Annotated in this window: 48 protein-coding genes and 2 riboswitches (1 of these 50 running past the window's edge); of the genes, 25 read left to right on the top strand and 23 right to left on the bottom strand. The window is 39.8% G+C overall.

What is annotated here, in order from left to right:
• Window positions 1-2,857 carry the 3' portion of a ribonucleoside-triphosphate reductase, adenosylcobalamin-dependent gene (gene nrdJ / locus H6G08_RS23985; protein ID WP_190547486.1) on the top strand. Its footprint begins 680 nt before the window's first position, so the window shows 2,857 of its 3,537 coding nt (coding positions 681-3,537); its start codon lies beyond the left edge, outside the window; it ends in the stop codon at window positions 2,855-2,857.
• A gap of 287 nt (window positions 2,858-3,144) precedes the next feature.
• On the opposite strand, the gene H6G08_RS23980 is transcribed toward nrdJ, so the two are convergent.
• Window positions 3,145-5,205, bottom strand: a complete 2,061-nt coding sequence (locus H6G08_RS23980; RefSeq protein WP_190547484.1) for an ATP-binding protein — start codon at window positions 5,203-5,205, stop codon at window positions 3,145-3,147.
• Window positions 5,206-5,573: 368 nt separating this feature from the next.
• On the opposite strand from H6G08_RS23980, the gene H6G08_RS23975 reads away from it, so the two are divergent.
• Window positions 5,574-5,792 (top strand): ssl0294 family protein, encoded by a 219-nt coding sequence (locus tag H6G08_RS23975; protein WP_190547481.1) that lies wholly within the window; start codon window positions 5,574-5,576, stop codon window positions 5,790-5,792.
• Window positions 5,793-5,931: 139 nt separating this feature from the next.
• On the opposite strand, the gene H6G08_RS23970 is transcribed toward H6G08_RS23975, so the two are convergent.
• On the bottom strand, window positions 5,932-6,711 hold the full coding sequence (locus H6G08_RS23970; RefSeq protein ID WP_190547479.1) for a glucosamine-6-phosphate deaminase: 780 nt from the start codon (window positions 6,709-6,711) through the stop codon (window positions 5,932-5,934).
• 310 nt (window positions 6,712-7,021) lie between these two features.
• Here H6G08_RS23970 and rnc point away from each other — a divergent pair, with 310 nt between their 5' ends.
• The gene (gene rnc / locus H6G08_RS23965) at window positions 7,022-7,705 is read left to right on the top strand and encodes a ribonuclease III (RefSeq protein ID WP_190547477.1); all 684 of its coding nucleotides are present in this window, start codon (window positions 7,022-7,024) and stop codon (window positions 7,703-7,705) included.
• A 51-nt stretch (window positions 7,706-7,756) separates the two neighbouring features.
• On the opposite strand, the gene H6G08_RS23960 is transcribed toward rnc, so the two are convergent.
• Window positions 7,757-8,419, bottom strand: a complete 663-nt coding sequence (locus H6G08_RS23960; protein WP_190547475.1) for a Uma2 family endonuclease — start codon at window positions 8,417-8,419, stop codon at window positions 7,757-7,759.
• A gap of 87 nt (window positions 8,420-8,506) precedes the next feature.
• A complete protein-coding gene (locus H6G08_RS23955; protein ID WP_190547473.1) occupies window positions 8,507-9,697 on the bottom strand; it encodes a sensor histidine kinase in 1,191 nt (396 codons plus the stop codon).
• Window positions 9,698-10,109: 412 nt separating this feature from the next.
• Window positions 10,110-10,287: riboswitch (cyclic di-AMP (ydaO/yuaA leader) on the top strand.
• Window positions 10,288-10,375: 88 nt separating this feature from the next.
• On the opposite strand from H6G08_RS23955, the gene ntrB reads away from it, so the two are divergent.
• From ntrB to H6G08_RS23905, 10 genes are all read left to right on the top strand, one after another.
• Window positions 10,376-11,227 carry a nitrate ABC transporter permease gene (gene ntrB / locus H6G08_RS23950; protein WP_190547471.1) on the top strand — a complete coding sequence of 284 codons (852 nt, stop codon included), beginning with the start codon at window positions 10,376-10,378 and terminating at the stop codon, window positions 11,225-11,227.
• Window positions 11,228-11,308: 81 nt separating this feature from the next.
• Entirely contained in the window at window positions 11,309-12,751 is a 1,443-nt protein-coding gene (locus H6G08_RS23945; RefSeq protein ID WP_190547469.1) for an ABC transporter substrate-binding protein, read from the top strand.
• A gap of 53 nt (window positions 12,752-12,804) precedes the next feature.
• Window positions 12,805-13,641, top strand: a complete 837-nt coding sequence (locus H6G08_RS23940; protein ID WP_190547526.1) for an ABC transporter ATP-binding protein — start codon at window positions 12,805-12,807, stop codon at window positions 13,639-13,641.
• Between the two features lie 38 nt (window positions 13,642-13,679).
• Window positions 13,680-13,792, top strand: a riboswitch (cyclic di-AMP (ydaO/yuaA leader).
• A gap of 247 nt (window positions 13,793-14,039) precedes the next feature.
• The gene (locus H6G08_RS23935) at window positions 14,040-14,684 is read left to right on the top strand and encodes a universal stress protein (RefSeq protein ID WP_190547524.1); all 645 of its coding nucleotides are present in this window, start codon (window positions 14,040-14,042) and stop codon (window positions 14,682-14,684) included.
• 244 nt (window positions 14,685-14,928) lie between these two features.
• The gene (locus H6G08_RS23930) at window positions 14,929-16,266 is read left to right on the top strand and encodes an ArsB/NhaD family transporter (RefSeq protein WP_190547467.1); all 1,338 of its coding nucleotides are present in this window, start codon (window positions 14,929-14,931) and stop codon (window positions 16,264-16,266) included.
• A gap of 225 nt (window positions 16,267-16,491) precedes the next feature.
• The gene (locus H6G08_RS23925) at window positions 16,492-17,100 is read left to right on the top strand and encodes a hypothetical protein (RefSeq protein WP_190547465.1); all 609 of its coding nucleotides are present in this window, start codon (window positions 16,492-16,494) and stop codon (window positions 17,098-17,100) included.
• 301 nt (window positions 17,101-17,401) lie between these two features.
• Entirely contained in the window at window positions 17,402-19,246 is a 1,845-nt protein-coding gene (locus tag H6G08_RS23920; protein WP_242046254.1) for an OmpA family protein, read from the top strand.
• Between the two features lie 15 nt (window positions 19,247-19,261).
• On the top strand, window positions 19,262-19,759 hold the full coding sequence (locus H6G08_RS23915; protein ID WP_190547463.1) for a Rab family GTPase: 498 nt from the start codon (window positions 19,262-19,264) through the stop codon (window positions 19,757-19,759).
• Window positions 19,760-20,161, top strand: a complete 402-nt coding sequence (locus tag H6G08_RS23910; RefSeq protein ID WP_096644816.1) for a hypothetical protein — start codon at window positions 19,760-19,762, stop codon at window positions 20,159-20,161.
• Between the two features lie 35 nt (window positions 20,162-20,196).
• On the top strand, window positions 20,197-21,312 hold the full coding sequence (locus tag H6G08_RS23905; RefSeq protein WP_190547461.1) for a sensor histidine kinase: 1,116 nt from the start codon (window positions 20,197-20,199) through the stop codon (window positions 21,310-21,312).
• Window positions 21,313-21,539: 227 nt separating this feature from the next.
• Here the strand turns inward: H6G08_RS23905 and H6G08_RS23900 are convergent, their stop codons facing one another.
• From H6G08_RS23900 to H6G08_RS23890, 3 genes are all read right to left on the bottom strand, one after another.
• Window positions 21,540-21,743, bottom strand: coding sequence for a high light inducible protein (locus H6G08_RS23900; RefSeq protein WP_096644814.1), 204 nt, complete (start codon window positions 21,741-21,743; stop codon window positions 21,540-21,542).
• 56 nt (window positions 21,744-21,799) lie between these two features.
• On the bottom strand, window positions 21,800-22,003 hold the full coding sequence (locus H6G08_RS23895; RefSeq protein WP_096644813.1) for a high light inducible protein: 204 nt from the start codon (window positions 22,001-22,003) through the stop codon (window positions 21,800-21,802).
• A gap of 523 nt (window positions 22,004-22,526) precedes the next feature.
• The gene (locus tag H6G08_RS23890; RefSeq protein ID WP_190547459.1) at window positions 22,527-24,164 is read right to left on the bottom strand and encodes a DUF6930 domain-containing protein; all 1,638 of its coding nucleotides are present in this window, start codon (window positions 24,162-24,164) and stop codon (window positions 22,527-22,529) included.
• Window positions 24,165-24,471: 307 nt separating this feature from the next.
• Between H6G08_RS23890 and H6G08_RS23885 the strand changes: the two genes are divergently transcribed.
• The 3 genes from H6G08_RS23885 to H6G08_RS23875 all read left to right on the top strand — a co-directional run bounded on the left by H6G08_RS23885 (window position 24,472) and on the right by H6G08_RS23875 (window position 25,815).
• A complete protein-coding gene (locus tag H6G08_RS23885; RefSeq protein WP_190547457.1) occupies window positions 24,472-24,828 on the top strand; it encodes an iron-sulfur cluster assembly accessory protein in 357 nt (118 codons plus the stop codon).
• A gap of 187 nt (window positions 24,829-25,015) precedes the next feature.
• Complete coding sequence (locus H6G08_RS23880) at window positions 25,016-25,438, top strand: tetratricopeptide repeat protein (protein WP_190547455.1); 423 nt, start codon at window positions 25,016-25,018, stop codon at window positions 25,436-25,438.
• 134 nt (window positions 25,439-25,572) lie between these two features.
• Window positions 25,573-25,815 (top strand): DUF8620 family protein, encoded by a 243-nt coding sequence (locus tag H6G08_RS23875; RefSeq protein ID WP_190547453.1) that lies wholly within the window; start codon window positions 25,573-25,575, stop codon window positions 25,813-25,815.
• A gap of 69 nt (window positions 25,816-25,884) precedes the next feature.
• On the opposite strand, the gene thyD is transcribed toward H6G08_RS23875, so the two are convergent.
• Window positions 25,885-26,805, bottom strand: a complete 921-nt coding sequence (thyD, locus tag H6G08_RS23870) for a thylakoid membrane protein ThyD (RefSeq protein ID WP_190547520.1) — start codon at window positions 26,803-26,805, stop codon at window positions 25,885-25,887.
• A gap of 192 nt (window positions 26,806-26,997) precedes the next feature.
• Between thyD and H6G08_RS23865 the strand changes: the two genes are divergently transcribed.
• A complete protein-coding gene (locus H6G08_RS23865) occupies window positions 26,998-27,345 on the top strand; it encodes a hypothetical protein (RefSeq protein ID WP_190547451.1) in 348 nt (115 codons plus the stop codon).
• A 165-nt stretch (window positions 27,346-27,510) separates the two neighbouring features.
• On the opposite strand, the gene H6G08_RS23860 is transcribed toward H6G08_RS23865, so the two are convergent.
• The 4 genes from H6G08_RS23860 to H6G08_RS23840 form a co-directional block, all read right to left on the bottom strand.
• Window positions 27,511-28,014, bottom strand: coding sequence for an FHA domain-containing protein (locus H6G08_RS23860; RefSeq protein ID WP_096644805.1), 504 nt, complete (start codon window positions 28,012-28,014; stop codon window positions 27,511-27,513).
• A gap of 215 nt (window positions 28,015-28,229) precedes the next feature.
• Complete coding sequence (locus tag H6G08_RS23855) at window positions 28,230-30,632, bottom strand: heavy metal translocating P-type ATPase (RefSeq protein WP_190547449.1); 2,403 nt, start codon at window positions 30,630-30,632, stop codon at window positions 28,230-28,232.
• Between the two features lie 582 nt (window positions 30,633-31,214).
• The gene (locus H6G08_RS23845; RefSeq protein ID WP_190547444.1) at window positions 31,215-31,490 is read right to left on the bottom strand and encodes a TM2 domain-containing protein; all 276 of its coding nucleotides are present in this window, start codon (window positions 31,488-31,490) and stop codon (window positions 31,215-31,217) included.
• 889 nt (window positions 31,491-32,379) lie between these two features.
• Window positions 32,380-33,954: a CPBP family intramembrane glutamic endopeptidase gene (locus tag H6G08_RS23840; RefSeq protein ID WP_190547442.1), complete on the bottom strand. Its 1,575-nt coding sequence runs from the start codon at window positions 33,952-33,954 to the stop codon at window positions 32,380-32,382.
• A gap of 426 nt (window positions 33,955-34,380) precedes the next feature.
• Here H6G08_RS23840 and H6G08_RS23835 point away from each other — a divergent pair, with 426 nt between their 5' ends.
• Entirely contained in the window at window positions 34,381-35,442 is a 1,062-nt protein-coding gene (locus H6G08_RS23835; RefSeq protein ID WP_190547439.1) for a PEP-CTERM sorting domain-containing protein, read from the top strand.
• 115 nt (window positions 35,443-35,557) lie between these two features.
• Here H6G08_RS23835 and H6G08_RS23830 read toward each other — a convergent pair whose 3' ends face one another.
• Complete coding sequence (locus H6G08_RS23830) at window positions 35,558-36,235, bottom strand: HAD family hydrolase (RefSeq protein WP_190547431.1); 678 nt, start codon at window positions 36,233-36,235, stop codon at window positions 35,558-35,560.
• A 119-nt stretch (window positions 36,236-36,354) separates the two neighbouring features.
• A complete protein-coding gene (locus H6G08_RS23825; protein ID WP_190547429.1) occupies window positions 36,355-36,957 on the bottom strand; it encodes a hypothetical protein in 603 nt (200 codons plus the stop codon).
• A 449-nt stretch (window positions 36,958-37,406) separates the two neighbouring features.
• Between H6G08_RS23825 and H6G08_RS23820 the strand changes: the two genes are divergently transcribed.
• Window positions 37,407-38,909: an aldehyde dehydrogenase family protein gene (locus tag H6G08_RS23820; RefSeq protein WP_190547427.1), complete on the top strand. Its 1,503-nt coding sequence runs from the start codon at window positions 37,407-37,409 to the stop codon at window positions 38,907-38,909.
• A 55-nt stretch (window positions 38,910-38,964) separates the two neighbouring features.
• Here H6G08_RS23820 and H6G08_RS23815 read toward each other — a convergent pair whose 3' ends face one another.
• The 4 genes from H6G08_RS23815 to H6G08_RS23800 all read right to left on the bottom strand — a co-directional run bounded on the left by H6G08_RS23815 (window position 38,965) and on the right by H6G08_RS23800 (window position 43,831).
• Window positions 38,965-39,807 carry a tetratricopeptide repeat protein gene (locus H6G08_RS23815; RefSeq protein WP_190547409.1) on the bottom strand — a complete coding sequence of 281 codons (843 nt, stop codon included), beginning with the start codon at window positions 39,805-39,807 and terminating at the stop codon, window positions 38,965-38,967.
• Between the two features lie 919 nt (window positions 39,808-40,726).
• Complete coding sequence (locus H6G08_RS23810) at window positions 40,727-41,641, bottom strand: ribonuclease D (protein ID WP_190547407.1); 915 nt, start codon at window positions 41,639-41,641, stop codon at window positions 40,727-40,729.
• A gap of 26 nt (window positions 41,642-41,667) precedes the next feature.
• Complete coding sequence (locus tag H6G08_RS23805) at window positions 41,668-42,675, bottom strand: zinc-binding dehydrogenase (protein WP_190547405.1); 1,008 nt, start codon at window positions 42,673-42,675, stop codon at window positions 41,668-41,670.
• 355 nt (window positions 42,676-43,030) lie between these two features.
• A complete protein-coding gene (locus tag H6G08_RS23800; RefSeq protein WP_190547403.1) occupies window positions 43,031-43,831 on the bottom strand; it encodes an aspartyl/asparaginyl beta-hydroxylase domain-containing protein in 801 nt (266 codons plus the stop codon).
• Between the two features lie 144 nt (window positions 43,832-43,975).
• Between H6G08_RS23800 and H6G08_RS23795 the strand changes: the two genes are divergently transcribed.
• From H6G08_RS23795 to H6G08_RS23775, 5 genes are all read left to right on the top strand, one after another.
• Window positions 43,976-45,463: an amidohydrolase family protein gene (locus H6G08_RS23795; protein ID WP_190547401.1), complete on the top strand. Its 1,488-nt coding sequence runs from the start codon at window positions 43,976-43,978 to the stop codon at window positions 45,461-45,463.
• Window positions 45,464-45,474: 11 nt separating this feature from the next.
• Window positions 45,475-46,449 carry a quinone oxidoreductase family protein gene (locus H6G08_RS23790; RefSeq protein WP_190547399.1) on the top strand — a complete coding sequence of 325 codons (975 nt, stop codon included), beginning with the start codon at window positions 45,475-45,477 and terminating at the stop codon, window positions 46,447-46,449.
• A gap of 45 nt (window positions 46,450-46,494) precedes the next feature.
• Entirely contained in the window at window positions 46,495-47,313 is an 819-nt protein-coding gene (locus H6G08_RS23785) for an alpha/beta fold hydrolase (RefSeq protein WP_190547397.1), read from the top strand.
• A gap of 169 nt (window positions 47,314-47,482) precedes the next feature.
• Window positions 47,483-48,409 (top strand): beta-keto acid cleavage family enzyme, encoded by a 927-nt coding sequence (locus tag H6G08_RS23780; RefSeq protein WP_190547395.1) that lies wholly within the window; start codon window positions 47,483-47,485, stop codon window positions 48,407-48,409.
• A gap of 241 nt (window positions 48,410-48,650) precedes the next feature.
• Window positions 48,651-49,472, top strand: a complete 822-nt coding sequence (locus H6G08_RS23775; protein WP_190547393.1) for an alpha/beta fold hydrolase — start codon at window positions 48,651-48,653, stop codon at window positions 49,470-49,472.
• A gap of 8 nt (window positions 49,473-49,480) precedes the next feature.
• Here the strand turns inward: H6G08_RS23775 and H6G08_RS23770 are convergent, their stop codons facing one another.
• The 4 genes from H6G08_RS23770 to H6G08_RS23755 form a co-directional block, all read right to left on the bottom strand.
• Window positions 49,481-49,936: a RidA family protein gene (locus tag H6G08_RS23770; RefSeq protein ID WP_190547392.1), complete on the bottom strand. Its 456-nt coding sequence runs from the start codon at window positions 49,934-49,936 to the stop codon at window positions 49,481-49,483.
• Window positions 49,937-50,357: 421 nt separating this feature from the next.
• A complete protein-coding gene (hisS, locus tag H6G08_RS23765) occupies window positions 50,358-51,746 on the bottom strand; it encodes a histidine--tRNA ligase (protein WP_190547390.1) in 1,389 nt (462 codons plus the stop codon).
• A 125-nt stretch (window positions 51,747-51,871) separates the two neighbouring features.
• The gene (locus H6G08_RS23760) at window positions 51,872-52,387 is read right to left on the bottom strand and encodes a L,D-transpeptidase (RefSeq protein ID WP_190547388.1); all 516 of its coding nucleotides are present in this window, start codon (window positions 52,385-52,387) and stop codon (window positions 51,872-51,874) included.
• 1,144 nt (window positions 52,388-53,531) lie between these two features.
• On the bottom strand, window positions 53,532-55,070 hold the full coding sequence (locus H6G08_RS23755) for a YifB family Mg chelatase-like AAA ATPase (RefSeq protein WP_190547386.1): 1,539 nt from the start codon (window positions 55,068-55,070) through the stop codon (window positions 53,532-53,534).
• Window positions 55,071-55,125: 55 nt separating this feature from the next.
• Between H6G08_RS23755 and H6G08_RS23750 the strand changes: the two genes are divergently transcribed.
• Window positions 55,126-55,476 carry a histidine triad nucleotide-binding protein gene (locus H6G08_RS23750; RefSeq protein ID WP_190547518.1) on the top strand — a complete coding sequence of 117 codons (351 nt, stop codon included), beginning with the start codon at window positions 55,126-55,128 and terminating at the stop codon, window positions 55,474-55,476.
• Between the two features lie 729 nt (window positions 55,477-56,205).
• On the opposite strand, the gene H6G08_RS23745 is transcribed toward H6G08_RS23750, so the two are convergent.
• The gene (locus tag H6G08_RS23745) at window positions 56,206-56,868 is read right to left on the bottom strand and encodes a PAP/fibrillin family protein (RefSeq protein ID WP_190547384.1); all 663 of its coding nucleotides are present in this window, start codon (window positions 56,866-56,868) and stop codon (window positions 56,206-56,208) included.
• Between the last annotated feature and the right edge of the window lie 803 nt (window positions 56,869-57,671).

Raw genomic sequence — 57,671 nt, 5'->3', positions numbered from 1 at the left:
GGCTAATCCGGTTAAATTGCCCATACTTTACCAAAATTGCGCATCTATCCTGAATAAAGCTTTAGGAAGACAATTAAACTCTGTTGAATGCTGTCTATTAATTGACCAAGCTGCTGTTACCATTGTTGCGGGCAACATTCGGCGCTGTCTACCTGAAGACGCTCTAGTTCATACTTCTAAAGGTCTTGTTCCCATTCGCGATGTGCAAGTGGGTGACTTAGTACAGACTCCCCTGGGATTTCGGCGAGTTGTTGATAAATTCGACCAAGGATTTCAGGATGTCTACGAAATTGAAACTAATGCTACCTATCCCAGAGCAACTTTAAATCATAAACAAGCAGTTTTAGCAGATGCTCAAGGAGGAATTGCTTGGAAGTCAGTTGCTAATTTAGCGTCAGGCGATCGCCTTCAACACAATACACAAGTACTCCCTGGAACAGTTACCCATCTCCCTGCTGATTTTACAGAATCTAGACCTGCTCAAAGCCGAACCGTTAAGCCATTGATTATTCCCGATTTAACGCCCGAAGTGGCTTGGTTAATCGGGTTTACTCACGGTGATGGCTATGTTGCGCTCGGTCGCAATAAATATGGTAAGCCCTATGGCCGTGTTGAATGGGCAATGAACAGCTTAGATACCGAACTAACGGCAAAAATCCAAGCTAAGATTGATGCTGCTTTAGCATTATTTGGATTGACAGCTACTCATAGCGTTACCAAAGGTGAAAACACAGCTAAGTCAATCTGTTCGTCTATGCGCTTGGCTGAGTACTTCCATCGCTATATTAAACAGCCTAATGTTCCCCTAGAAGTTCCTAGTTTTATTTTGCAGGGTTCAATAGATATTCGAGCTGCTTACCTAGCTGGATTAATGGATAGTGACGGTGCAGTTAACAACCGACCCCCTCATTTAGTCACTTCAGTCTATAGATCGTTTATTAGACAAGTCGGCTCAGTTTTATCTAGTTTAGGTATCGCTGGCAGAATTGCTATTACCCATCCCCAAGAGCAAAGATGGCAAGTTAAATATAACTTGACAATTCCAGCACTCAAAGAGCGTTATAACGCCCTGATTGCGCCTCATTCCTTGAAGGGACAACTGCGTCAAGGATTAAAGATGTATGGTTTTACCGTACCTGGCGCAATCATGCGAGAAGCTTACACCTATAGCGAAATGCGCGAAATGGGATTCCAAGGTTCTCGTAGTGTGGATGCTAACTATGAACGCTACATCGCTGAGGCTGATATCTCACTGGATATTCCCATCACAGTCAAAGGTTTGGGTAGCTACGATTATGTCCAAACTTACGACATTGAAGTAGAAGAAGCCCATTGTTTTTACTGCGATGGCTATTTGACGCATAATAGTGCGGGTATGCGCCAATTCAGATCTGACGATCAATTAGGCGCTACAGCCAAAGATAATTTATGGCAGCAAGATGCAGAAGGTAACTGGCGAATTGATCCAGAGCGTGATGCTCTGCGGATGGCGAACCATACCAGAGTATTCCATCGCAAACCAACATTAGAAGAATCTATTGAAGCTGTACGCAAACAATATTATAGTGGCGAAGGCGCAATTCAATGGGCAGGTGAAGCGATCGCTAGATCTAACATTGATTTGCTAACAACATCGGCATTAAAAGTTGATTTCTTGAAGGCTTACGAACAAGGAAAAGCAAAAGATTGGTTGCAAGAACAGTATCCACATCTGGATATTGAGGAGATAGAACATCGTTTAGCTAGGTTCGGATTAAATCCTTGCGGTGAAATTATTGGTAGTAACTTTCACTGTAATTTGTCAGAAATTCACCTAAATCAACTTGATCCAAATAATTACAAAGAACAAGAGGAAGCTTTCACTGCTGGGGCGCTTTCTGTAGCCTCACTTTTAAATCATAAATTCCTCGAACCTCGCTATCAAAAAAGCCGGGAATTAGACCCAATTGTTGGGGTTTCTTTCACTGGTTTATTTGATTTCTTTGTTCATGCTTTTGGTGTTGATTGGTTACGGTGGTGGGAAGCGGGAAGACCGGCTACGGAACAAGGATTAGCATTTAAGCGCCAAGAAGAGAAATATTTGAGTTACTGGAGAGATATTGTACATCGGGTAGTTTGGAATTATTGCGATCGCCATAATCTTAAACGCCCTAATCGCTGTACAACTGTCCAGCCTAGCGGTACTAAAGCACTATTAACTGGTGCTAGTTCCGGTTGGCATCCCCCCAAAGCCCAAAGATTTATTCGCCGGATCACTTTCCGCAAAAATGACCCCGTAGCCTTAGCTTGTATTGACTATGGTTACAATGTTATTCCTTCTCAATCTGATAAAGATGAAAATGGTCATTTACTTAACGATCCTTTCGATCCTCGTGTGAGCGAATGGTTAGTAGAAATCCCTGTAGCTGTACCTTGGGCTGACTTACCAGGAGCCGATCAAATTGATGTTTCTAAGTTCTCTGTTTTAGCTCAATTAGACTTTGTTCTCCAAGTTCAGAAGCATTATGTCACTCACAATACTTCTGCAACTTTAGAGCTACGTTCTGATGAAGTCGAGATTTTAGGACAGCGTATTTACGAAGCAATTCAGAATGATGAAGGATATATTTCCGCAGCGCTTCTCGCTCGGTTTGATGATTTGCAATCATTCCCACGTTTACCCTTTGAACCAATAGATAAAGTCACCTACGAGCGATTAACTCAAGAAGTCAAAGCACGAAGAATTACAGATGATTTCTGTGCAGTTCTCAGTCGCTATGATTTAGGTGAATTAGCCGAAGCTGGCCCTTCTGGTTGCGACTCTGATAAATGTATGTTTCCCGAACAGCAACCATCAGGTGACATAACTAGCAACTAATATTCTCGGAGATTTTTTGTACAATTAACAGCAGTGGTATTCAATAACTACTGCTTTTTTTGCGTAAATACTGTTTATATCTAACGACATGAGAAATATGATTTTTTAGCTACGTAGGTTGGGCTTACCGTGTGTAAACCCAACAAACCCCTGGAAATGTTGGGTTACCCTGCGGGAAGCCGCTCCGCGTCTACGTTCCTCAACCCAACCTACAATTATGTAAGCTTCTCGGAAATTTTTTGTACGATTAACAGCAGTGGTTAAAATTAAATACCACTGCTTTTTTATTAACTGATATGAGAAATATGATTTTTTAGTAAATATGGTATTTGTATAATAACTTGTGTTTCTTTCTTAAATTGCGAAACAACTTGAATATTACCTTGATGATTTTGGATAATTTGATAGCATACACTTAAACCTAAACCTGTACCTTTACCCACAGATTTAGTTGTAAAAAATGGGTCAAATATTTGGGAAATATTTTTATTATCTATACCGATACCATTATCAATAATTTTAATAGTTATAGTTTTATCTTGGTTATTTTTAGTTTGAATAATAATTTTTTTATCAACCCGTTCTTGATGTAATTCAAGAGCATCAATAGCATTGACTAAAATATGCATAAAGACTTGATTTATTTGGCGAGAATAACATTCAATTAAGGGTAAATTATCGTATTCTTTAATCACCTGAATGACTGGAGAATTATGATGAGGATTGAGACGATGTTGCAGCAAGACTAAAGTGCTATCAATTCCTTCATGAAGATTGACTTTTTTAATTTCAGCTTCATCATGACGAGAGAAATTTCTTAAAGAAGAAATAATATCCTTAATGCGAGTAGCACCTGTATCCATCGAAGCTATGAGTTTCGGTAAATCTTGAATTAAGTAATCAAGTTCTATTCTGTCTGCATAGCTTTGAATTTCTGCATCGGAATAGCGTTGCTGATATTGTTTTATGAGATTGAATAAATCTTGAGTATAGTTTTCTATATAACTAATATTAGCGTAGATAAAATTAATAGGATTGTTAATTTCATGGGCGATACCAGCCACGAGATTCCCTAAAGAAGACATTTTTTCTGTTTGAATTAACTGAGATTCAGCCATTTTTAAATTATGTAATGCTGCGTGTAATTGTTCAGTTTTAATTTCTAATTCTTGATTTTTGTGTAAAAGCTCTAATGTCCGCTCTTCTACTCGTTCTTCTAATGTTTGACGGGCTAGTTCTAATTCTTGCGTGCGTTGTGCTACTAGTTGTTCTAAATTGTTGATTAAAGTAGAGAGGGAATTAGCCATTTCTTGATATGCATTGGCTAACTGTCCAATTTCCCCACCATTTTGAATACTAGGAATAGGACTAGTCAAATCTCCAGAGGCTAAAGTTTTACTCCGCTTTGCAAGTTGAATAATTGGGTGACTAATTTGTTTAGCTAGAAAATGAGCGATTAATACAGAAAGCAGCAATACTAAAGTTAAGACAAGTACAATTAATCTGGTAAGTGTTAACCTAGCCTGCTGAAAGTATGTGGCGACAATTTGCAGCTTAAGAATCGCAATCGGCTGATTTCCAGAATAGAGAGGAGCATAAATGGTATTTAATCCTAGTTCTGGTTGAATATGATAGACTGAACGTTTTTGTGATATTTTTGCTAAAATTTCGGAAGTGAAATAATCTTTTTCCCAAACATCTAGCTTCCCATCAGAATTACTAGAAACAAAAACCTTGCCTTTTAAAGAAATTATTTCTACTCTGGTTGTCGGCTGAGAATAATTTAAAAATTGTTTTAGCCATACTTGGTCTAGTAACTGTCCTGCAATTAAAGTTCCAGCAGATTTTCCTGTACCATCACTGCGATAAATTGGCGAACCTGCTAACAATACTAACTCTTGTTTTCCTGTATCTATTAAATATTGAGATGATTTATCTTTCTTGCTTAAAGCTTGGATATTTTTTTCTACTAAAGGTAGAGTTAATATATTACCGCCTGCTTCCCCAATAATCTTTTCATTCGCTGACTGAATTACTCTAACTATATCGATGTCAGTAGTAAATAATAGTTGATCGGATACTTCTTTTTTTACCCATGCAGGATTAGGAGTTTGCACTGCATTGTATAAATCAGTCCAATTAGCATAACTAGAAATTAAATTTTTTAGTCCCTTTTCTGTTGCTGATTCGTAACCCCGAAAAGCTAAAACTTGGTCGTCTAGTCGAGTTTTTTCGAGTTCAATGAGCGGTTTTTCGAGTATTTTCCAAACTACACTAATCAAAACTAAAACTGGTAATAAAGATGCGCCAAATGTAAAAACTAAAATTTTGAGTTGAAGGCTTTGCAAAAATTTTAGCCTTGGAAGGTTTATCATCCTTGTGAACAAATTTATAATTTTAAATGCTTGCGAAATTTAAACTTTTAATATATAATTGCAAAAATTGCTCGCTTATGCACTTTTATCCACAGTTGCCTATAGGGCAAACAGCCATAAGGGGTAATTTTAACTGCTACATAAATCAAGTCATTATAACTTAACAGATTCAGGTAATAAGTGCGATCGCCTTTTCTTGATTATGTCTAGCTGAAAAATTTCTACCGCAGTAAATCTCAACAATATTATGTATATTTAGTTACAAGTAACTTGATATTAGTTTCCGCGTTACGATTAGTAAAGAAGTAATAATTTTCAAAGGCATAGCCAGGAGACTTTTAATGTTCATTGATGAATTGTCACCAATCTTTAAAGAACTCGCCCAACATCCAGTCTCATTTTTGGGTGGTTTCTTTTCCGGTGTATTTCGGCTGAACCTTGCAGACGATCCTGTTAAAAGCTGGCTGGATAAACAAACAGGCTCAACTAGCTTTAACTCAGCGACAACTGAAGCTAATAATGGTAAAGCTTCTGGCCCCCAACAAATTACCATTGACTAATAGCCATAGCATGAACACAGCTAGCGGATTAGTTTAGTTCTGAATATAAAAATAGAGCTTTAAATGGCATAGAGAGCTTAGGGTACAACAATAGTTGTACCCTAATTAATAATTGATGTATTGGTATTTGCAGAGAAAATTATGAGAATTGGTATAAGCTAGCAGAATCACTATCAAGAAATAATGTTGCTTGAGCTTGCTGGCGGAGAATTGACGCTGGACATTTTGGATTTATCTCTCCCTGCAATATATCCTTAACTATATGTGCTTTACGTTTTTCTGGCGCAAGGCAGATAATTTTCTTAGCTGCACAAATTAAAGGTAAAGTGACAGTAAATGCGTATTGGGGTACAGTTTCTAAATTAGGGAATTGACCTGTATTTACTTGTTGTTGTCGGTTGATGGCATCGAGCTTGACTAATTTTACTGTGTAAGGGTCGTGAAAATCAGCCACAGATGGATCGTTAAAAGCCAAGTGTCCATTTTCGCCGACACCTAGACAGCATAAATCAATTGGTTGTGTTTGCAGCAGTTTGCTATAGCGATCGCATTCTGCTAGAGGTTGCAAAGTATCCCCTTCTATATAATAGAATTGCTGAGGTTTCACGCGCTGCTCTACACGTTCTCGCAGATAGCGCCGGAAACTAGCAGGATGATCGCCAGAAATACCTAAATATTCATCTAAATGAAATAATATAATTCGTGACCAATCTACACCACCTAAAGCAATTAAAGCATCGAGAAACTTTAGTTGCGAGTTTCCTGTAGCTAGCAAGACTGCGACTGTATCCTGTTGCTGAAGCAAGTTCTGTAAATATTGACTGACAATTTTTGCAACATCTTGCGCCATTTCGGCTTCATTGTTGTAAATTTGCACCGTCAATTCATCAACGCGGAAATATTTTGTATCGGCTAACATTTGCTTACTCAGGTGAAAATAAATATATATAGCAATCCTATTTCAGTTGTGAAAAATATCGGTTTTGGCTGTTGACTGGTGACTGTTGACTGTCAACGGTTAACAGTCAACAATCATTTATGTAATCTTTCACAAATCATTTAGAATTGCTATACCTCAATTAAATCAGTTATGAAACTGAGCAGTTGAATGCAATATAACTTTTAGAGTAGAAGAAATATGGAGCAGATGTAGCAGATTAATCTGTTGTTTAAATTTAATTACAACTGCATAATTTCCTAACAGTCAATTTTTGCCACAAAATCTCAAAATGCATCAACTTTTAAAATTCCGTGATGAAAAACTTTTACGCTGTGCGTTAACTCACCGTTCTTATGTTCACGAAAACCCTGGAGTAGGGGAACACAACGAGCGCTTAGAATTTCTCGGTGATGCTTTACTAAATTATTTAAGCGCTGACTATCTTTACCGTCGTCACCCGGAAAAAGGAGAAGATGAATTAACCCGTCGGCGTTCAGCATTAGTAGACGAGAAACAATTAGCTAAATTTGCGATTGAGGTTGATTTAAACACAAAAATGCTACTTGGAAAAGGTGCAATTCGCGATGGTGGTTACCAAAATCCCAATTTACTGAGTAGTACTTTTGAAGCTGTTCTTGGTGCTTATTATTTAGATAATAATTCTAATATTGAAGCTGTGCGCGCAATTATTGAACCGCTATTTAATTCTGTACCTGAGCAAGTTGTTATAATTCGTTCTAATGTAGATTCAAAAAATCGCTTTCAAGAATGGGTACAACGTAACGTTACGCCAAACCCTCCCGTATATGAGACACTACAAATAGGAGGTTTATCACATGCGCCAGAGTTTTTAGCTAAAGTTTTTGTAGATGGAAAAGAGTATGGAGAAGGTAACGGACGTAACAAAAGAGAAGCCGAAAAAGCTGCGGCTGAAGATGCATTAGCTAAATTAAAACAACAAGGTAGGTTATAAAATTAACCTAAAATTAAAAATTTTCAGCTTCTTTTTTTACGATTTCATCCTTTACGCTTCGGCGTTTCCTGTTTTCAAAGCCAAATCAAAAATCTGTTGCGCTGTCAGGTTAAATTGTGGGAAGGTTGGGGATTTAATCGAGTCATTTTCTCTAAAGGTTGTTTTTACATATTCCCCATCAATTAACTCGTATACGAAAATAGTCGGTTGTTTGGGATAACCGAGATATTCGCGTCCACCTAAAGCTGCATAATCTATAATCCAATATTCTGGAATACCCATAACTTCGTAGTCACGACGTTTATCGTAATAGTCATCTTGCCAATTATTACTCACAACTTCTACTATCAATTTAACCGAACTTGCATTTTGAATTACTGATTCAGCTTCCCATCTTGTCTCAGTACTGATAGTTTCTTCATTCAAAATAATTATGTCCGGTTCGTATCCAGATTTATCGCGGTACGGTTTGACAATCGATTCTCTGGGTATTGTCCAAATGTCGCCTTTACCCATTTCTCTAATAGTTATCAGTAATCTTTCAATCAGAGAACCTGTTAACTTTGAATGTTTTCCTCTGGGTTTAGGCATCTCGACAATTACTCCATCATATAATTCATAACGGACTGGCGAATTTTCTGGATACCAGGCAATAAATTCATCAAATGTATATAATTTTGATTCAGTTTGTGATTGTGTTTGGGCTTGATTCATAAGCTACAACTTCCATATATATCTGACTAGTAAAAGTTGAGAATATTTTTTACCAAAAAAACTCTAACTCCGATATAATCGCTGATTTTATATTTTCAAGTCTAAGGGAAAAGTCACAGTAAAAGTAGAACCTACGCCAAGATTTGAAACTAAATTAATTTCCCCTTGCAATAGTTTTACCAGTCGCGCCACTATTGCTAAACCTAAGCCAGTACTTCCAGAAACGTAGGATTTATGAATAGAACCTACGCGAAAGTAAGGCTCAAATATCTGAGTTTGATTTTCTGGGGCAATACCAATTCCTGTATCTTTAACTGCGATCGCCCATTTTTGATTATCCACTACCTGAGAGCTAATCTCAACGCTGCCCGAATTGGTGTAACGAATGGCATTACTAATAAGATTTGTTACAATTTGTTGTAATCTAAATGGATCTGTGAGTATGTGATGAGGATTAATCTTGCAGTTTTGCACTAGTGGTAAATTTTTTTCTTGCGCTAGCGGTGCTAACATTTCCACTACATTGTTGATTAATTCACACACATTAGTGAATTCTAGATCCGGCTGAATTTTACCTGCTTCGTAGCGGGAAACTTCGAGAATATCATTAATTATTCGCAGTAAATGTCTGCCATTGCGTAGCACTCGCTCTATATGCTCTAAATTTACTGGCGTATTATTTTTACCATTGTGTTGTCGTTGTTGGCGTAAAAATAAATCTGAGTATCCAATAATGGAAGCGAGGGGACTTTTCAGTTCGTGTGCTAGTTGATTAAGGTAATCTTGATTAGTATTAACGAGGCGATTTAGTTCCTCATTATGGAGAGTGAGTGAATTATACAGGTGTTGTAATTCCCGCAAACGTTCTTCAAAATAACTATTAAAACATCGCGCGATCGCTTCATCAATCACAGTATCAATTAAACGCATCGCTCGTACAATTTCTACTGGCGATCCCTGTAATAAATCTGGCTCTAAAGTGTCAAATATCACTCTACGTAATAAATGATATTCTCGTGCAATTTCTTCCGGATCAAAACCTTGTTCTGCCCGTAAAATGCCATGCTGTAAACTAGCAACTACAATAGATTTCACATCATTGCCCACAGATGTGGAAAGTACCGTCACCATTGCTTCTAGCACATCGGGCAAATGATTTTGAATTGCTATGTAGGATAAATCATCAGCACTTTCTATATATTTATCTTTACGAACCTCTGATACCCATTTTTGGGCGATAGTATCAGTTTTATCAGCCAATACTTGACTAAAATCCATTATTTTAAATTTTCTAAATAGAATAGATGACGAAAATTCTCTATGAAAATAGTTTAGCAATAGCAGCATTTAATGGATAAACTTAGCAAAACTGACCACTACCTCAAGATAGATATTATTATGAGGCTTTTATCTTGATAAATGCTGTGGTTGCTTAATAGCTTGCTCGGCAAATCATCGGGTAATGTATAATATTTACCCTTGAGCTTGAGACAATAGCCAATACTCAAATATTTTGCTGCTGGATAATTCTGCCTACGAGCGTCTTGCTGGTGCGGTTGCTAATTCAGTATATAAAACTTAACAATTACTCAACACCGAGAATATTTATGGACTTCGAGTAGTTAAATCAACAACTTTTATCTTGAGAGAGATATTTTTACGGAGAAAGCATGTTATATTATGCCCAATTAGAGTAAGTCAGCCTAATCTAGCGGCTTTCAGTAGGTAACGCTAGAACGGAGGAACCAAATTTTGGGGCGTATCTCTTGCGGGATCGAGACTCATTCTTGAGAAATCATCCTGTAAAAGAGGGGCATCTCTCAGCCCTAGCCCGTCAGCTAACTTCGTAGGCATTGAGAGGAGACTGAAGAGAAAACATTTTTGTAATCTCATCAGTGTCCAAGGCTGGTACTGCTCGGATTATTGTACCCGTGCTGATATCTGTTGAGGTTGTAAATGATCTTGCAACTAAATGTAGCGGCGATTTTGGCGATCGCTGGACAAGCTGCTTGGAAAAAAGCTAAACCTGTCATAGTCAAAGATGTTGTCATCCTCCCCGCATTAGGATTTTTAGGCATCATCTTACTGTGGTGGATTGTGGCACTATTCAACCATGAATTAATGCCCACCCCACCAGAAGCATTAGTTGCGAATTTGGACTATATTTTAAACCCTTTTTATGAAAGAGGGCCAGGTAACTTAGGAATTGGTTGGCTATTAATTGCCAGCTTGCGCAGAGTCTTGCTAGGTTTTCTATTAGGAGCTATAGTAGCCATTCCCTTGGGATTTTTAATTGGCATGTCCAAACCGGCAATGTTAGCCTTAAATCCCATCATTCAAATCTTTAAACCAGTATCACCTTTAGCTTGGCTACCTATTGCTTTAGCTATCTTTAACCTGGCAGATCCTTCAGCGATTTTCGTCATTTTTATTACCTCCCTCTGGCCGACAATTATTAACACTGCTTTAGGAGTTTCTAGCGTTCCTAAAGATTATTTGGATGTCGCCAGAGTCTTAGAAATCCCGCGTTGGCGACGAATCACCAAAATTATTTGGCCTGCTAGCCTACCCTACATTTTTACCGGATTGCGCATCAGTTTAGGCATTGCTTGGCTAGTAATTGTTGCTGTAGAAATGCTCACTGGTGGTATTGGTATCGGCTTCTTTGTTTGGGATGAATGGAGCCGTTTAAATTTAAGTTCAGTATTTCTCGCCGTATTCGTAATTGGTATTACTGGATTAATTTTGGATTACGCCGTCGCCAAACTTCAAGAATTAGTAACTCGTCGCCCAACAGTTGCTAAATAAATTGAATCTGGCTTTCTTAATTACGAATTACGAATTACGAATTATTTCCCCCTATTAATCACCTCGGCTGGAGCCAAATCTATGGCTGCTTATAACTGGACTAGACGCGATTTTATCTTAGGAATGGGAGCAACAACCGCCTCAATGGCGCTCTCTTCTTGTGCTATTAAAGGTAATACTGGCGCTACAGGACTCAGCGAAGAAGCCTTAGCCATAGAACCAGTAGTTAGATCCCAAGACTTAGAAAAGCCAGATATTACTGTTGGCTACGTACCTGTAAATGATTGTGCGCCATTTGCGATCGCCTGGAAAAAAGGCTTCTTTCGCAAATATGGCTTAAACGTCAGACTCAACCGCGAAGCCAGTTGGGCGACTTCCCGCGATGGCTTGATTTTTGGGCGCTTAGATGCTGCGCCTGTTGTCTCCGGTGCAGTCACCAACGCCAGAATTGGAGCTGAAGGCGCACGCCATGCACCCCTCTGCGCCGGTATGACAATACACCGTCATGGTAACGCCATGACGATGAACAAAGCCATGTGGGATTTTGGCTTACGTCCTTGGTACGAATATCAAGAAAAATATGGCGATGGCGCTTTAGAAGCCTTCGGTAGAGATTTTCGCGGTTATTTTGACAACCAGCCTCCAGAACGCAAAGTTTGGGCGGTAGTCCTCAGTTCTGCCATCTACGAATACTTTGTGCGTTATATTTCTGCGGCGGCTGGCGTCGATCCCTTAAAAGAGTTTCGTGTCATAATTGTTCCACCACCGCAAATGGTAACCAACGTGCGGATTGGGGCAATGCAAGCTTACATGGTTGCCGAACCTTGGAATACTAGAGCAATTACAGGCAACGAAGGTATCGGTTTTACCTTTGCCCAAGGTAAAGAAGTTTGGTTAGGACACCCCGATAGGTTATTGGGAGTGATGGAATCATTCATCAATCAATATCCCAAAACCTATCGTTCCCTCATCAAGGCGATGATTGAAGCTTGTCAATATTGCAGTAAGCCAGAAAATCGCCAAGAAGTTGCGGAGTTAATTACAGATAGATCCTTTACCGGCGCAAAACCGAAAAAGCCCGGCGCGCCAATTACCAAATTTACCGGGCCAGCAATTTTAGGCAATTATAACTATGGTGGATTTGATGGTAAAGACCGCACCATTACATCTGCTGACAATACGATTTTCTTTGATATCCCGGATAACTTGCCCAAACAACCAAAAGAACACTCGACATTTTTGTGGCGATCGCGCAGTATTTGGTTAATGACACAAGCTGCACGTTGGGGACAAATTAAAGAATTTCCCAAAAATGCGGAAGAATTAGCCGCCAAAGGTTGGCGCACAGATCTTTATCGCGAAATAGCCGCAGAAATGGGGATTGAATCCCCAAAAGATGATTACAAAGTTGAATCAAAAGAAGTATTCATTGATAAAAAAGCTTTCGATCCCAGCAATCCTGTGGGCTATTTAAATAGTTTTGAAATTAGGGCTAAATCTCCTATTCGTTTCTATATGTCTTAATTTCACAGTAGCAAGATTAACTGACGACTCAATATTTGCCGGAGCATTTGATGATGAAATCTACCTCATTACCTATTAATCCCCATAACCAAGTCATACCCGGTACTGGATTTCTGGAAATTGAAAATTTAGTCAAGTCATATCCAACACCAGATAAAGGTAATTTTGTCGTTCTCGATGGTGTAAATCTTTCCATTGGTGCAGATGAATATATATCAGTAATTGGGCATTCTGGTTGCGGTAAATCAACTTTGTTAAAAATTGTTGCGGGATTAGAAACATCCACTTCTGGATCGGTACGGCTAGACGGGAAAGAAATTCGCCAGCCGGGTGCAGAAAGGATGATGGTATTTCAAAATTACTCGCTTTTACCTTGGTTAACAGTGCGAGAAAATATCCGGTTAGCTGTAGATGAAGTGCTAAAAAATGCTAATCGCTCTGAAAAAATTAGCATTGTGAACGAACACTTGGCAATGGTAAACTTGACGGCGGCTGCTGACAAATATCCCGATGAAATTTCTGGGGGTATGAAACAGCGTGTGGGCATTGCTAGAGCTTTAGCAATTCGTCCAAAAATGTTGCTGATGGATGAACCTTTTGGGGCGTTAGATGCTTTAACTAGAGGTAAATTGCAGCGACAAGTATTAGATATCTGGGAAAAACATCGCCAAGCAGTGATGATGATTACTCACGATGTAGACGAAGCAATTTATATGTCAGATCGCATCGTCTTAATGACAAATGGCCCCGCCGCCACCATCGGAGAAATCTTAGAAGTACCTTTTTCCCATCCACGCGATCGCGCAGCCATGCGTAACTCCAAAGAATATTTTGAATTGCGCAATCATGCCTTGAACTTTCTGGATCGCTATTTTACCCAAGATGAGTAAATTAGATTATGATGCTTTTAGTGGGTAGCCTAATTCAAATTCGGTAAAATCTGAATTTGAAACGGAGGAACCAATGTTTGGGGCTAATCTTTATGAGAGACACCTTCCAGTCTTAGCCCGTCAGCTAACTCCGTCGGCAGTGGAAGGAACCGCCAAAAACTTTGGCTTTTATACCAGTTGTTATTGGGGTTTCTTTTACCGATTTTAGTTATTAGTCATTGGTCATTAGTCATTAGTCATTAGTCACTGGTAAAAAATCTAGACAACTGACAAATGTACAGACAAGGGTTATCGCGTCTCTGACAAAGGATCAATGACAAAAGACAAAGTTGGTTACCCTGCTTCTCATTTAGTCATTTGTTTCATGGGAGAGAAGTTAAGCTGTGAAAATCAAGCCAATGCTAGTGCGCCTACAAAGCACCATCGGTCGAGATGACTTAATTGAGCAAATGGTATTGCTACCAGAGCCAAGAAAAACACTTTCTAGAAACGCCGATCCAGCAAAACCAATAAACTTAATTGTCGCTTATGATGCTTCTCCCAAGAGCCATACCGCCTTAGATATCGCTTTTTGGATTGCCCATCAAACGCGCTTGGCTACTAATACATCAGTCACAGTTCAAGCAGTTTATGTGGTAGCAGATAAGCAAAAAAGCCAGTATTCAGATATCTTTAGTTTGACTAGACATATTACTCCTTTAGAATGTCCAGCCAGCAACGTCTCGAAAACTGTCACCCCCGTTTTAACTCAACCAAAACTACAAGCAGTAGCGCCACATTTACAAGAAAAATCCTTAGCTGTTATCCAAAAAGCAGACCAAATTCTTTGGCAAGCACGTAGTCTTGCAGAAGAATGGCAAGGTTCTTTTAAATCTCATTTGCGTTTTGGTATAATTGGTTCAGAACTGAGAAAAGTTGTAGAATTAGAAAGTGCCGATATTTTATTTATCGGTTGTCATTCGGTTCATCATCCTATTATCAAAGCACTAGGTTCTGATTTCCCTTCCGCAGTGTTAGGAATACCTAGTTGTATTGAAGAATAAACTGAAGAATTCAGGCTGTTGAGTTCAGTTCCTCTTCATTTCACTCAGGTTCTTAAATATTCCTATTTGATTGCTGAAAAAACTTTGTATATACCTAACTTGCCTTTTCCCTGTTCCCTGGTTTGTGTTCCCTGTCTGTTTAAGTGATTTCAAAAATCAAATAGGATTTTTAGATCCACAAGTCACCTATACTTAGGTGGCTTTTTTCATTATTATGCAGTTATAAGAATAGAGGATAGACAGGGTGGAAAATTGGCAAGCGCTCCTGAGCATCATTACTTTTATATCTGTCATCGTCTTCATCATGACAGAATGGGTACATCTCACCATTGCAGCCTTTTTAGGAGCATTATTACTAGTTTTTACCAACGTCATGACTTTAGAAGAAGCCGTGGGTTATATCGGCAATAGTCATGGCACACTCGGTTTATTCTTTGGAGTCATGGTACTAGTAAGAGCATTTGAACCTACCAAAGTATTCGATTACTTAGCTACCCAAATGGTATTACTAGCTAAAGGTGATGGTAAGCGACTCTTACTAGGTATTATTGGCATTACCACACCGATTTGTGCAGTATTACCTAATGCCACAACAGTTATGTTATTAGCGCCTTTAATTCCGCCAATGGCGCAAGAAATCGGCGTTAATTTTGTACCCTTATTAATTTTGATGGTATTTGTTGCTAATAGTGCTGGCTTATTAACACTTGTTGGCGATCCGGCTACGTTTATTGTCGGTGATGCTATTAATATCAGCTTTACAGATTATTTATTGCGCCTCAGTTTAGGTGGAGTCATTGCTGTTATCACAGTCACAGCCACATTACCATTTTTATTCCGCAAAATTTGGCGAACAAAACTTGAAAATTTAGAGCAACTTCCACATCCAGAAATTAATCATCCCCGCGTTTTATTTATTGGCGGCTTGATTATTGCTTTTGTATTATTATTTTTTGTCATTGGCGAATCTCTACCAGTTCCTATATCACCTGCGGCGGTTGCTTTATTAGGTGCTGGTTTAGCTTTACTCCTATCTCACCAAAGCAAAATCGATTCAGTTAACAATATCTTGCGAGATGTAGACTGGAGTACCTTAATATTTTTCATGAGTATTTTTGTGCTGATTGGTGGATTAGAAAAAACTGGAGTAATTAATAGCCTCTCCGGTATATTGGCAGCAATATTGGGAAAAAATATTGTTCTCGGTTCCCTAACTTTAATATTTTTTGTCGGGATATTATCTAGCGTTGTCCCCAATATTCCCTTAGTCGTGGCGATGGTTCCCTTACTCAAACAATATGTTGTTAACGTCGGATTAGCGCCAGCAGCAGTTCTCGCATCCGATTTTCAAGGACAATTTCCGCCAGAGGTATTACCACTGTTTTACGCCATGATGTTTGGTGCTACCTTGGGCGGTAATGGCACATTAGTAGGCGCATCTTCTAATATTGTCGCCGCCGGCGTCTCTGAACAGCATGGACGGCGCATATCTTTTAACACATTTCTTCACTACGGTATCCCAGTAATGATACTGCAACTAGTGACTTCGGCTTTGTATGTCTTGTTTCGCTTTCTACTCTAAGTATTTAGCGGCGGATATTCTCGAAACCTAATTCACGAAAGAAATTTTTTAATTATTACTTAATATTTACCAAAGTCAATCTGTATACAGATGCATTTCTATCTTTAGGGGGATGCATCTATTTCTTGTATTCAATGATTCTACCTTACGGAGAGATTTTTGCTCTCTAAATCTGGTAAAACAACTATAAGTACAAATAATTACACCCTGAAAAGGATTAAACCCATGAACCCGCCTGAAGAATACATCAATAATAATTTGAGAGAGCCAGGTCAAGGGGTTTCGGCATCTGATATCCACAAGTCGCAATTCAATGGTACAAATCTTAGCGAAATTAACAGTTTAGATAGAGTCAGAGATATTCTTTTTGGTAACCAAGTCAGGGAGGTTGACAAAAGATTTGCACGGTTAGAAGAACGCCTAACTAAAGAATTAACTAACCTGCGCGATGAGACAAAAAAACGCTTAGATTATTTGGAAACTTATATTAAAAAAGAAATAGATTCTTTAACAGAACGCTTGAAAAATGAGCAATTAGAAAGAGATGCAGGTGTAAAAGCACTCGCAGAGGATCATAGAAACCTTTCTATTTCTCTTGAAAAAAAGATTGCCCAATTTGATGAACAAACTACTAATAGCCAAAGAGAACTCCGCGAACATCTCCTAAACCAATCTAATAGCCTTCAGGATGATATAAGGCAAAAATATGAAGAGATTATAGCGTTACTAGAACGAGAATCTCAAGAACTGCGGCGAGAAAAAACCGACCGTTCTCAGCTAGCTTCTCTATTTAGCGAACTAGCGATTAGGCTGAATAATGATGTGAAATCATGATAAAAGTAAGGAGTGAGAGGTTTTCCTCTTCTCCTTGCTAAATTCAATTTTCATAATAAAATATATCTTCAAATTATCAATTTAAAAATTAAAACTCATTTACGAGACAACACAGATGACCTAATATTCCCTGATTTTCTCTGCGTTCTCTGCGTCTCTGCGGTTTATAAGAAAGATATCGATAACAGAATTATAGACTTTACTCAATCTTATTAATTTATGACAAATATTATAGCTGTTAAATGCTTAAAATTTAAAATATTAAAATTCATTAATAGGTATAAACTAGGGGATTTTAACTATGAATAAAAAATCCACTAATGGCATAAGTAAAGAATCCCTCATGCAAAGTAATGGTAGCCAAATTACTGTCAGCCCTACAGATATAGAAGACAACCAGCAATTAGACAATTCGCCCATATTAACAAATAATAATCAAGCAAAAATCAACGATGAATTAAATATACTGCGCAGTTTATTACTGGGTGTTGAACCAACTCAACTTAATAAACTCTACGAAAGATTAAATAATCCCCAAATTCAAGCAGAAGATATTAGTCGCTTGCTTCCAGAAGCTGTGATTTTGCGAGCAAAGCAAGATAAACAATTAGGTGAAGCGATAGTATCTACTGTGGAAACAGCTATTCATTCTTCAGTCACGCAAGACCATAATATACTTTCAGAAGCCTTTTTTCCCATTGTGGGGCCAGCTACGCGCAAAGCAATTTCTACTGCGCTAGAAGAGATGATGCAATCTCTCAATCAAACTTTAGAACATAGCTTATCACCTCAAAGTTTGCGTTGGCGTTTAGAAGCAAGAAGAACAGGTAAATCATTTGCCGAAATTATTCTGCTGCGGACGCTAGTTTATCGTGTAGAACAAGTATTTTTAATTCATAAACAAACTGGATTATTACTGCAACATTTGGTAGCGCCGAGAGTCACTAGTCAAGATCCAGATTTAGTATCAGCGATGCTGACGGCGATTCAGGATTTTGTCAAAGATTCTTTTACTGTAGACAAAGCTGAAGGATTACACAGTTTGCAGTTTGGCGAATTAACGATTTGGGTGGAAGAAGCACCACAAGCTGTCATCGCCGCAATTATTAGGGGGACAGCACCGCAAGAATTTCGGCTAACTCTGCAAGATGCGATCGCTAAAATTCATTTAAGATTAAGTAGCGAAATTAACACATTTAACGGCGATACAGAAACAATGGCAGCCAGCAAGCCTTATTTAGAGGCTTGTTTAGTCGATGGTGTTAAATCTGTACGTAAAAAAAATTATACTTATGCCTGGGGATTTTTGGGTACAATAGCGATCGCTGCTGGGATTTGGGGTTTTCTCACCCTCAGAGAACAATTACGTTGGCATTCCTATATGCAAAAACTGTCAGCGCAACCAGGAATTGTTGTTATGGATACCAAGCAACAGCAAGGTAAATATGTAATTTCGGGAATGCGCGATCCTTTAGCAGTAGACCCCCAAACCTTCATCGAGTCAGCGAATCTCAACCCAGAAAAAGTAATCGGTCAATGGCAACCTTACCTATCGTTAGAGCCAAAATTAGTTACTATAAGATCTGAGAAATTACTGTTACCACCAAAAACAGTATCATTAAAAGTTGATGACAATGGCATTCTCCATGCTACCGGTTATGCCCCGCGTCAATGGATTTTAGAAACGCGAAAATTATGGCGCTTTATTCCCGGTGTCCATCAATTTAACGATACAAATCTTCAGGATATTGCACTGAAGCAATTAGAGTTATATAAACAGCAAATTGAACAAGAAACACTATTATTTGTAGAGGCAAAAACCGAATTAATTCCAGGTGAAGCTGCTAAACTCGCTAAATTAGCGAACACAATTAATCAGCTATTAGCTACTGGTAAATATCTCAATAAAGAGATTAGCCTGCAAATTACAGGACACACTAGTGCTACTGGAACCGAACCAATCAATAATTTGCTCAGTCAAGCCCGCGCTAACAGGATATTATCTTATCTAAATTCCCAAGGAATCAACACCAACAAATTTAAAGCTGTGGGTGTAGGCTCCAACCTATCTTTAAACTCAGAAGCAACACAAGCGGCTAACCGCAAAGTATCTTTTAAAGTATTCGTAACCGATACTTCTCGCTGAAGTAATTATCAGTTTATGCTCCAGAAAAAAATATGTATGGTAGGTGCATTTGCCACAGGTAAAACTAGTTTAGTTTCCAGATTTGTGAGTAGTATTTTTTCAGAAAACTACCATACCACTGTGGGCGTAAAAATAGATAAAAAAACTGTCAATTTTCAAGATAAAATCATCAATCTCATTCTTTGGGATCTTTATGGCGAAGATGAATTTCAAAAAGTCCGCATGTCTTATTTACGGGGTTCATCTGCTTATTTATTAGTTGTAGATGGCACGAGAAAAAATACTCTAGAAAAGGCTTTAAACCTCCAGAGTAGAGTTGAAGAAACTATCGGTCAAGTTCCTTTTATTATGATGCTGAATAAATGCGACTTGACCGATGAATGGGAGATTGACGCGGTAGAAATTGATGCAATTAAACAAAAAAATTGGATTGTGATGAAAACCAGTGCAAAAACTGGTCAGGGTGTAGCAGAAGTTTTTCAAACTATTGCTGAGAAAATAATGGATGAATAAATGCTAGATGTTCCCACTCCTGTGATTGCTTATCTATTAACTTTTATTTTAGAAGAACTGTCTTTAGCCTATCTTCTAGTCAATAAAGACGGCTGTTTATCCGCTTGGGGAGGAAAATTAGCTGCTTACGGAGTTAGTAACCTTAAAGTAGGAGAAAAAATTAAAGAAAGAGTCTTCTTTTTAGAAGGTATGTTGCCATTAGATGATTTTCCGTTATTTTTACCCAGATTAAAAACCGAATATGGCATTTGTGCCGATGTTCATCTATTTCCTTCAATAGAAGGAGATTGGATCTTAATGTTAGATGCAACTAGGGATGAGAGAGATTATGCATTTATTCAACAGAATGCTAATGAATTTAGTTTATTACAAGAGAAATTAGCCAAACTTTTTCAGCAGTAATTGAGAGAAAAATTAATTTATAATGGCGTAAACTAATGACTGACTCTATCACAGACGACTTATTCGCAGCTTTGAATATTCTAGTGTTAGAGCGACTGCACCCTGGAACTTTTAAAATTACTGGTACAGTCCCAAATTGGTTAAAACATTTTTGTCATCCCAGGGTGACATCAGGTACAGAGGTATTAATTCCCGAACAACAGTTTCCTTTTTTAGAAAACTTTTTGATTGATGCTGAAGAATTTTGGCAAAATAACAGCCCTAATAAACTTAGTTCTGGCTTCTGGACTGATAATGATTTAGCTGGTAGAGAATATCACTTTGAAGCCTCAGCTATTTTCTTAAATAACAGAAAATTTTTATTAATTGAATTATTAAATGATGTTTATATAGAAAAGCAAGATATTATTCAAAAAGCCAGAGAAAATCAATTAAAGTATCAACAATTAGTTAAAGATAAGCAAAAAAAAGAAGTTTTAATTCATTGTATAATTCATGATATAGCCGGACAATTAAGCAGTATTAATTGTTGTCTAGCTTTGTTAGAATTTGAAAATTTAACACCAAAAGGACAAGAAAGGCTAGAAATTGGCAGACACCAGACAATTAAACAAGAAACGCTGATTCGGGAAATATTAAATGCATTCTCTGAGGAAATGCGATCGCTTGAAGCCTTTACCCTCGATCCAGAACAAGCACCAAATATTTTAGCTTCTGTGCAAGAGGTAATCAAGCTGCTGAGTCCAAGTTTCACGCTAAATAACGTCAAATTACAACTAGCCAACAATATTGATGTAACAGCAGACTGGAGAGTAATAGGCGATCGCTCCCGTTTAGATCGGGTAATGTCAAATTTAGTAGAAAATGCATTGCGCCACAGTCCGCCAGACTCTACAGTAGAAATTGGTTTACAGCCAGATGAAACATCTATTCTCGTAACAATTGACGATCGCGGTACAGGAGTACCACCAGAAATAGCTAAAAATTTATTTCAAAAATTTACCCAAGGTGGGCAAAAATCAGGTAGATCTGGATTAGGACTTTACTTCTGTCGCATTACAGTTGAACGTTGGGGCGGTAAGATAGGTTATTTACCTCGTCCTGATGGTGGTTCGCGCTTCTGGTTCCGTTTATTAAGACCTGAAAATTAGGGAATTCCAAAAAATAAATTATTCTGCTTTATGTTGTTGACTGTTGACTGTTGACGGTTCACAGTCAACAGTGAAAAATTTCAATGGAATATTTTTTTACTTGGAAGTCCCTTAAGTCATAAGATGTTAATTTCCGGTTTTAATTAACAGTATTTAGCAAAAAAATAGGGTAAAATATTTTGTACCCTATTTGGCGAAATCTATAGATTAATTAAGTGGAAATAGACCTAGTAACTCATCAGATGCAGTACATCGCGCAGGACGCTATAGCCTGCCAAATCCCACAATAAATAAGCTAAAAAGCCAATAGCTGCAAGGCGACCATTCCAGATTTCTGCTTGTGGTGTCCAACCAAACAGAAAAGCATTTCTATCTACACCGTTATATTCTGTAGCTACGGGTGGAACATTGGAAGAAGAACGAGTTTCCATTTTTTTATCTCCTATATTTCGAGTAGTGATTGCGCAGATTTTTGACTATTTAATTGTTAATAACCAATTAGATGCAGTACATCGCGCAGTACGCTATAGCCTGCTAAATCCCACAATAAATATGCAAGAAAACCAATAGCTGCAAGGCGACCATTCCAAATTTCTGCTTGTGGTGTCCAGCCAAACAGAAAAGCATTTCTATCTACGCCGTTATATTCTGTAGCAACTGGTGGTAAATCACTGGAGGAGCGAGTTTCCATGTTTTCCCCTAAAATTTGTTTTCTGTTGTTTCTTGCTTTTAATGTAACGATTTATAAATGGATTGCTTTCTGTCTGTAGATACAAAGAATAGCCACTTCTTGTGGATGAAGATTAAAGGGAGAATGTAGCGAATATATCTACCTGAAGATGGTGATAAAAAAGTAATTGTAAATAAATGTAACGCTGAAAACTAAAAACCCTGTATAAGCTGGTTTGTTTGGGTTATAGACATCAGTTATAATAGCAAATTTGCCAAAATATGAGATTTATCTTTAATTTTGGCTATATAAAGTGGGGTAAAAATTGCCCAGTGTTCATTGATATGGAAAGGTAATTATTCCAATAATTAAGCTAAATTTCTGTATTATTGCCTGATAATTATTGTTCAGCTTTCTTGGAGAGATTGTAATTGAAAATCTAAAATTATGTGGTGTACCATCGCCAGCGAACACACCCTTGTATTTGAGCAAGAGTGCATTCATGGATGATGAAATTAACTAGTAATCGCCCAAGGAGACACCACTATTCAAATTGCAGTTGAGGGACGAGTTGTAGAGTCCCTATACCTAAATCTTTGGGAGCAAGCGATCGCGCTTCAAATAAAGCCATCATATCCTTTAATTGAGGATTACCGCGAGAAGCACCTGTTAAGCCCTTGGCAATGATTAAACCACAGTGGCCTTTAGTATTTTTACAGCGCTGATTCCATTTTTTCCTCGCTTCTACATGGACGGGATCGTCATCTAAAAATTCCCCAAACAAGAACAACTCATCATTGTGGGTTTGTAATAAACCTAAGTCGTAGTTATTTCCATCAAAAGGATCTGCTCCCGGATTAAAGCAAATTGCTTTTAATCCCCCAGCTGCTTCTAAATTTTCAATTACCGTCTTAGCTCTGGGTCGGGAAGTTTGAATTAAAATCACAGGTAAACCATCCCCTACTTGGGGAATTTCACCCACAGGATGATAGCTAACGCCTTGACGCAAATATTCCAGCATTTCCCAAGAAACTACTCCTAAACTCAGGAAAGAATCATCGGGGATCAAATCATCGCGCAAGGAACGGAACATAGAGGAAGCTTCGTCCATATCCTCATCTTCCATATCAAAGCTAGCCATTTGCTCTAATTCTGCTGCTAACTCTGGCATGGTAGAAACAGTCACAGATACTGTTTTAGTAGCTTCCTGGGACTGGGGAAGGGTAATGCGATAGCGATGGTTAAGGCTGGCGAAGGAGTCTGCATACAGTTGGCGACGGTGATCCCGGATAAAGCGGTTCAGGCTTTCTAAGGCCACAAACATTACTAATGCTTCTTCGTCATATAAAACCGATCGCAATCCTTCTAGCGGATGGATATTCCCAAAAGTCGGGTCAATTTCCGATAATGGTAAATCCGCTAAATCGTCCTCGTCCTCAAATTCTTCTGTATCATCAGTCTGTTCAAAGGTAAGAAATAGACAATCTTGTTTGAGGAATGCTTCTTCTAAACGTCCTTGAGAATCTTCATCTTGTAACACCGCAGCGCGAAACTGCTTCAGGGATTCTTCGGAACGGTACAGTAAAATACCATACTCCATTCCCAACATTCCCATAATTGAAGCGTAGAGTTTACCAACATCCCATTTATTAATCTCTATAGATAAGATTTGTTGTTCTTCTAAAAACTCCCAAGGAGAGGCTTGCCAAATGGCGAAAGCCTTTTCTTGCAAAGCTTGGGCAAATTGGGGCGGTAAATCGGGGATCTGACTATCGAGGATTTCGCCAAAAGAGCGGAATAGCTCGTCAATCAAAGGTAATTCGGGTACGTAGTCAATCGCAATATCCAAGTCTTGCAATACACCACGCAGATAAAATTGGATTTCGCGATCGCGCACAACAATTCTTTGCGGTCGAGCGGGTTTAGCCGGACTATGAGGATGTTCCATTGCCCGCATGAGAGTGCGAACTACTGCTTCCGGGCCAGTATCCGGTGCAACTACGTCCATACCTCTGACAATACCTTGAGAGCCATCCACCCACAGAATGCAGTCCCCCTTGGACTCCGCGTCTATGGCCTGGGTTTGCGATGATGACAACGGACGGCGATCGCCCTCCCACACAGAAGGAATTTGGGATAATTTCTTCAACCGACGACTGGTAGAGCGATTAAAACTTGTCATAGAGTAAATTAATTAAAAGAAGCAATAACCTCATCACTTTTTGGGAACGGCTAGCCTCGGATCAACTTTTCGAGAGCTAAAGAAAGAAGATTGGTTGCGATTTTTCTAGCCACAAGGCTGAATCTCCCAAAATAGCGCATCTCTAAACGCACCGAATCCCTCAATTCTAGAATAAAAATATTTAGCCGCTTTTAGCGGAGTCTTTACAATTTGCCAATCAGAGACATCAATGTCGCTAGAATGGATACAAAAACACACAATATAACCCAGGGTACTGGTTAAACCTCTTAAGGAGTTGAAACAGCAGATGACACAAGCAACTCAGCCACAACAACGCGGAATTCAGTTAAGCGAAGCCGCATTACGCCAGGTAAAAGCCCTCCGTGACAAGCAAGGTCAAGATTTATGCTTGCGCGTCGGCGTTAGACAAGGCGGCTGCTCTGGGATGTCTTACATGATGGATTTTGAAGACAGCAGCAAGATTACCGAGCACGACGATATTTTTGATTACGACGGCTTTAAAATTGTTTGCGATCGCAAAAGCCTATTATACCTCTATGGCTTAATGCTAGATTACAGCGATGCCATGATTGGTGGTGGCTTCCAATTTACTAACCCCAACGCCAACCAAACCTGTGGTTGTGGCAAGTCATTTGGCGTTTAGTTAACAGTCTAAAGTCAATAGTCCCAAGTTCACAGGCCAAAATTTAGTCAGCCTGCACTCTTGACTCTTGGTCATTGACCATTGACTATTGACTATTGACAACTGTACGGGCGGGTTCACAAATATCCTCACTGATCAACGATAATTCTCAATAAACCCACCCCTACTGACCATTGACAACTGACCAATGACTAACTCCGTTGAATCCCTATTTGATACAGGTTTAGAACGCTATAAAGCTGGAGAAAGCGCTGCTACTTTAATTCCCGTATTTAAAGAAATTTGCGATCGCGCTCCTAAAAGCAGTTCTGCTTGGACTTGTTTGGCTTGGTTGTATCTGCTGGAAAACAAAGGTAACCTCGCCTATAAAGCCGCTTTAAAAGCAGTCAAGCTCAATCCCCAAGACCCACAAGCTAGAATTAACCTGGCTATAGCTATGCTAGAAACTAAGCAAAAAGGCCTACGGGAGCATGTTGATTTTGCCCAACAGTTAATCTTTGTTAACAAAGAATGGGAAGAAGAAGTCAAACACAGCATTGAAGATGGTTTAACGAGGAAACCAGATTGGCAAAGTTTGACAAAAGTTAAAGGCTGGCTGTTTGATAATTAGGGTTATGGGGCATTGGGCATTGGGCATTGGGCATTGAAAATTAATTTCTCCTCCCCTGCTCCCTGCTCCCTGCCCCCTTGCCTTTTCCCCTAGCCCCTAGCCTCTAGCCTCTAGCCTCTATTCCCTATTCAGCTATGAAAGAGAAATTATTAAACTGGCTAAACCTGATTTTAGTCGCAGATGTATTTTTGGTTTTCTTTGGCTTTGGGTGGTTTGCGATCGCAGTTGTTGGTGATGCCTCTGGGATCAATCTCGGATTAGATTTGTGGCATCAACTCTGGCAACCTCTATTTAACCCAGCCATTGGCATTCTCATGGGCGGCGCAATTCTTAGCGGTGTTATCAGTTGGATTTCCCGCAAATTCCCAGCAAATTAATTACCCGCCAGTAGAGGATTTAACGCGGATAAATCAATGCCCCATGCCCAATGCCCAATGCCCAATGCCCTATTCCAAAATCTGTGATAACGCAGCCCGCAAATTGGGATATTGATATTCAAAGCCAGATGCTATGGTGCGTTTGGGAAGAACTTCTTGCCCTTCTAACACTACTGTTGCCCCATCTCCTAAGAGTGCTTCCAAAGCAAAAGCAGGAACCGGCAACCAAGAAGGGCGATGCATAATTTGCCCCATAGTTTGGGTTAAATCTGTCATCCGTACTGGATTTGGTGCAGTAGCGTTATATACACCTTCTAGCGCTGGATTTGTTAAAGCTTGGATAATTAAATTAACTACATCATCTAAGTGAATCCACGAGAACCACTGCCGCCCGCTACCGATGGGGCCTCCGGCAAATAGTTTGAAGGGGGTAATCATTTTTGCCAAAGCGCCGCCCATTCCCAAAACAATACCTAAACGCAAAATTACCAAGCGGACATTAGCATCTTTAACTTTATTTGCTTCTGCTTCCCAAGCTTGACAGACTTCAGCCAAAAAATCGTTTCCTGACTGGCTGGTTTCGTCAAAGGTAGCAGTTTCACTAGTACCGTAGAAACCAATAGCTGAAGCGTTGACTAACACCTTTGGTTGGGGGTTAGCCTTGACTATTGCTTCCACAATTTTTTGGGTACCTAGTTTACGGCTATTAAGAATTTTCTGTTTTTGTTCTGCTGTCCAACGTTCCTCAGCAATCGGTTCGCCAGCAAGGTTAACAACACCATCACATCCTGCAATGGCCTCTTGCCAAGAACCTGATGCAGTAGGTTGATAAACAGCTATTTCTAGATTAGGAAAAGCTGTGGCGGGAAAAAGCTTTTGGGCAAAACTAGCATTACGTGTTAACACCAACACAGTATGACCTTCCCGATGCAGCCGTTGTACTAAACGACTTCCGACAAATCCTGTTGCTCCAGCAATTGCGACTTTCATCATGCACTCCACTGCCAAAGTCTTATTTTAAAGTTTTTTATCAAATTTGCTGACTGCACCCCCTGCTTTTTGGATAAAAGAGATTTGGCTGTAGAGTTTCCACTAGATTTCTTTAATGAATTTATAAAGACTTGGAGTTTACATAGTTCGGTATTATAGGATGGACGGAGTGTTGCAAGGCGTGGGGCTATTATGGCTCGCTATACCTGTTCATTTATTGTTTCTGTTCCGATTGAGCATCTTCAACCTTTGCTTGTAGATCTGCTACAAGACTTAGAATTAGATGTTCAGTACTACAATGCCGATTACATTATGGCGCGTGAGATTCCTGGTACTGTCCCTTATACAAAGTTTGTGAAGGTGGAAGTACTGATTGATAAATCAACAGCTACAGAAACAGAAACCAGGTTGAGTATTGTGGTTAAAAATGAGGAATTGCCACTCCAACTAGATAATCACTGCCGACAAGTATTTGAATATGTAAAACAGGCGATTGAACACAGTCGCCATTGGCATCTCATTGAAAGTTTGGCTGGCTAACTTTTAGTGTTTTTCGTTTCGGCGTCCGTTGCGGCTAGCTTCATGACAAAGCTAGCTTAAGCAACATGTCAAAACACCTGAGAAATCAGCAAGAGTTGAGTAACACTTACTTGAGATTTTAATATTGCTTAAGCAAGAGAGTGGAAGTTAATAATATTGTGGTTGTTAAATTTCTTCCATATCCTCAGTCATCCCCGGATTGATGAGTGTAATATCATACTCGCTAGCATCTGTTTGCCCCGATCGCTGAGAGTTACGTAGCAAGTAATAAATGGCACGTACCTGAGGCCCGAAGATAATTTCATCTTCATTTCTCAGATCGTGAGATGGGATTTTGCGGCCGTTAATCATTAAACCGTTAGAACTGAGCTTGCCTTTAGCATCACCATCTACTATTCGGTAATAAAAGCTGTGACTATTGTGTTCTCTTGGCAATCTTACCAATGTTGCATGGCGACGAGAGACGAACTGGGAGACCAAGCGGATATTGCAATCGCGGTCTCTACCAATAGAGTAGACTGGGTTTTCTAGAGTAAATTCCTTACGACCTTGATCGTCTTCAATAATTAGAAGATGACTTTCATTGGTTTCTGCTGCCATTGATGCATCGCTGCTAACATTGGTTGAACTGTGACTTACCAAGAATTGTTGAATATAGTTTCCTGCCATTCTCACTTATTACAGCTTATGGTACTGCTTTAATCAGCATTAAATTGGATGCTGTCTGTTAAAAAGTAGAATTGGACGGTTCTACTTTTGTTAGTTTAACTTTAGTCAAATTCTCAACTAGCTTCAGTAGATGCATAACTCCTGATTCTGATTTTAATTTGTCCAATCAGTATAGAAGCGAAATTAAGTTGAGAATGTTACCTCAAAAGAGGTTTTTACGGTCGATGAGCTAAATGCCGTAATAAAACTGAGTTACTGACAACACTAACTGAGCTAAAGGCCATTAATGCGGCGGCACCAGATGGGCTAAGTATGAAACCCAAACTAGGTAACAACACACCTGCTGCTAAGGGAATACCAATTGTATTATATGCAAAAGCCCAGAATAAATTCTGGCGAATTTTGTTGAATGTAGCACGACTGAGGTAAATAGATTCTACAACATCGCTCAAGCGATCGCGCATCAAGACAATGGCGGCGGTTTCCATAGCCACATCTGTACCGGAGTATAAAGCAATTCCCACATCGGCTTGAGATAAAGCTGGTGCATCATTAATGCCATCGCCAACCATGGCGACAATTGATGCAGATTGGGTTTGTAATTCTTGAATGGCGGCGGCTTTTTTACTGGGGGGAACGCCAGCCAGAATATCAGCGCTATCTAATCCTAACTGTTTACCGATCGCACTGGCAGCTTCTAGGCGATCGCCACTGAGCAACATTACCCGCAAACCCATCTGTCGCAATTTATCTACTGTAGCTTTGGCATCTAATCTCAGGGTATCGCTAACGGCAATAATTCCCGCTAAAGTTCCGCCCACCGCTACACAGACAACTGTTTTCCCTGCTGTAGCTAACTGCTGACTCAACTGTTGTGCAGCCTCGCTAATAGCAATTCCGTGCCAACTTAACCATTCCCAATTACCCAGGAGGACTGTTTTACCTGCAACTACAGCCGATACCCCTAGCCCTGGTTCGGTATGAAAATCTTTGGCTTCTGGGATTGCTAATTGTTGATCCTGGGCTGCTTGCTGAATCGCTTTCGCGAGGGGATGGTATGTGCCGCTTTCTACTGCTGCTGCTAACTGTAACAGAGATTCGCCTGACTCTATCTCAATTGGCAGACAATCCGTGACTGTAGGATTACCAGTAGTCAAAGTGCCAGTTTTATCAAAAACCACAGTATTTAACTGATGTACCCGTTCTAAAACATCACCGCCTTTAATTAATAAACCCCGTTCTGCACCTAAGCCAGTACCCACCAGAATCGCTGTAGGCGTAGCTAACCCCAAAGCACAGGGACAAGCAACTACCATAACTGCGATCGCTAATTTTAAACTAATCAACAATGGTGGATAGTGAATTGGTACTGTATTGTGATGGGTAGTTGGCAGGTGAGTCATTTCCATGCTGCTAGACATGGTAATCTCTGGCCAGATATGGGTACCCCAGAAGAACCAAAAGATAAAAGTTAATAAAGCGGCTGTTAATACCCCGTAGGTAAAGTAACCAGCAACCGTATCTGCTAATTTTTGTACCGGGGCTTTGCGGGTTTGAGCATCTTCTACCAGGGCGACAATATGAGCTAAAGTGGTATCGCTACCAGTACGAGTTGCTTGGATAGCGATCGCGCCTGTTTGATTCAGCGTCCCTGCTGTTACCATATCCCCTGGTTGCTTAATTACGGGTACAACTTCCCCTGTCAGCATCGACTCATCTACCGTAGTTTGTCCGTAGCGCACTTCACCATCAACGGGGATTTTATCACCAGGCAAAATTTGTAACCATTCGCCCACGCGCACCTGTTCGGCGGGAATCTCCACGCTAGGCGACACAATTACCTTATCTGATTCTTGCCCAATTTTCTCTGGATTGGCAATTAACCGTGCAACTTGCGGCTGTAGTGCTAATAATTGCCGAAATGCGGCGGCGGCTTTACCTCTAGCTTGTTGTTCTAGAGTTCTTCCCAACAGAATAAACCCCAGCATCATTACAGGTTCATCAAAGAAGCATTCCCAACCCATTTGTGGGAACAGTAGCGCCACCAAACTAGCCGTATAGGCTGTTAAAGTTCCCAAACCCACCAGGGTATTCATATTTGGCGCATTGCGTCGCCAACCTAGCCAACCATCAACTAAAATCGGGCGACCAGGAAATAGTATGGTTAAAGTTGCCAGTCCACAATGTAACCAGATGTCATTTAATAATGGCAATGTCAAGCCTGCCATACTACTAATATGTCCAATTCCCGACAAAATTAGCAGTATTCCCGCAACTAGCAATTGCTGCACAGAAGATTGCATTTCGCGGCGCTGTCTTGCTTGTAAATCTTCTCTGGTAAATATAGATCCTGCGGCTGTGCGCGGTTGAGAGGGGAAGCCATTGACAGTTAAATGCGTTGCCAATTGTTCTGCATTAATTGTGCCTGTTTCTGCTTCTACAACTGCTACCTCTGTCGCCAAGTTCACACAAGCACTCTTAACTCCTGGCTGTTGAGTTAGCTGTGATTCTACTGCTTTGACACATCCAGCACACTTCATACCCCCAACATCCAGAATTATTTTCTCAGTTGTGGGGATTGGTTCTAGCTGGAGTTGAGTTTCCGGAACAAGTTGCATGGCAAGGTTTAGTTAGATTCGCTTCAAATTAGACGCCATAATCAAAGCGCCCTAATTTCAGGGTAGGCGAAATCTGCAACTAAGACTGTATGTAAAACAGATTTAACGACGACTCCAGCGTGGCTGAGAAACATACACTAGCACTGCTAGTTGAATGGGGAGAACAGCTATAAAGCTTTTTAAGAAATAATTAATTTCTAAACTAGACATAGCTGAGAAATATCCTATACCTAGTAATAAAAATAAAACCAAGGTCAGCCTGTGACGTTTGAGAGTTAACATATCAGTAATTCGTAAGTCCTGATTATAAAAAATCACCAATGACTAATGACCGAATTTTAGATTTTAAATTTTGGATTTTGGATTGAAGATTTAAACTTGAAAATTTAACAAGGTGACAAGCCTCCGAATTTATTCGGATAATAAATCTAAAATCTAAAATTTATGATAAGCCCCTGACTTGATGCATGGGGTAAATCTAAAATCTAAAATCCAAAATCCAAAATTGTTTTACAAGCCCCTGACTTGATGCATGGAGTCAATCTAAAATCTAAAATCCAAAATTGTTTGACAAATGAAAATTTAAAACCAACCTTGCTTATTAATACAGTAAGTATCAACAAATTGTTTTGGTGATTTATTTAAATAAATCATGCCTTCAATTAAACCTACGAGTTGCATAATTAAAAATGTAAATCCGTAGGTAAATGTACCACCTACTATAGAAATTACTAGCATGATAAAACCTTCGGAATAATATCCTAAGGTAAATTTATGCACTCCAAACCCGCCAAAAATAATGCCACAGTAAGCAGCCATCAGTTGTCTATTTTTTTGACTGGAGTTAAGATTTGCCATATTAATTCTTGTTCCTTGGTAAATTAAGTGTAATTTTTCTTGATTATTTCAGAAAAAAGTAAATATATTTACGTACTCAATATATTTTTACTTTCTCAAAGAAAAAGTAATTTCTTTGATAAATAGCGACAACCAAAAATCAACGATTCCTAAGGAAACGCTGGAGAAATTAAAAAAATGAGGTGATTTAATATCGCCTGTAACTACAGACTGTAACGCTCGATATCCGCGACAAGGGTTAGTAATTGCAGCATATTAGCTTTGTAAATTATTCAGTGACACCTTTCTCTTGAGGAGAATTCACTGTTGATAATCAGCAAATACTCTTATGCTGGAATAACCCTTTCTACAAGGCTATGAGTTTGATGTCCGGACTGTTTTGCAGATAGCTACGATGATAATGACATCTGTTTTGAACAGTACCAATACAGGCATTGTTCAATAGGATAGAAACAGATTAGCACTGCTAAGGCTAAAAATAGTAGCACTTTCATCAATCCTATCAACTGTAGCTATTTAATTTCCTCATTATTCCTGTTCAGTAAAACTGGTGAAAGAATTTACCTTTTGAGACAGGCAAAGATTACTTAGACTAAATCAAAAGCTGAGGTTTAGCTATAGTAATCCTAAATTATGGGTGAAATATTACACGTAGAGTTGTTAAATGTTAACCATTGACAGTCAACAGTCAAAACCGATATTTTTCACAGATGAAATAGGATTGCTATATTTATCTTCTCAGTATTAATGAGTGAGTTTTAACACCCGCATTGAATTTGCAGATAGTACTTACTCATATTTATTTCTATGTTTAATCAGTGAATTGTTGCCATATATGCAGATAAAAGCAAAAATTTTCAGTATATGGCAACCGTAATAATACTTAAAATTAATTGCCACTACCAAGGATAAATAAACTCAGTAATGTGCCGCTATTCCAAAGGCTGTGTAATAGCATGGGAGCCAGTAAGTTACGCGATCGCGTATAGACTACTCCCAACACGATCCCCAAGGCTGTCAGTGGTAAAATTTCTGACAAGCTCAAATGAGCAGCAGCAAATAGCAGGCTACTAATGAGAATAGCTGACCACACAGGTAAGAAACGAGTCAGGGAAGGTAATAAAAAGCCGCGAAAGAGAATTTCTTCAAAAAATGGAGCTGCGATCGCAGCTGTGACAAAAAATAAGCCTAGCGCCACCGAATCTTGGCTTTCTAGCGCCAGTTGTAGTAAGGGATTACTACCACCTTGTCCTTGCCATAGTTGCTGATTAATCAAAGACACCACCACAACTATTGGTAAAGCGGCGCAATAACCGCCAAATCCCCACAAAAACCAATTACCTCGGAAATTAAAGTTAAACCAAAATTCTGGTAAGGGAAAAAAGCGCTTGATCGATACGTACAGTACTAATAGCGCTCCCAAGGCTACCAATACGTAACGCAGCAAAACCGAGAAAGCTTGAAAGCGGACATCACCACCCGCAAATTCGATCGGAAGCAGGGAAAATAACAGGGGGATAAACACTTGTCCCATTAAGAAAAAGCCGATGACAAATACCTGTAAAATGACTTCACCACCCCAAGGTGTTGACCAAGGTAGATCGGCATTTTGCGCTAGTAGAGCGGACTTTCCCTTTACCAAGCGCTGTGCCAACACAGTAATTAGCAGTACCAGACCAACCAAAGCTGTTAAGGTAGGAACAATGCCAATCACCGCTAACTTAACTACAGCTTGGGTAGCCGCTTGTTGTTGTGCAGCTTTTACTGTTGATAGTGCTTCTGTTCTTTGTTGAAGTTCATAGAGTTGCACTAACGCCTGCGAACGAAACCAACCATCTAAATTCTTTTGTATCAGTTCCTGCGCATTCGGTAACAGGCGTGGGGGATTGCTCCACAAACCAATCAACGCCGCCGATGTTTGTGAAAATTCAGGACTATTTTGTGAACGTTGCTGCAAATCAGTCCAAGTTGAGATTGCTGCTTCTGTCTTACCTGGTGCAGCTTGTAAAATTCCCAAACGTAAATCTAATTCAGCCAATAATTTTTGTAGCTGGTTAATAGACTGCTGTAACTGCTGTTCCTGTTGATTAGAGGGATTTTCTCCAGGACGAGTTGCGGGTAAGGGTTTAGCCGGTGCAGGCGCAGTATTTGCTGAAGAACGCAGTTTTGCTAGTTGATTTTTGGCTTGATCCAAATTGGTTTGCACCGATTTCTGCGCTTGTTGATATTGCTGGGCAGCATTTTCTAGGGGTTTATCGCCCAGTATGGCATCCCTCACCCCCGAAAAATTCTCCTCTGAACTATCCTCTGGTTCCCAAGCTTGGGCTTGTAGCGCCAGATTTGTTTGATAAAGTTCTAGGCGACTTTGAAATTGAGGTTCTTGCCAACTGCTGAATAAAGACAAGCCGGACAAGACTAACGAGATCAGCGTCAGCCCAATTAAACCCAACCGTTTGATGCTCATCTACCTTCCCTTGATTAACCAGTTTAGAAGCTCATGCCCCTTGGGAATTATCGCAAGAAAAAGCAAGTGGTGGGTAGATTTGGGGATCGGTAATTTATAAGGATTTTCAAAAGTAGATTTATTTCTCAGTGTTTATTCGTAATTTTTACTGAGTTGATTTGGCGATCGCTTCCTCAGACTTGCAAGGGCTTCATTAAAAGTTAGCACTTAAGTAAGCTATATAAAGATTGTATAAAAAACGTATCAATTTATCTTAGTAATGATAACTTGTAGAATACATTGGTAATTCCCAAGAGCAAGGCTATATAAAGACTTTAAATTATACTGTCGGAGTAATTACTAGAAATGTTGGGGTTGTTTTTTTTACATAAAGTGTGGGATGTAAGCTGCCGAAAAAACCTACGATTACCAAAATTAGGAATAATTATGGGAAAAATAGGTTTAATAGCTCTATCTGATGTAATTTTCTTCACTACTATTGCAAGCGATCGCGCTTCTGCAACCAGAATCAGTCTGATTAATCCCAGTGAGTCTATTTGTGTCAAAGGTCAGGATGCTTGCATCAAAAAAATTGGCAGTGACACCCTCAAAAACTTAGATGAAGTCAATACATTTTTGCAAATTGAACCTTCAAGCAACTCTGCCACAAAACAAGGCTATAACACAGATTCCTTTGTAGTTAAATTAGATACACGTAAAAAATCCCAAGTATCCCGTTCATTAAAGTTAAGTGATGTACCCATCGTCAGCATAGGCGGTACAGACTACCGGGAGTTTATCTTAACTATTAACGAAACAAACCAGACAGTTAAAACCAGTACCAATCAGGAGACAGCAAAGATTGTCTTAGAACAGTTGCAAGTTTTTTTAGGAAATTCTCCCGATCTAACGAATTATCCCATCTTCAAAGGTCGTGCTACCAAAAGGTTCGACTTAGAGCCAAATACAGTTGAGCTAGAAGATATCAACGCGGATAAAGAGATTGGTAGCCATGATTACTTTGTCTATATCAACAACAGCTTTTTTGTAGACAATCAAAAAGGTGAAAAAGATCAGCAATATGTTTATTTATTCTCCAAATTTAATAATGCTGGTACTGGAATAGAGTCTTGGTCTGTCCGCAAGTTAAAAAAATCCCGTATATTACCAGTTGCAGCAGCCGGTGGCGGTGGCGGTGCAGGGGGTATATTAGGTGGTGCCCTTCCCTTCGCCGGACTTTTATCACTGCTTGGTGGTGGTGGTAGTGGTGGTAGTGGCGGTATTGGTGGTATTGGCGGTGGTGGTGACACCAGCAATCCTGCTTACAATCCAATTGTGAATCACGTCAAAAAGGAAGCCTTTATTCCAGAGTTACCCAAGCCACAAGGGAGAGGGCCAGCAACAGACGTACCTGAACCCTCAACAGTGCTAGGTTCTTTGATTGGGATTGGTTTATTAGCCAAAGGAAAGTCTGTATTCAGGCACAAGAAGGACAAGAAGGAAAATTAGGAACTAGGGGAGCAGGGGGACAAACAATTCAAAATTCAAAATTCAAAATTCAAAATTCAAAATTCAAAATTGTTTCTCTGCCCAATGCCCCATGCCCCATGCCCCATGCCCCATACTAAGAAATAGTACTCAAATCTTGTTCGCTCATGGAGTTGAGTAATGTCCAGAGTTGCAGATTTGTAAAATCGGGGATGGCGATAAAAGCGCCAACTTCTAGCAGCACTTTAGAATCGTGAGTAGAAGCTATACCAATGGTGCGGATACCAGCAGCTACAGCAGAACGAATTCCAGAGGGGGAATCTTCTAGCGCGATCGCATCTTGGGCTTGAATCCCCAACTGATTTAAGGCCACCTGGTAAGGTGTGGGGTCTGGTTTACCTGCTATACAGTCTTCAGCTAAAACAACTGTCTGAAATGCTTCTTTAATGCCCAAAACCTCAAGCATAAATTCGGCATTTAATCTAGGAGCATTGGTAACTAAAGCACGTTTTAGCTGATGCGCTTCTGTCCAGGCGATTAATTCTGCAAATCCATTCAAAGGTTGGAGATTTGCCGCCATTTCCCGGAATAGCGCTTCTTTCTCATCTGCAAATACTTGTCCTTCTGCAGGTGATAATTGCGGTAATATGTCTTTGACAATTTCTGGGTTCAGTCGCCCGCTAATGCGAGATTTATAAAACGCTTCATCAATTTCTATGCCATAACTAGCCAGCTTTTGCTGCCAAGCTAGGTAATGTATCGGGTCAGTGTTGACAATCGTACCGTCTAGGTCAAAGAGAATAGCAGCTAGCATGGCTTTTAGATTTTATGTAAATAAATGTTACTTTACCGACATTATAGTTTACATTGTTTTTCGCCTACAGGTCACTTTCTCTAACCCCAGTTTAATTACGAATGACTAATGACTATTGACTAATTTTCCGCGATCGCACTATACAAAATACCTAATATCTTTTTAATATCCTTGATATAATACTCGCTCAAATCAATCGCAACTACATTTCCTTCCAGCTTGAGAAATTGCCAGATAGTACCAATAGTCACAGCACCATATATAGTTTTGATTGGATTTTGATGTCGCTCGTTAAATAATTGAGCAGCTACCATTTCGGCAATACACTGTGCTAAACCAGACCTTAAATTTTCATTTTTGCTTTCTACGAGAACAACTACCGGACTGCGTACCAGCAACTGCTCTGAGGATAAACTTAAAATAAAATCACAAAAACCATTTAATCCGCGTTGGCTATCAACTGTAAAATCAACTCCAGAAAAAAAGCTGATTTTATAATTAAATTTACGCCTAATTTCTAATAAAATTGGGCTAATTATCATTTCGCTGCGAGCTTTTTCCGAACTAATAGCTACAGCTAAATCAACATTTTCTTGCAAAATAGTAGATAACAAATCACTACATTCTTGCTCCTGTACGCTGGCAAACATTCCCGATGACTCTTGGATAGTTAAACCAAAAGCATCAATAATCTCAGCAAGTTTGAAATCGCTATAAGCCATAAATCAATTCAAAATTCAAAATTCAAAATTCAAAATTAAAGACAGCTACCCACAAGGAGTGGGGTTTCTACCTACCTTGCGAAACAAGGATTTTTTCGCCCACTAGGGGCGAAGTTTTAAACCTAACTTTTTCCGATAAAAATTGATGTTTGGTTAATCTTTAGAGACTTTAGAGACGCGATGAATCGCGTCTGTACAAGTACAGCGCTTTTGAGGTAAGTGAGGTACACCAACTTTAGGGATGCTTTTTAAACTTTGAATCTGATTCAGTTGCTGTACCTCATAAACATCGAATCTGCTGTATCAGTTGTCATTAGTTATTTCTCCCTTGTCTCCCTTCTCCCCCTGCCCCCTGCCCTCTGCCCCCTGCCCCAGACTTGACGGTAAGCTGTAAAGCACGCCAAAATTAGTACGAAAGTTCCAGTGGATAAAAGCTGGAGGTCTTGAAGATGACTACTGTGCTTAGTTGCCGTAATTATATTGATGGTCAATGGTTGAATGCTGGCGGAGAAGCTACTTTAGAAAGCCGTAACCCTGCTGATAAACATGAAGTGGTTGCTACTTTCCCCCGTTCGGTAGCAGATGATGTGAATACAGCAGTAAAAGCCGCCCGCCAAGCTTACCGCAGTTGGCGAAAAGTACCAGCCCCAGCCAGAGCAGAATATATTTTCCGTGTTGGGGAAATATTACTCCAACATAAAGAAGAACTGGCTCAGTTAATTAGCCGAGAAATGGGTAAGCCCTTAACTGAAGCCAGAGGCGATGTTCAAGAAGGAATTGATTGTGCTTTTTACAGCGCTGGTGAAGGGCGGCGGTTATTTGGGCAAACTACACCTTCGGAAATGCCGAATAAATTCGCCATGACCGTGAGAATGCCTATAGGAGTATGTGCTTTAATTACTCCTTGGAATTTTCCTGTAGCGATTCCTTGCTGGAAAGCGATGCCAGCACTGGTATGTGGTAATACAGTCATCCTCAAACCCGCAGAAGATACTCCCGCCTGTGCTACTAAACTCATTGAGATTTTTGCTGAGGCTGGTTTACCACCAGGGGTAATTAATTTAGTGCATGGTATTGGAGAAGAAGCTGGAAAAGCTTTAGTTGAGCATCCTGATGTGGATTTAGTTTCTTTTACCGGTTCCTCAGAAACAGGTGCATTTGTTGGCGCTACTTGCGGACGCACTCACAAGCGCGTTTGCTTAGAAATGGGCGGTAAAAATGCCCAAGTAGTTATGGAAGATGCAGACTTAGAACTGGCGTTAGATGGCGCTGTTTGGGGAGCTTTTGGCACAACTGGACAAAGATGTACAGCAACTAGTCGCCTAATTTTGCACCGCGATATCAAAGAAAAATTTACTGCCATGCTTTATGAGCGTACCACTAAGTTACGCTTAGGGGCAGGTACAGATACCAATACAGAGATTGGCCCCTTAATTAATGAATCCCAACTGCAACGGGTAAATAATTATATGCAAATTGCTCGTGAGGAAGGAGCAAAGATTTTAATCGGTGGAGAAATTGCGAACCAAGGGGAACTAAAAAACGGTAACTTCTTTCAGCCAACGATTTTAGATAATGTCACTCCCGATATGCGGGTGGCGCGTGAGGAGATATTCGGGCCTGTAGTGGCATTAATTGAGGTTAGCTCATTTGAAGAAGCGATCGCAATTCTCAACGATACCAACTACGGTTTATCATCCTCAGTTTACACCCGCGATATCAACCGAGCTTTTACAGCCATGCGCGACATTGAAGCGGGTATCACTTATATTAATGGCCCTACTATTGGTGCCGAAGTACACTTACCCTTTGGCGGCGTTAAACATACAGGCAACGGTCACAGAGAAGCTGGCACTACAGCCTTAGATGTTTTCACTGAATGGAAAAGTGTTTATGTTGACTTCTCCGGCACCTTACAACGCGCCCAAATAGATAACAGGGTTAGTCAATAGTCATTGGTCAATAGTCAATAGTCATTTGTCTCCCTTGTCCCCCTTGTCCCCTACCCTACTGTCCCAGTTCTTTGATATTATTCATTACTTGCTGATACAAATCTTTATTGCCTTGATTTTGAAAGATATCAGCAGCTTTTTGTAAATCTTTGAGTGCGCCGGGTTTATCTCCTTGGGCTGCGCGGGCATTACCTCGGTTATTATACGCAGCGCCAAAGTTAGGATTGATGCGAATGGCTTGATTGTAATCGGTGATGGCTGCTTTGTTATCGCCTCTAGCAGCTAGGAGATTACCTCGGTTATTGTAGGCGATCGCATATCTTGTATCTAGGCGAATCGCTTGGTTAAAATCTTCTAGCGCCCGATTTTGCTCCCCAGTAGCCGCCAGGGCATTACCTCGGTTATTGTAGGCTTCGGCATAGCTGGGTGCAAGGCGAATGGCTTCGTTATAATCTTCTAACGCGCCTTTATTATCCCCTTGAGAAGCGCGAGCATTAGCGCGGCTATTGAAAGCTTCCGCATCATTGGGATTGAGTTTCAGAGCTTCATTATAATCTGCGATCGCGGCTTGTTTATTACCCGCATCAAAGTAAGCCAGCCCCCTAGCCTTGTAAGCTGCACTATATCGGGGATTCTGGGTAATAGCTTTACTATAAGATGCGATCGCTGCTTGCGAATCACCTTTAGCGTGTTGATTTTTACCTTGCAAATAAAATTCCTCCGCCCTCGATGTTCTCGCTGAACGACGATTAGGGGGACTCACACCAATTTCTGTTACTAAAACATCGCTTTGTTTACTACATGAAAGGTTAGTAGTTGCACTCAATATAGTTAATAAACCTATAATTAATGCTCTGCCTATTGGTATCCACTCTTGCTTAAACAATTGCAGTTTCATAAGTTGTTCTAAACCGCCATTATACCTAGATAAAATTATTCCTTTAATGAATTTGGGCTTGAAGTTTATCCGGCAATCCTATCTGATTTATGGAAATCATGCTGTTAACCGACTGCCAATAATAAAAAGATTTCACGGAATCATTTAGGGTTGCTATATCCTCTAGGTTTAATTAACGATTATGTCTACTATTAATGTGAAGCGGGTAGATATCACCTGGAGTTATTGTCATAAATAAACCCTCAGAATACCGTCAAAGACAGAGATTAGATAGTTACAGCCTAGATTGAAGTATAAAAACTGCAATTTATCCTGATTTATCTGGTGAGTTTTTCTCTTATTGAAACTGATATTCTAGGCAACAATACTCTATTTTTGCCGCTTTTAATTATACTTTTTAAACTCTATTAAAATAATAATTTTAATTATTTTAGCAAAATCTTCATAAAGATAAAGTTTTCTCTAGGAGGCTACAAGCTAATACTGAATCATCGCTACTGAGTAAGCGAATCAAAACAAGATAAGTAATCAATAATAATTACCTACCTAAAACATGACAAATCCCTTTAAGTATTTCCAAATAAAAAAATATCCTAATAATTAACGTAGCAATCCCGCAATTCTTAGGGGAGGGGTAACCCATACGTGAGTTACCGCAAGGAACTGAAGTTCCTTGCTAATAGCCAAAGTCATCTAAAGATGACTAAATATCCTCCAAATCTTGAGTCTACTTTAGTAGACTTGGGCTATGAGCCTGAGAATTCATTCTCAGGCGGGCGACAAAGCTAAGAGTGAGGCTATTTTTAGCTTAAGTTTACACCAATGAGGGTTACCCCGCCCCTACAAGGTTTTGCTACAACGATAGAACCTTTAAAACATCCTCTTATTGCTCATGTAATTTATATTACATAATTACGAATTACGAATTATCACCATCTGGCTTTTTAGCAGTCAAACGCCAAGCAGTAGTTTCATCAACATCTACAGATAATTGTTCTAAATTCTCACCTAAATCTTTTTGCATCTTCTGAGTTAAGGTAATCGGGAAATCTAAATTTATACCTTGAGTTTCTACTAACCTGACTAATTCAGCAAACGCAACCTTCACCGTTTGACGCTGGTAACTAGTAAGTTTACAGTACGATGTTTCCGATACATTTTGAGCCTGCATCGCTTTTTTAATCCGTTCTTGCAGGTGTTCTAATTCTGAATTAATAATTTGAGATTGTTGCTCAACTTCAGTATACCTAGCACCAAGTAAAACTAAATCTTCTGTTGTCGGATCGGGATTAATTTTTGCTTGCAATTCTAACAATTTTAAATGCACTTGCGCCAGATAGATACAATCTAAATAGGCATAATCAATCTGTTCTTCAGCTAAAGGGCGCTTTCCCCAATCACTAGTTTGTTCTTGTTTATCGATATTATGGAAATTACAAAGTACTGCGGCTAAAGTTTTGAGTTGATAATTAGGTAAAGGTAATAAATAGTAAGGAATAGTTTTAGCTATTTCTAAAGTACAAGTCACATTTTTAGCTTTTTTATTACCCAATAGCTTTAAATCGTAACTAGCATTATGAAATACCTTCTCAATTTCCGGATTCAGCATAATTTGGGTAATAAATTCTTCGATAATATCCGGTTGCTCTAACACATCTAAAAGACAAATATCAGAGCCACTCATATCTTGGGGATTATCTAATACCTGAATAAGCGATAATCGAGGATTCCGACTTTTATAATCAGCAACTTCCGTATCTATCCATAAAATTTGAGCTTGGCTATATTCAGCGATTTTAGCCTGAATTTTTCTGGCATCAGTCAAGTAAGGCATGAGGTAATATTAATTAGACGAAAATCTTAAAATCTGACGACTACTTTACCGCTATTTTGACCGCTTAAGAGATATTGAACAGCCTCAGGAATAGACTCTAAACCTAGAAACTGAGTAGAATCGACAGCAACTTTCAGTTTACCAGTGTAAAACAGATTTAACAGGCGATCGCGTGCCTCTGGTATATACTCTTGATAATGAGGCATCAAAAAGCCGCGTACAGAAGCAGCTTTCCAAAATAGTTGGTGATAAATTCGCGATTGGGTAATTTGTTCTATCTCCTTAGCGTATTCCGAGATGAAACCAACCACCACTAAACGTCCCCGTACAGCCAAATTATCAACGCAAGTATCAAAAACCTGCTTACCCACACAGTCAAAAATCAAATTAATTCCCTTGGGGTACTCTGACTTGAGGATAGCGTTGAGATTTTCTTGACGATAGTTGATAATGCGATCGCATCCCAATTCTCTCAGTAAATTTGCCTTCCCCTCAGAACTACAAGTACCAATCACATGATTACCAGCTAACTTCGCTAACTGTACCGCAATATGGCCAGTCCCCCCCGCAGCTGCTGTCACCAACACCACTTCATTACTTTTCATCTCCCCCACTTGTTCCAATGCCACCAAAGCTGATATACCAGTAGGCATCAGCGTCAACAATTCTGGCGTGGCTTGGCGTACCTTCACCGCTAAATTTGCATCCACAACTTGATATTCTCGATAACCACCACCACGCGCCGTAGTAATAACAGCATCACCAATTTGAAAACCTTTGACATTTTCACCTATCGCCACAACATTTCCTACCGCTTCCACACCCAAATCAAAGGGAGTAACTAAATTCACATAGGGAACATCACCACGACAAACTAAAGTATCAAAGCCACCATTCACCCCAGCGAATTTGTTTTGAATTAAAAGTTGATTACCAGCAGGTTGAGTCAGAGTAACTTCGACAATTTCAATAGCAGATTTAAAATCTTCATTAAATTGCTTCGCTACTAACTTTTTATATTTCTTTTGATTCATTTTTTAATATTGTATTTAACTTACTTTCTCAAAAATATTATGACCTATACCTATTCTCTGTAAACTTGTACATAATAATTGCTTCTTTTCTCTTGAAATTCTTGGTGGTGCATTAAATAAATATTAATTGCACATCATAGTGCATGTATTATATGTAGGGTGCGTTATCACGAAGTGTAACGCACCGTATTAGCCTGTCTAATCTAAAATGTTGCAATAGATTTTTGAACTGCTCATTTTAAAAAGCAAGATTTTCGGTTTTTACTAATGCACTATTTTAGCCTAGACACGCCAGTATTCTCTGCTTAACTTAATTTTTTATCCTACTTTTTCCTCATTCATGATTGAAAAGATCTCAACTTGACAAAGCCTTATCCCACTCTAACTGATGAGCCAAACCATACTTAATAAAATCCGATTCTTGCGCTTGATCGCTCTTACCAAAAACACCTAAACTATAAGGATTATCTTGCATCCTTTCTGCAACTTGCTCTTGTTCAAATTGTCTGACTTCTTCTCTCGGCTTATCTGTTTTAAAAAAGTCTACAACCAAAACCGTTCTATTATAATTAGTGTAATTATGCGGACAATGGGGATAGCTATGATCTAAAACCATAAATTCCCCCTCATGCCAATAAAGCTTATCGTGACATATTTTCATCGCAATATCTCCCTCAGGCACAATCAAACCTAAATAGCCACGATTCATGTGCGGATTATAATTTACATGCAATTTAATATCTAATCCTGGATGAAATGTCCCAAAATAGACATTTCTAATTACAGAATCTTCAATTAAATTTACTTGCTCAATCAAATCAGCTAGATTCGGAAAATATTTCTTTCTTAAAAGCAGTGCCTTTTGTGCTGCTTCATCAGTTCCGTAATCAGGATATTGTATTTGATGAAGCTGAATATATTCTTCAATAAACAAACCTTGAAACAAAATCCCAAAAGCACTATATTTACAATTACTTTTAGTTTTGATAGTTTTACTTTTAGGCCCTAGCACATCATAAGTAAATTTTAATTCTTCCTCAGAAGCTTGTTTGTTAAATCTGGTAAACTCATCTCTAATTACCTGCCATTTTGCTTGAAAAGTTTTGAGAAAAGGAAACTCTTCAGGATTAAGATGATACTCATTAAAACTTGACATAAATTTTCTCCTCAAGCCGTTTTAATAAAAAACTGTTACATTACCAGCAAATTTCGCCAGCATCTCGCTACTATGTTTGTTCGTAGTCAGGATTAAAGTCCTGACTACAACACCTTTAACACTCATTTTAGTGTGAAGTCTACTGTGACTGAATCCTCTCTATTAAATAAAATTATCAAGAATGTCCGCGTAGTTCGTCCCCATAATGATACTGTCGAACTACTAGATTTAGGCATTAAGGATGGCAAATTTGCCCAAATTGCGCCTAATATTAGCCCAGAGCAAGCCAAAGAAGTATTTGATGCTCAAAATCTGCTAGGCTTTCCTGGGGTGGTAGATGCTCACATGCACATCGGTATCTATCAACCCTTAGATAAAGATGCAGTTACTGAAAGTAAAGCAGCTGCAATGGGAGGTGTGACTACCAGCCTCAATTACATCCGTACTGGGCAATATTATCTCAACAAAGGCGGCTCCTATCAAGATTTTTTCCCAGAAGTATTAGCCTTATCTGTAGGTAACTTTTTTGTTGATTACAGTTATCACATCGCACCTATAGCCAGTCAGCATATTGAAGAAATCCCCCTACTTTATGAACAGTTTGGTGTATCTTCCTTTAAAATATTTATGTTTTATGGCGGTTATGGGTTACATGGTTTATCAGACCAACAAAACCTCTTTTTAATGATAAATAAAGAAGAGAGGTATGATTTCGCCCATTTTGAATTTATTATGCGCAGTCTAACACGTTTAATAGAAGCGCATCCAGAAGCGAGAGAAACTATTAGCTTAAGTTTGCATTGTGAAATTGCAGAAATTCTCAACGCTTATACAAAAATTGTCGAAAATGATTCCAGTCTTAGCGGACTAAAAGCTTATAGTGCAGCGCGTCCACCCCATTCTGAAGGATTAGCAATATGTATTGCTTCTTATTTAGCCCATGAAACAAATTGTGCCAATATAAATTTATTGCATCTGAGTTCGCGCAAAGCAATGGAAGCAGCTTTGACAATGCAAACTGCTTTTCCTCACATTAATTTTCGGCGTGAAGTTACCGTTGGACATTTATTATTAGATATTGATACTCCTAATGGTACTTGGGCAAAAGTCAATCCGCCAATTCGCCCACGTGCTGATGTGGAATATTTATGGCAAGCAGTACTCAATAATCAAGTAGATTGGATAGTTAGCGATCATGCTTGCTGTTCTGCTGAACAAAAACGCAGTGCAAAATACCCAGATAATATTTGGTTAGCAAAATCTGGTTTTGGCGGTACAGAATATTTACTTTCTGGGGTATTAAGTGAAGGAAGTAAGCGAGGAATGTCTTACAACCAGATGGCTAAATTATTATCATGGAACCCATCGCGACGTTTTGGTGTATTACAAAAAGGGGATATCGCTATTGGTTATGATGCTGATTTAGTATTAGTAAATCCCCATGAAAGCTTTATAGTAAAAGCGGCTGAATCAGAGTCACAACAAGGCTATACACCATTTGAGGGTGTAGAATTAACCGGAAAAGTCAAGAGTACATTTTTACGCGGTAACCTAATTTACCACAACGGACAGGTATTAGGTTCACCTACAGGACGTTATTTAAAACGCTCCCATTCGGGAATAAAACCATAGGTGTTCATAAGATGAAAGCAGCACGTATTTATGAGTACAGTGGTGCAACTGCTGTGCAGATAGATGAGGTAGAAGTTTTGCCACCTGGCCCCGGTGAAGTCAGAATTCGGGTAGAGGCGGCGGGAATTAACAATTCTGACTTACAGACAACCTATGGAACTTATCAAGCATACCGTAATCAAGAACTACCCTGTATCCTGGGTCAAGAAGCAGCTGGTGAGGTTGATGCTGTGGGATTGGGAGTGAAGGAATTTGTGCCAGGAATGCGTGTAGTTGGACGTGTGAGGGGTGCGTTTGCAGAAATGGCATATGGTCTGGCAACTGAGTTGTTACCTCTGGCTGATGAAGTATCGTATACAGTAGCAGCCAGCTTGCCTATCGTCTATCTAACTGCTGGGATGGCACTGATTCACAAAGCCAATATCCAGCCGGGAGAATGGGTTTTGATACATCCAGGTAGCGGCGGTGTTGGTACCGCAGCAATTCAACTGGCGCATCTGCTAGGAGCGCGAGCGATCGCGACTGCGGGGAATCAAGCAAAGGTACAGCGATTACTCGATTTAGGTGCATTACATGGAATTGATTATAGTATTCAAGATGTAGCTTCCGAGGTGCGGAGAATTACTGACAATTCAGGGGTAGAGGTGGCACTTGATGGTGCGGGAAAAGTAACATTTGCTGATTGTTTAGAAGCGATCGCCAATAATGGATGTATTATCAGCTATGGCACTACAACTGGCCTAGATGCTGCCCTGCCTCTGGGGAAACTGCTGGGGCGCAATATTACAGTTTACGGCATCGCTCTTTGGTATAACAGCGATTATCACTCAAGTTTGGCGACACTTCGGAATTTAGTGATTCCCGCAGTTGCGCAGGGAAAGATACAGCCCACAATTGATGAGATAGTTAATCTAGAAGGGGTGTCTGGCGCACTGATCAAAATACAAAATCGAGATTTGAACGGGAAAATTATTGTAGTTCCGTAATCTCAAATCTAGATCTAAACTCTAGTCAGGTAGGGTGTATAAAAAATGAGCCAACGAATCAAACGAGCATTTTTAGACACAGAAGATGGACAAATTCTTTACCGTATAGGTGGAGAAGGTGAACCCATACTTTTACTGCACATGACTCCCCGCAGTAGTGATGAATTTAAAGAATTGATGCCTCTGTTGGCTGCCAAAAAATTAGTCATTGCAATGGATTTAATGGGGTTAGGTGATTCTGATAAACCCCCAAGAGTTTATTCTGTTGCAGATTATGCTAAAACTGCGATCGCACTTTTGGACGAATTAGGCATAAAAAAAACCAGCATTTTCGGCAGTCTCACAGGAGGCTATATCGCCGGAGAAGTTGCAGCAGCCTATCCAGAACGAGTTGACAAACTTATTCTCTGCAATGTAATTGGATTTGACGCAGAAGAACAAGCAAAAATCCTCAAGAGATATTCTCAAGGATCGCAAATTAAAGAAGATGGCTCTCATTTGATGCCACAATGGTTGTCTCGCGTCAATTACGTCGGAAATGGAGAGTTAAATCACCGTTGTGTTTTAGATGATTTGAAGTCCTTTGGCTCTCCTATATATCCTGGTTTAGCAGTAGCAAACTATTGTCTTTCTGCCCCAGCAAGATTTCGTTTGATTAATTGTCAGACTTTGATTTTGTCAGCAGAAAAAGCGTTAGAACCCTTAGAAAAATATGCTTTAGCTAAAGCTGAAAATCAATCTTGGACTCAGGAAGCCATTCCTCATAGTCAAAGTGTTGAACTAGAAGGCGGAACCCTGTGGATGATCAATCAAATGCCGCAAGAAGTATTTAAAGTAGTAATTGATTTTTTAGAGCAGCAGTAAGTACTTGAGCTAAATCAGTATTAACAGGGGGAAACAGGGATACCCCCAGATTCAAAAATTATTTGCGATCGCTCAACATAACATCAAAGTGTTTCACTGTGGTTTCCGGGTTGATAACTGCTAGCTTAAAGATACAAATAAATTTGCTTACCTACTTAAGAGAAACTGTATGAATGCTCAACTACCACTGATCATTGAGTGTCGCTGCAACGATATGGACTACCGCAAGGAAAATCCCAATTTCCCATACAGTCCACAGGAGATAATCCAAGAAGCGGTTCGTGCTTGGGAAGCGGGAGCCTCAATCTTTCATTGGCATGGACGCGATCCCATAAGCGGGAAGTGGCTTAACGATATGGAATTATATCTCGAAGTCATCGAAGGTATCCGGGAAAAGACCGATCTGATCGTAGACCCTACACTTGGTTACATTACTACACAAAATAATGTAGAGGATCGTGTTAGTCATATTTTGGCAGCAAATGCCAATCCAACTTTGGGAGTTGACATGGTGCCTTTGGAGTTCGGTTCTTTAAATGTGGACTTCTGGGACCCACAGACAAAGCAATTCAAAACTTATGACCAAGTTTATGCCAATTCCCGCGCTCATATTCAGGATGTACTCAAGATACTTACGGAAAATAACATCTACGTTAGTTGTGCTTGTTGGGATATAGGACAGATTAGGACAGCACGCTGCTTTCAAGAGATGGGACTTCTTTCACAAAATACGTTCTGGGAGTTTGTCTTTACTGGAGAAATTATGCCCACTGGTGCGCTAGGGACAGTCTCTGGTTTACAGGCAATGGTGGATGCGATTCCTGCAGGCGCTCCTTGGCTAGTGATGTGCTGGAATGGGGATGTGATGCATTTAGCAGCCTGGGCAATTACCTTTGGCGGACATGTCGGCATTGGGCTGGGAGACGATCCCTATATCCGTTTTGGCAAGCCGCACAATGGCGAGTTAGTAGAAAAGGTTGCGAAGATGGCGCATACACTAGGTCGGGAAGTTGCAACGCCAGCGCAGGCGCGCGAGATTCTAAAGATGCAACCACGAGTATCTTTGCCTGAAAAGTTACAGGTAACTGCTAAGTAACCAGACAATAAGTTAGGACTTAGGGAACTCCAAAAAATAAATTATGCCAAATTGTAGGGGCGGGGTAACCCCGCCCCTACGAGTTGCGGGTTTGGTAAGTTAATGATTGGAATATTTTTTTTATTTGGAAGTCCCTTACCCTCCTTTTGTAAAGGCTACCGTGTATACATATCTTTGTACTGAGTGCAAAATAGTGACTAAACTTGTGTGTACAGGGTAACTGTTAATTCAGTACAAAAAAATGAATCAAAAAATTAAACGAGCTTTTTTAGACACAGAAGATGGACAAATTCTTTACCGCATCGGTGGAGAAGGTGAACCCATACTTTTACTGCACATGAACCCCCGCAGTAGTGATGAATATCGCGAACTCATGCCAATCCTGGCGCAACATAGGCGAGTTATCGCAATGGATTTGATGGGGTTTGGTGATTCAGATAAACCACCGAGAATGTATACAATCGCCGATTACGCGAAAACAGCGATCGCACTTTTAGATGAATTAGGTATAGAAAAAACCAGTATCATGGGAAACCATACTGGTGCTTTTGTGTCTGGGGAAATCGCAGCAACCTATAGCGATCGCGTTGATAAACTAATCTTAGGTAACGTAGCTGGTTTTGGTGAAGGCGGACAAGCAGAACTATTTAGAAGATTTGACGAAGGATTTAAAATCCAAGAAGATGGCTCTCATCTGATGGAAAGATGGTTAGCCCGTTCTCGATACGTCGGCTCTGCCGAATTAAATCATCGTTGGGTTGTAGACGATTTAAAATGTTTTGGTCATCCTTTGTACGCAGTTTGGGCTGTAGGTAATTACTGTCTAGATGCACCAGAAAGATTTCGTGCCATCAATTGTCCAACTCTGATTATCTGGGGAATTGATGATGTCAAAGAATTTGAGAAACTGAGTTTAGCAAAAGCTAGCGATCGCTATTTTCTTTCACAAGCAATTCCTCATGGAAAAGTCGTGGAATTTCCACAAGGAACAATTTGCATGATGAATCAGATAGCTGAAGAAGTAGGGCAGGTAGTCGTCAACTTTCTTAACGATTCACAATAGTTCAGCCGCTAATTTTCTAGGACTGCTGTACACTTAATTTCTACAATTAGTCCTGGTGTAGATAAAGCACTGATCCCAAATCCCGTCCAAGTAGGAAAGTTATTAGTGAAATAGCGATCTTTTACTTGCATAAACAGTGGCAGGTGTGGAATGGTAAACTGCTGTTGTGAAGCATCAGCAGACTGAACTTGTAAATTACCAAGATTCACTCCTGTCACATGGTAAGTAATCATCTCTACCACATCATCAAAAGTCGCTCCTGCTGCTGTCAGTACCTTTTTCACATTCTCGAAAGTCTGGACAAATTGGGCTTCTACTCCCTCTACTACCTGTAAATTTTCATCGCGTCCCACCTGCCCTGAGATATATAATGTATTGTTTACTTTAATGCCAGGGCAATAGTGATACTTTTCATATAAGATTTCCATCCCTTTGGGAATTATGACTTCACGAGTGTTCGCCATCTAAGTAACTCCACACTTTTTCAACTGAAAATTTTCACCGAACATAATTCTTTACGCTCTCATTACTGCCAACATCTCAACAATACTAGAAGTATCTACGCCATTTCCTTGATAACGAACCAGAACTAGTATTGCTTCTGGGATGGAAGTAACGATCGCACTCCTTTTATTTACACCATTTTGGTAATAATTACTTAAAAATTAGACAATATGTAGATATTCGCATTACTCAGTAACAATCCAAGGATGCGATCGCTTTTTTTATTTTCGTGCAAGCAAAGTTAAAATTTTCTCAGTAAGTGTCAAATATTACGCGATCGCTAAAGCTACAAGATAAACTTATCTTCAATAAACTGATTAACCTGAGTGTTGATTTTTGGGGAAAAGATTCTCTATCCCCTTCTTTTCCCACTCAGTTTAACTACTGAAGCCTCCGTTTCACTTCTTCAGCCAAATCTGCTAACGCTACTTCTATTTGTTCGCCTGTTTGCAAATCTTTGAGTGATGATTTTTGTGCTGCTGCTTCATCAGCACCAATAATGACACAAAATCTAATTCCCTGTTTATCTGCTGCTTGGAATTGTTTACCTAAAGGGCGTTTTTCAAAATTTGTCACTACATTAATTCCCGCCTGACGCAGATTTTGTGACACTTTTAAATAAGTCGGCATCAAATCTTCTTGCATATTCACAACCATTACCTGTGCAGGTGTAGCCGCTAAGGTATTGAGAATACCTGCTTTGAGTAAGCGACTAATTAAGCGAGTCAAGCCGATGGAAATGCCAACACCAGGCATTTTCTCACCAATAAACATGCCTACTAATTCTTCGTATCTACCACCAGAACAAATACTGCCTAAAGCTTCATGTCCGATGAGAGTTGTTTCGTAAACAGTGCCAGTATAGTAATTTAAACCACGAGCTATAGATAAATCAATACAGAAACGCTTTTCGGGAACGCCTAAATTCCGCACACCTGCAATTACTGTTTCGATTTCGCTCACACCTAAATTAAATTGTTCGGCATCGGGGAGATTTTGTGATAGGTATTTGAGTTTATCTAATACTTCATCAACAGTACCATCTATGTTAATAAAATCAATAATTTGTTGGGTTTGTTCTGGGGAAATTCCTTCTTTATCTAATTCTTGTTTGACTTTAGCTTCGCCAATTTTTTCTAAGTTATCAATGATGCCGATACAAGATTTAATTTGATTTTCGGCAATACCTAAAGATTGAAAAAATCCAGTAAGAATTTTGCGGTTATTGATGCGGATAACAAAATCACCGATGTTAATAGCCTCAAATATTTCAGCGATAATTGCGGGCATTTGCGCATCATAAAGCAAGCTGAGTTGATTCCGCGCTACGACATCAATATCACACTGGCGAAATTGGCGAAATCTTCCATCTTTTGCCCGTTCGCCCCGAAATACAACGTCCATTTGGTAACGCGCAAAGGGAAAGGTTAATTCGTTGAGGTGACGGGCAATGTATGCTGCTAAAGGTACTGTTTGGTCAAATTTTAAGGCCCTAGCTTCTGAACCTGTTTCCCCGGCTTTGTCTTTCTCGGCTTGCCGATTTGGTGGCAGGATGGGATCGATACCATAAATGATGTTATCACCTTGGTTGCCTTTTGCTTGTAGTACTTCTAAGCGTTCTACAGCAGGTGTTTCGATGGGCGTAAAGCCGTAACTTTCAAAAACTCTGCGGATAATATCAAGCAAATATACTTCTAAACGTTTCTCGCTAGGGAGGAACTCAGGAAACCCGCTTGGGGTAGAGAAATTAATTTTGTCACCTTTTGCCATATCCTACACTGCCAGTTTTAAACTTGAGCTTTTAGATTTTAGATGAGAATGAGCCGTGGCGTACATAGTGGAAGGGAAGGGAGACAAATGACTCTTGTAGAGACGCGATTAATCGCGTCTCTGACTTATTTATGTACTACAACCAAAGTCCCAATTTTTGCCCAGTTGTAAAGTTGACGGGCTTGTTTGACGCGCAAATTTACACAACCGTGACTAACTGGTGTGCCAAATTTGTTGTGCCAGTAAGCACCGTGAATTGCATAAGCCCCGTAAAAGTACATAGCATAGGGGACATCGGGAATGTCGTAATCTTGACCCCGCATTCGGTGAGAGCGATATTTAGAATTAATCCAGAACTTACCTTTGGGTGTGGGAGTTGTACGCTTACCAGTGGAAATGCGGTATGAATAGATGCGCTTTTTACCTTCCCAAGCAATTAACCGTTGTTCTGATAGATCAATTTCAATCCAACGAGGCGCGGATTTTTGCTGATTTTCTGGGGAGGCTGCGTTGGCTTTGGCAAAGTTGGAGTCAACTGTAACTGGTGGTAAGCAAAATAACAAAGTTGCCAAGCTTAAAACTGTACTTGTACAGAAATTTCTTGAGTATCGTAACCAATTACTTTGATTTCTACTTTGCATGAAGTGTCACCTTTTTTATTTGTTGGCTAAAAATTCAACTAGTTTTGGAGTCTGACAAAGGATTGGGAAGGAGATAAAATTTACTTTGTTTTTTTCAGTTTGTTTCCTTACTCCCTTGTTACACAATATACTTATGGCAGAGATTAGGCAGTAGACGCACTGAAATTAATACTGATATTTTTCTTTTGTTATTTGCATCGCAGTATTCTTGACAGGAGTAACGTAACTGGCATATCATCTCGGTTTCGTAGAGAGGATTTTATTTCTCATAATCAGAACTAATAGATTGACTACAAGCAAATAACTTTAATTTTTATTTGCTAACTTGTGTAAGTGCTATTTAATGGTGATTTAGTAATTTGAAAAAATTTATTTAAGGATGATAAGAGATATATTTGTTGTTATTTATAATTGGTTTTTAATTATGAATACATAAAACCACATCTATTTTGAGAACCATAGTTTTAAAAGTAGTGGGAGCATCTTGCTCCCTGTTAGTAGTAGCGGGCAAGATGCCCGCACTACTCCTGGTTTCAAAATGGACGAGGTTTATTATTCTGCTATTCAATAATTAAACAGCATTTTCGCTATCTCAGTGCATCGCATTAGAATCTTTAATTTCCTGGTAGCGAGTGGATAAAATTTAATTTATATCTTTATTGATTCATATTTAGAGTTTGCAAACAGATAAATTGATTACGTTTGGCAAAAATCTAATTAAATCTGCTCTAATAATACATTAATAATAAAGAATTGATAATAAATCTTGGCGATACATTAATATATTCTAGAGGGCATGGCAGTGCCAGTGCCCCTACAATTTGTCGTATTAACGGACTGGGTATAAACCATCAATGAATTCAGGGATGAAGTAAATTCATGGTATTAAGAGAAGTTGAAAATTTACAGCAGGTTTCATGCATTTGAACCACAATCGTAGTAGGGGCACGGCACCAGTAAGATTATTGTATATATGAGAAGATTGTGGATGCCGTGCCCCTACAGTGTGGTCTATTTACCTAAAAATTGCTGTAAAATTATCATAATTTAAATAATTTTGGCGATACATTAATATATTCTAGAGGGCATGGCGGTGCCAGTGCCCCTACAATTTGTTGCATTGTCTCTAACTGAGATATAAAAATTACTGCATTCGATCGATTGTCCGATATTGAATTGCTTCGGCTACATGATGAGCTTGCAACTCATCTTCGCCCGCTAAATCTGCAATGGTACGTGCTACTTTGAGAATGCGATCGCTTGCTCTGGCTGATAAGCCTAATTTTCTAATGGCTGCTTCTAATAGATTCCTGGCAGTATCATCGAGTTTACACCATTTCTGTAAGTGGCGACTTTGCATTTGGGCATTACAACGCAGATTTGGTTCACCTTGAAAGCGAGACAAGGTGCGATCGCGTGCTTGTTGGACTCGTTTGGCTACTGATATCGATGATTCCCCTGTGGGTTGTTGGGTAATTTCTTCTGGTTTCAGGCGATTCACGGCTACTTGTAAATCTATTCTGTCCATTAAAGGGCCGGAAAGTTTCGCCCAGTAACTTTCTCTTTGTCGAGGCGAACAAGTACATGGTTGAATTGTATCGCCGTAGAAACCGCAAGGACAAGGATTAGTACTCGCTACTAAGGTAAACTGTGCTGGTAAGGTAATTGATTGTCTAGTGCGGGAAATCGTCACATAGCCATCTTCTAAAGGCTGGCGGAGAAATTCTAAGACATCCCGTTTAAATTCGGTTAATTCGTCTAAAAATAAGATACCCCGGTGAGATAAGGAGATTTCGCCAGGACGGGGAAAACTACCACCACCGACAAGGGAAGGGCCAGAAGCCGAATGATGAGGACTGCGAAAAGGGCGATCGCGTACTAAGGAACCACGATTTTTTAATAACCCAGCTACCGAATGAATCCGCGTCACTTCTAAAGCTTCCGCAAAACTTAGCGGCGGCAGAATACCCGGTAATCGTCTTGCTAACATGGTTTTACCGCTTCCGGGAGGGCCGACAAAGATTAAATTATGTCCGCCAGCAGCAGCAATTTCCAAAGCACGACGCGCGTGAGCTTGTCCTTTCACATCCTGTAAATCTACATTAGCAAAATGTAGTCCTGGATTTTCACCAGTTTTAATAGTTTCATCAAGTTTTACTGGTTTGTAGGCGGAAGGACGATTTAATAAATCAGCCACCTCAGATAAATTTTTGCAGCCGTAAACAGTTAAACCTTCTACTACTGCTGCTTCTTGGGCGTTATCAATGGGGACAACTAAACCTGCAATTCCCATTTTTTGCGCTGTGGCTGCAATGGGGAGTACGCCAGCAACAGCCCTTAAACTACCATCCAGGGAAACTTCGCCTAAGAATAAAAAATCACCCAGTAAATCGGCGTTAACTTGCTCGGAAGCTGCTAAAATGCCTACGCTGATAGGTAAATCAAAACTGGGGCCTTCCTTACGTAAATCAGCAGGCGTTAAGTTAATGACAATCTTTCGTTGAGGAAAAGCAAAACCCGCATTTTTTAAAGTTGCTTTTACCCTTTCCTTGGATTCTTGCACGGCTGAATCTGGAAGTCCTAATAATACAATTCCTGGTAATCCCCCTGATACATCGACTTCCACACCTACTTTAACGGCGTCGATGCCAACAATTGATGCACTCCAGACTCTAGCTAGCATTTCTTATATAAGAATAAACCTTTAAAATCTCTAGCAGATGAGTAAATCGATTGACATGAGTGAAACTACAGAGACAATTTTCAGCAAAATCATTCGGCGCGAGATTCCCGCCGACATTATTTATGAGGATGATTTAGCTTTAGCTTTCAATGATATTCAACCCCAAGCGCCGGTGCATTTTCTCGTGATACCGAAAAAGCCAATTGCTAAACTAGCTGATGCAGAATCACAGGATCATGCAGTATTAGGACATTTGTTATTAACAGCCAAGCGGGTTGCAGAACAAGTGGGGCTAGAAAATGGTTATCGGGTGGTGATTAATAGTGGGAATGATGGCGGGCAAACTGTGTATCATTTGCATCTGCACGTTCTCGGCGGGCGGGCGTTAAAATGGCCGCCGGGTTGATTATTATGGGGCATGGGGCTATTGTTAGCAAGCCCAGCTTTGTGGGCTAAATTAAGGCTGCGGAGGCAGGCTTTGTACCGTTAGCCGCACCCTTGAGGGTGACGGCGGTTTGTCGGGTAAGGGACATCCAATTTTTTAAATACCCAATCAATTTGTAGTGCGAGCGTCTCGCTCGCTTTAGAACAACAGCGAGCAAGATGCTCGCACTACGGAATATGGGTAATTTATTTTTTGTAAGTCCCTAAGTGGTAAATCTTCATATTTTGACACATCGCCTACCCGATATATCGCCCGCAGGTTGAAACCTGGGGCTATCGTTACAAAGCCCACCTTTGTGGGCTAATACCAATTTAAATAGTGTTTGTGGCACATCAATCTATTCTAGAGGGCATGGCAATGCCATGCCCCTACCATCTGTCGCATTCTTTTTTCAAATTGGTATAAATTAAGCCTGCGGAGGCAGACTTTGTACCGTTAGCCGCACCCTTGAGGGTGACGGCGGTTTGTCGGGTAAGTCAGAAATATTCACCTATTCATACCAATTCACTATGATGATGCACTTAATATTTATTTAATGAACCGCCTTCGCGTAGCGTCTCGCAGAGAAGACGCCAAGTACGCCAAGAGAACAGAAGCAAGTATTAAGTGCAAGTTTACAGAGAATTGGTATCACCAACAGAACCATTTAAAAAATGACAAATGATAGATATAGTAAATGTACATAAATCATTAAGATTTGATAGTATCAACAACATCATCAGCTTTACGCAAAACGAATAAACTACCATCACCACCCCTACCGATTCTGAAGGTTTCATCCAGGTAGGTAATGTCAAGGCTAGCAACTCGATTTTGCGGATTATTTGCGGAAACTACCTTAAAAGGATTGAGTTTGGGCGTGTTAATCCCGACGATTTGCTCAATTGCTAGGTAACGCTTATCAAAATAAACATTGATGCGTTTATTTGCTGGTGGCGATACATCTTCCGGTGCTGGTTCAAAGCTAGCGGTAACTTTGACAAAGCCAGAAATTATCCCCAGGGGATGTTTGACATTAGCCAGATTAAAAAATGCTTTATTGGCAACATCAATTACTTGATAAACTGTACCTACCTTTAAACCAAAGGGCAATGAATCTAAAGCGCGAATCTCTCTGGCTGTAGAATATTGCAATTGCCAAGCACCATTTAATAATGCAGTTGCATTCAGCAGGGGGGAAGGATTGGGATTGAGGCTTTCTAGTTCCACCGTCAGTTGTTCAACTTCTGCGGCTACGGCTTGGTCTAGCTTTAAATTAGTAACAGGTGAGCCTTTGCTTTTGGTTTGCAGCTGCTCTAGCTTGGCTTGTAATTTTTCTTTCACTAAGAGTCGATTTTCCAAGGATTCTACCATTAACAAGCGAAATTACAACTTTAATTGCAGCGAACGCATTTGGGGCTAAAGTTTTCTCGTCCCTATTCAATTTTAAAATATTTCGCGCTCAGGCGATCGCATTCGTTGGCTATCCTCATGTATGCACAAAATGCGCCAGCTTTATCATTTACACATATTCAATAATCATTTTTAAATTTTTCATAAACAAAAAAGCATTTCGCTTTCTCATTTATCAAAATCAAGTACTCATTTTCCTGTTTTAAGTAAGCAAAAAGCCATTTCACCTTCTCAGTAAGGCTTTTTGCTTTTTCATTATTGTGTTTTCCGCAAGTGAAATACCATTTCACCTACTCAAAAAGCGATATCGCCTACTCGTTTCGGTAAATCGCGTACTCGTTTTGGTGTTTTCCGCAAGTGAAAAGCCATTTCACCTACTCATTTGGGTAAATCACGCACTCATTTTAGTGTTTTCCGCAGGTAAAAAGGTATATTGCTGGCGCAAAAATTGCCATGTTTGACAATAAACACTTGTGTAGCTACGCTTTGTGGTTTTTAGCGATGTCTAGGTTGGGTTACGCCTACGGATTTGTTGTTAGGGAAATCCAAAAATAAATTATCCCAAATTGTAGGGGCGGGGTGACCCCGCCCTTACAAGTTACCGACTTGGTAAGGGGAGCATCCCAAATGTGCAAAAACGCCCTCACCCTATAAGGGCTTGTCATTACCAACATCTTTTAAAGTGATTGGGTAATCAAATCAGCAGCCCAACACATATCCTGTAATCGCAACCAGCCTCGCCATAAGGTCTGCCAACCGGGCAG

Origin of the sequence: Calothrix anomala FACHB-343, assembly GCF_014696435.1 — a bacterium.
In the GTDB taxonomy this organism is placed as follows: Bacteria; Cyanobacteriota; Cyanobacteriia; order Cyanobacteriales; family Nostocaceae; genus Aulosira; species Aulosira anomala_A.
The sequence above is the reverse complement of the archived record's forward strand: the minus strand, read 5'-3'. Positions and strand labels throughout refer to the sequence as shown.

What these genes read in the sequence shown, in the direction of transcription:
- H6G08_RS23860 (WP_096644805.1), bottom strand. Translation starts at nt 28,014, where the DNA reads ATGGCAGGAAACTATATTCAACAATTCTTGGTAAGTCACAGTTCAACC.
- H6G08_RS23880 (WP_190547455.1), top strand. Translation starts at nt 25,016, where the DNA reads ATGACTAACTCCGTTGAATCCCTATTTGATACAGGTTTAGAACGCTAT.
- H6G08_RS23935 (WP_190547524.1), top strand. Translation starts at nt 14,040, where the DNA reads ATGCTAGTGCGCCTACAAAGCACCATCGGTCGAGATGACTTAATTGAG.
- H6G08_RS23890 (WP_190547459.1), bottom strand. Translation starts at nt 24,164, where the DNA reads ATGACAAGTTTTAATCGCTCTACCAGTCGTCGGTTGAAGAAATTATCC.
- H6G08_RS23845 (WP_190547444.1), bottom strand. Translation starts at nt 31,490, where the DNA reads ATGGCAAATCTTAACTCCAGTCAAAAAAATAGACAACTGATGGCTGCT.
- H6G08_RS23780 (WP_190547395.1), top strand. Translation starts at nt 47,483, where the DNA reads ATGAATGCTCAACTACCACTGATCATTGAGTGTCGCTGCAACGATATG.
- H6G08_RS23770 (WP_190547392.1), bottom strand. Translation starts at nt 49,936, where the DNA reads ATGGCGAACACTCGTGAAGTCATAATTCCCAAAGGGATGGAAATCTTA.
- H6G08_RS23940 (WP_190547526.1), top strand. Translation starts at nt 12,805, where the DNA reads ATGAAATCTACCTCATTACCTATTAATCCCCATAACCAAGTCATACCC.
- H6G08_RS23800 (WP_190547403.1), bottom strand. Translation starts at nt 43,831, where the DNA reads ATGTCAAGTTTTAATGAGTATCATCTTAATCCTGAAGAGTTTCCTTTT.
- H6G08_RS23910 (WP_096644816.1), top strand. Translation starts at nt 19,760, where the DNA reads ATGCTAGATGTTCCCACTCCTGTGATTGCTTATCTATTAACTTTTATT.
- H6G08_RS23750 (WP_190547518.1), top strand. Translation starts at nt 55,126, where the DNA reads ATGAGTGAAACTACAGAGACAATTTTCAGCAAAATCATTCGGCGCGAG.
- H6G08_RS23790 (WP_190547399.1), top strand. Translation starts at nt 45,475, where the DNA reads ATGAAAGCAGCACGTATTTATGAGTACAGTGGTGCAACTGCTGTGCAG.
- H6G08_RS23785 (WP_190547397.1), top strand. Translation starts at nt 46,495, where the DNA reads ATGAGCCAACGAATCAAACGAGCATTTTTAGACACAGAAGATGGACAA.
- H6G08_RS23835 (WP_190547439.1), top strand. Translation starts at nt 34,381, where the DNA reads ATGGGAAAAATAGGTTTAATAGCTCTATCTGATGTAATTTTCTTCACT.
- H6G08_RS23920 (WP_242046254.1), top strand. Translation starts at nt 17,402, where the DNA reads ATGAATAAAAAATCCACTAATGGCATAAGTAAAGAATCCCTCATGCAA.
- H6G08_RS23745 (WP_190547384.1), bottom strand. Translation starts at nt 56,868, where the DNA reads ATGGTAGAATCCTTGGAAAATCGACTCTTAGTGAAAGAAAAATTACAA.
- H6G08_RS23895 (WP_096644813.1), bottom strand. Translation starts at nt 22,003, where the DNA reads ATGGAAACTCGCTCCTCCAGTGATTTACCACCAGTTGCTACAGAATAT.
- H6G08_RS23960 (WP_190547475.1), bottom strand. Translation starts at nt 8,419, where the DNA reads ATGAATCAAGCCCAAACACAATCACAAACTGAATCAAAATTATATACA.
- rnc (WP_190547477.1), top strand. Translation starts at nt 7,022, where the DNA reads ATGCATCAACTTTTAAAATTCCGTGATGAAAAACTTTTACGCTGTGCG.
- H6G08_RS23820 (WP_190547427.1), top strand. Translation starts at nt 37,407, where the DNA reads ATGACTACTGTGCTTAGTTGCCGTAATTATATTGATGGTCAATGGTTG.
- H6G08_RS23970 (WP_190547479.1), bottom strand. Translation starts at nt 6,711, where the DNA reads ATGTTAGCCGATACAAAATATTTCCGCGTTGATGAATTGACGGTGCAA.
- H6G08_RS23855 (WP_190547449.1), bottom strand. Translation starts at nt 30,632, where the DNA reads ATGCAACTTGTTCCGGAAACTCAACTCCAGCTAGAACCAATCCCCACA.
- H6G08_RS23945 (WP_190547469.1), top strand. Translation starts at nt 11,309, where the DNA reads ATGGCTGCTTATAACTGGACTAGACGCGATTTTATCTTAGGAATGGGA.
- ntrB (WP_190547471.1), top strand. Translation starts at nt 10,376, where the DNA reads ATGATCTTGCAACTAAATGTAGCGGCGATTTTGGCGATCGCTGGACAA.
- H6G08_RS23775 (WP_190547393.1), top strand. Translation starts at nt 48,651, where the DNA reads ATGAATCAAAAAATTAAACGAGCTTTTTTAGACACAGAAGATGGACAA.
- H6G08_RS23915 (WP_190547463.1), top strand. Translation starts at nt 19,262, where the DNA reads ATGCTCCAGAAAAAAATATGTATGGTAGGTGCATTTGCCACAGGTAAA.
- H6G08_RS23925 (WP_190547465.1), top strand. Translation starts at nt 16,492, where the DNA reads ATGAACCCGCCTGAAGAATACATCAATAATAATTTGAGAGAGCCAGGT.
- hisS (WP_190547390.1), bottom strand. Translation starts at nt 51,746, where the DNA reads ATGGCAAAAGGTGACAAAATTAATTTCTCTACCCCAAGCGGGTTTCCT.
- H6G08_RS23865 (WP_190547451.1), top strand. Translation starts at nt 26,998, where the DNA reads ATGGCTCGCTATACCTGTTCATTTATTGTTTCTGTTCCGATTGAGCAT.
- H6G08_RS23900 (WP_096644814.1), bottom strand. Translation starts at nt 21,743, where the DNA reads ATGGAAACTCGTTCTTCTTCCAATGTTCCACCCGTAGCTACAGAATAT.
- H6G08_RS23760 (WP_190547388.1), bottom strand. Translation starts at nt 52,387, where the DNA reads ATGCAAAGTAGAAATCAAAGTAATTGGTTACGATACTCAAGAAATTTC.
- H6G08_RS23805 (WP_190547405.1), bottom strand. Translation starts at nt 42,675, where the DNA reads ATGAATCAAAAGAAATATAAAAAGTTAGTAGCGAAGCAATTTAATGAA.
- H6G08_RS23885 (WP_190547457.1), top strand. Translation starts at nt 24,472, where the DNA reads ATGACACAAGCAACTCAGCCACAACAACGCGGAATTCAGTTAAGCGAA.
- H6G08_RS23905 (WP_190547461.1), top strand. Translation starts at nt 20,197, where the DNA reads ATGACTGACTCTATCACAGACGACTTATTCGCAGCTTTGAATATTCTA.
- H6G08_RS23755 (WP_190547386.1), bottom strand. Translation starts at nt 55,070, where the DNA reads ATGCTAGCTAGAGTCTGGAGTGCATCAATTGTTGGCATCGACGCCGTT.
- thyD (WP_190547520.1), bottom strand. Translation starts at nt 26,805, where the DNA reads ATGAAAGTCGCAATTGCTGGAGCAACAGGATTTGTCGGAAGTCGTTTA.
- H6G08_RS23975 (WP_190547481.1), top strand. Translation starts at nt 5,574, where the DNA reads ATGTTCATTGATGAATTGTCACCAATCTTTAAAGAACTCGCCCAACAT.
- H6G08_RS23830 (WP_190547431.1), bottom strand. Translation starts at nt 36,235, where the DNA reads ATGCTAGCTGCTATTCTCTTTGACCTAGACGGTACGATTGTCAACACT.
- H6G08_RS23955 (WP_190547473.1), bottom strand. Translation starts at nt 9,697, where the DNA reads ATGGATTTTAGTCAAGTATTGGCTGATAAAACTGATACTATCGCCCAA.
- H6G08_RS23840 (WP_190547442.1), bottom strand. Translation starts at nt 33,954, where the DNA reads ATGAGCATCAAACGGTTGGGTTTAATTGGGCTGACGCTGATCTCGTTA.
- H6G08_RS23875 (WP_190547453.1), top strand. Translation starts at nt 25,573, where the DNA reads ATGAAAGAGAAATTATTAAACTGGCTAAACCTGATTTTAGTCGCAGAT.
- H6G08_RS23815 (WP_190547409.1), bottom strand. Translation starts at nt 39,807, where the DNA reads ATGAAACTGCAATTGTTTAAGCAAGAGTGGATACCAATAGGCAGAGCA.
- H6G08_RS23810 (WP_190547407.1), bottom strand. Translation starts at nt 41,641, where the DNA reads ATGCCTTACTTGACTGATGCCAGAAAAATTCAGGCTAAAATCGCTGAA.
- H6G08_RS23825 (WP_190547429.1), bottom strand. Translation starts at nt 36,957, where the DNA reads ATGGCTTATAGCGATTTCAAACTTGCTGAGATTATTGATGCTTTTGGT.